Here is a 57671-nt window from a genome sequence, read left to right as displayed (position 1 = left end):
CCCCTTGCCCTGTTTGGGAAACGCCTGATCGAGCTTCGCAAGGCGCGCGGCTGGTCACAGGAGCGCCTTGCGCTCGAAAGTGGCCTTGCCCGGTCGTACGTTGGCGGTATCGAACGCGGGCAGCGCAACATCGCCCTCTATAACATCTGCGTGCTGGCCGCCACACTCGGCGTTTCTCCCGCTTCCATGCTCGATTTTGATGAGCTCAAGTGACATTGCGTGATTGGCCTGCTGTGCAAACCCATCCACTTTCCGCAACCAGAGCGCCGGCACATCCGTCGACCACCCAAGTCTTCGCTTGTGAGACATCGTGACGCATCGGGAGATCAAGTTCAATCCTGTCAAATTCATTTGAACAGCGAACAAAAATGATCGAGCAAACCGCCTTGATTTTTCGGCATCGCCGACTATGATTCGCGATTGAAGTTGCCCGCTGGAGCCCATCCAGCATCCTTCTCAGTACCGTCGCTCGTGCGACACCTTTCGCGGTTCGCTTCGTCCCTCTGTCTGGACCACCGCAGGTCTTTTGACCAGAAGCCTTCTTTTTTTGCCCGCCTGGGGAATTGTCATTCCCCGACACGGGCACTGGCGATTCCCCTTTTTCGTTCTGGAGAATCGTCATGAATCAGCCTGTCGAACCCCGCAAGTATTTCGATCTTCATCTGCGAGGCCTCGGATATCTGTCGCGCGTGCGCGACGTGACCGCCCGGGGAAATGGTCGCAGCAAGGCCAAACCCTTTCTCGCATGCTCCGTCTCCGCGTTTCATGGTGATCCGAACGTCGAGAACGGCGTCGTCTATCTCCCGCTCGACCTGATCGTCTCAGGCGAGAAGGCGAAGGAAGCTGTCCGTGCCGTGATGGACGACGCGAACGATCCGGATGTAAAGGTCCTCGTCTCCTTCCGCGCGGGTGACCACTACATCCGAACCTTCGAGCGCACCGGCAATCGCGCGGGCGAAACCGGCGCTGTCCTCAAGGGGCGTCTGCTCAAGCTCTTCTGGATCAAGGTCGACGGCCAGGAAGTCTACCGTGACGAAGGCGATGACGACGCTGAAGCAGGCGCCGACACTTCCGCGGAGGCCGTCAACGGGCATGAACCGCCAACGGGCGATCGCGACCAACGCAATACGCCTTCTGCGGAGGAACCGGCCAACGGCCGCGATATCGGAGCCCCTAGCAATGATGCCGCATCGGCTGACCGCCAGGCCGACCGCACCGCAACGCGTAGCAACCGCTATCCGCCGCTGCGCCGTCATGCGAACGGAAGCACCCGTCGCCCGTCCGCCAACGCAGAATAACCGGCGCCCCTCGGTCCCCGCCTCGTGCGGGGGCTTCTCTCCCGCACTATCGGACTGCCGGCTTTCCAGAGCGACGCTCCTCGAGCCCGTTCCGGAAACCCGGCACCGTCCCGCAGATCGTCGCCCGGGTCCACGGTGTCCCCACTACGCCGTGCCGTTTGCGCCGGACCTATCGTCCCGGCTCAGACACGCGCCTGGCAGGGGCAAACTGCCAGGCGTTATGCGTCATTCGCCCTCACTGCCGTCGGCGCCGATGAGGACAATGAGGCATAACGTGTTCCCTGCCGACTTGCCAGTTGCAGGTCCGTCTGTCGCCGCGTTAGGCGACACCTTCACAGCCCGCTTCCGGTGCCATTGTCTGCACGGCTGTACCGGCGTCGCCATGATGCCGGGTCCGGAATAGCTCGCTTCCCCGCTCTTAAGTCGTTCCTTTGTTCAACCCTCGCGGGGAATGCGCTTCCCCGCGAGGGCAGCCATCCTCCGCGCCTTTTCCAGAGGATGTCATGAACGAGACCACTGAAACGCACGGCATCGTGGCCACCCTTGTGCCCGAGGACCGTCGGTTGGAAATTCTGCCGCGTTACTTCGGCCAGCACATGATCCGTGCGGAAGTCGCTGTCTACGCCGCAATGTCGTCGTTGTGCGAGACCTACCACGGCGGTTTCTGGGACTACGTCGAGCTCTCCAACGACGCCTTCTACATGGCGCCCCGTCTGGGTGGCCCGCTGCCCATCACGTGCGATGGCAACGGATACGATGGCGAAATGAGCTGCGACGCCGCCGGCATCGTGGCCACGCTCTTCGCCCTGAACGCCATGGCGTGGACGACAGAAGACGCCAAGTTCACAGACCTCTATCACAGGCTGTTCGCCTTCGTCCCGTCTCACCCTGAGGCGCGCGAGATCTTTGCGGCAATCGATTGATCGGCTAATGGACTGACGCCCAGCCCACCCTTCATGCCTTGCGGAACGCACCCCGCAGGGCGCGTCTCCGCAACACTCCCGGAGACAACGATGTCAATTTGCATTTCCATCGCCCCTTCTCGCCGTGCCATCAGCGGCTTCGATACGAGCATGCGGCACGGGTCGCTGGCACGCGCGTACTGCTTCCAGCACGTACCGGCGTCACAGCTTCATGCTGCCGAGCAACCCGACGACGATGACGATCCATCGCAGTTTGTCTTCCAGTGTCGCGACGGGCGCACATTGCCGCGCTATACGGCGCAGAGCGTCGATCTTCCCGACGGCCTCTACCTCGGGCTCTTCAACGGACGAGACGATCCGCTTGGGTCCCCGCTCGTTGCAGGATTCGATGGCCCCTGATCGGCCGGCTGCGTTGTTGCCACACCGTCGAGGCCCGCGACCTCAAGCTCGAATTCCTCGATCCGTTCGACGGTTTTCGGTTCTTCCCCGACATGGAGCACATAGCCGGACCCGACGGGCCGACGCCTACCGGCAGGACCACGATGCCAATCCAGCTCATGCTGAACGCGGGCGCGATCGTTTTCGATGGGCGTTATTTCGCCGACTGGACTGTGTTCATCATCAGCTCGGTGCGTCCGGTCATCGGTCGCGACCTTCGCTCGCAACGGCGCGTGTGACCAGAGACTTGTCACCGCATCACCTCATTCTTCCATCTGCATCGGATCAACGGTGCGTTCCCCGCGGGGCATTAAACCCGCTTTGGGCACAATGCCTCGACTCGCTGTGCGAGGTGCACCATGGGTTGGCTCTTTGGTCATGGACAAACGCGTGCACAACTGATTGCACGCCTCACGCGCAACGAGGAGCACGATGACTGCTCACGCCGCTGCCTGCGCCACTGTTGCAGCGGCAACGTGCTCTGGACGGTTTGGGAAATCGAACGCCCCGGCGACACGCCGTTGCGTTACATCGGCTGCGACTTGCTCGCGTGGGACAAAGGCTGCGCGGGCTGGGGTTACAAGGACCTGTGCGAGGAAATGGAGCCCTTCTATTACTCGTGCCCGCTCGCGTATCTCGAGATGGTCCCGCCCGCCTCACCGGCATGGCGCGAAAAGGTCCATGCGTGGCATGCGGCGCGCTCGCGTGTGTTGAGGCCCGGCGACATGTTGACGCTCAAAGGGCTGTCGATCACCGAGGCTGTCGTCATCGGCCGGCGTCATCGCACGTGGATCGTCGAAAGTGGCGGCCGCCTGTTCCGCCTTCCGCCCCGGCTCTTTCATCACATCGTCGAGCAACAACGCTCTGACGAACCTGCCGGGCAACCCGCTAGCTAGGTTCGTCAACGCCGCATAGGCGCGTGGCCCAGTCGGCGGGGTCATTTCCGAGGCGCCGCATTGGTGGCACTTCAATCGAGACCCATTCCTCTCGATCCGTTCGATTCGGATCCGTGCGTCGTCGCTTCACGCGAAAGCTACAGCCTCTACCGGCGCACTCGCCGGTTACCTGCCCGTCACGCTGGCAGACGGGATCGATCCGTATCTCTTCAACCCAACCGCGGGACGCCATGCCCGCGAGGGTGCGTCCCGCCTCACTTTCTGGAGGCATCGTGATCTCTCTTTCCGGCACGCTCGACGTGCGCACCATCAAGGGCAGCAACGGCCCGTTCCAGGTCGGCGAACTGACCACATCCGTCGGCGAATTCAAGGTCAAGGACAAGGTGCTCGAGCAGTTCGAGCCCGGCGCCTACACGGGAACTTTCCTCATCGACAAGATCTATCCGCACAGCTACGTGTGGTACGGCAAGGTCACCGTCGAAATCCGCGCGAGGCTCGCCGACGCGCAGCTCGACAACGACGAGCCGTTCAGCGAGACGAACCAACCGGCCTCGTCGGCAGAGCCGGATCCGGCTGATGAAGAACGCACAGCCGGTACCGCAGCGCTTGCGCGTAACCATGAAACGCCACCGACCGCTTCGCAACCCGCAGGCGAATCTGGCGAGCTGTATCTGCCCGATCTGTTCGGCACCGAACTGGCCGACGCGATGGTAGCGGGCGAGCCGGTCAAGCTCGATCCGACCGTCGATCGCGGCGTGTTTCGTCAGCAGCGCGACCAGCTTCGCGCGTTCGGTTACGCCTTCCAGGCTTCCACCCAGACCTGGCTCAAGACCTGATTCCTTCCACTCTCGTGTGCCCGGCCTTCGGGCCGGCGACACACCACGCCTCGATGGAGCTCGACATGGCCCTCATCTTTCCTCGTCTTGCCCGAAATTTTGTTCGCAACGGGTACTTCCCCACCGATGCGGCCACGCTTGAGCGGATCATGCCCGCCCTCGCGCTGGCCGATTCCGACAGCCCCGTACGGCTGCTCGATCCCTGCTGCGGTGAAGGTGCCGCGCTGCACGACCTGAAACAGGCACTCGCGCAACAGCGCGCAACGCCCGACGCAATCCGCACGTTTGGCGTCGAGTATGACCGTGAGCGTGCGTGGCACGCGAAGGACGTGCTGGACACCGCGGCACACACCGACGTCCAGGACATGTTTGTCACTGCACGCAGCATGGGACTGTTGTTCTTGAACCCGCCGTATGGCGACGTCGTATCGGACAAGGCCCAGATTGGCGAGCGTCAGCCCGATCGTCTGGAAAAGCTCTTCTATCTGAAGACGGTCCCGTGGCTCGCGTTTAGTGGCGTGCTCGTGCTGATCGTGCCGTACTACGTGATGGACCGCGAATTCGCCACGATGATTGCCCGCAACTTGGCACAGGTCGAAGTGTTTCTCGCGCCCGACCAGACGTTCAAGCAGCTTGTCCTCTTCGGCGTCAAGCGTCGGTCCGACGGCGTTGACACGGCACTGGCCGCACGCCTCGCCCGAATCAGCGATGGCGAACTGCCCCCGGAGTTGCCCGAGGACTGGGCAGCAGAGCCGTATCGCATCCCCCCAACGATGGGCGAATTTACCTTCATGTCCACACGGATCGATGCGGCGCAGCTCGAGCACGAACTGCGGCGTCTGCAGCATGCGACGCTGTGGACGCAGTTCGCCGCGATGTTCTCGTCAAAGGCGGTCAAGCCGCGCCGTCCGCTGCGCGACCTTTCCGACTGGCATCTTGCCCTGGCGCTAGCAGCCGGACAGATCACCGGCGTTGTCGCCGGCATTGACGGCACACGTCTGCTCATCCGCGGCGACACCATCAAGCAGAAGGAGCAGGAAGTACAGATCGAGGAAACGGACAAAGGTGACACCCGCACCACGATCCTGATGCGCGACCGGTTTGTTCCCACCATCGCTGGCATTGACTTCACGCCTGGCCCGACCCTCGGTCGGATTGTCTCGATCCGCTAGTGCGGGTCACGTCTTCAACCCCGCGGGGCCTTGCCCCGCAGGGGGCTGGTTCCGCCCTGCAAGGACACCCGAATCATGACTGATACAAGCTCCACGAACCAGCCACTGCCCGCTTACCTGGTCGGCTATAGCCTCGACCATACGCACCGGATCGTCGTAGGCATCCGGGCCGCCAGCGTCGAGGCTGCCTGCGCCATCGCGCGTGCGGCATTCGACGCCGGTACGTTGTGGGATGACGCGCCGAACATGCCGCTGCTCTACGACGACTATGAGGAACACGACGGACAGATCCTCAGTTTCGATGCAACGGGCGTCGCCGCATGGCCGGCCGCCGACGTCTCGGTCCGTGCTGTGCGACTGCATGCAGCCGCACGTGCGCTCCTATCGTTCGCGCGACTAGTCGACGAACGATTGCCTCGAGCAGCAGCGATCGAGACCTGGCATCCCGAAGCCCTGGTACCGATAACCCTTACTGTTGGACAGGTACGCGAGCTTCGTGCGCTGCTGGAAACACTGTCCCAATGCTGATCCGCCGCTGCTCTACACATCCGCGCGCCCTGCCTTCAGGGCGCTTTCCCTGACCGTTCACCAGAACGTTCAGGGAAAGCGCTTCGCGCTGCACGCTGCACGTTTTCCCGCTGGTCTGCCGGTAGCAGACCCGTTGTCGCCCGTGACGCGGCACCTTCAGCCGTACCCGAACCGCTTTTTTTCCGGCGCCTTCGTCTGCGCAGCGGCGGCTCCCTTGCAGGAGCCACGGAATCGTCCTTTAACCCGCCCGGGTCAGCGCCCGGTGGGTGCGCCGGGCATTCACGCTGGAGCACCCCATGCTTTATCCCATCAAGGAACTGCAGGACATCTTCGTCGATGCCTGCGTGCGCGCACCCGATGGCGAACTCGCCTTCGTATCTGTCTTCGGTCGCGATGGCGCCGTTCAGCAGCTCTACGCCTCGCTGCATCTGGGCGTCCAGGAAGGCGGCATCCGTCAGATCACGCTCATCGATCCCGACAGCAGCCAGACGATCGCCGCCGTACCTATCGGCGATCCGCGGCGACTGGATAAATACAGCGGTCGTCTGCCGAAGGACAACCTCTTCGGCAACCTCGTGCATACGTGGATCTACGACGAGTCGCTGCTGACACCGTCAAAAGGCACCGGCTCGGCATGGCTGCTGGTTGACCGTGAGACACAGGCGCACGACGAGGCGTCGCTGGAAGCACGCGTGTGGTCGCTTATCGAACAGCTCAGTCCGATACCGCTGTTGCCGCATTGGCGTTCGCTAGTCCTCACCGAACTCGGTGAACGACTGGTCAGCAGGCTCGACGAGACACCCTGCGCACCCGTTGGGCGCCTCGACGCATTCCGGATCGCGCTCCCTGACTCGTTCACTGAGTCGATTTCCAGCTTGGTCCGCAGCGGCGCGCTCGCAATCGATTAACCCGCCTGCGCTGATCTGGCCGCCCCTGAAGTCATTAGCGGCCCTCCTTCAATTTTCCCCACCGGCGGGACCTGCGCCCCGTCCCGGGGCCGCGTGGCCCGCGCTTCTGGAGACACATCATGGAAGATCTGCAATCCGCCGTCGTCGACGGCGATGCCGCACGCGACGACATCACAGCCGACGACAATGCCGGCGACGTGATCGCCCTGCCGGACTTCATCTCGAACTTTGGCGCCGGCCTACTCGACGCCGTCCGCCAACAAAACCCGTCGATCTATGACGGGCAGCGCCCTTCACGATGGGATGCACTGCTCGACGAACTGTCGCGACAACCGTTCCCGGCGCAACGGGAGGTCATTCACGCGATCACGACACTCTTGACGCAACACGCACCGGGCGGTGTCATTAATGCCGAAATGGGTACCGGCAAGACGCTGATGGGCATCGGCGTGGCCGTGCTGCTCCATCATTGTGGCTATCCGCGCACGCTCGTCATCGCACCGCCGCATCTTGTCTACAAGTGGCGACGTGAAATCAAAAGCACGGTGTCGGGTGCGCGTGTCTGGATCCTCAATGGCCCGGACACACTGCGCAAGCTCCTCCAACTCCGTGTTATGCGTTCGCGGCCAGCGGTGCCCGAGTTTTTCATTCTCGGCCGCGTGCGCATGCGCATGGGGTTCGACTGGAAGCCTGCCTTCGCTCGCCGCGTCGCAACGCTCGATATGGGGACTGACGCAATCACGCGCGTGTTTGCCTGCTGCCCTGCCTGTGGCGAGTTCGTGTGCGATGAAGACGGCAATCCGCTGACACCTACCCAGGCTCGGCCCGCTCTCAACGAGAAGCGTCGCGCGTGCAGTTGTGGCGAACGACTGTGGACGCTGGCACCGAAAGGCAAGGGCACGCGGTCGATGCGCGAGCTCGTGAAGGGAGCGCTGCTACAGATGCCAACCGTCGGCGGGAAAACCGCCGAACGCCTGCTCTCCCGCTTTGGCGAATCGATGCTCGCGGACATGCTGCAGGACAACTTATACGAGTTCATCAACCTGATGGACGACAGCGGCGAACTCGTGTTCTCGGATCGGCAGGCGAAGCGCATGGAACGCGCGCTCGCCCACACGGAAATCTCGTTCGGACAAGGCGGTTATCAAGCCTCAGAGTTCGTTAAACGGTATCTGCCACAAGGCTACTTCGGTCTGCTGATCGCCGACGAAGGCCATGAATACAAGAATGAAAACTCCGCCCAGGGCCAGGCAATGGGCGTACTCGCTCGGAAGGCGTCGAAAACGTTGCTGCTCACGGGGACGTTGATGGGCGGCTACGCCGACGACCTCTATCACCTGCTCTATCGCCTCAATCCGGCCATGCTGATCGAAGACGGGTTCAACTACAACAGGAACGGCTCGATGGCAGCCGCAACAATGGCGTTCATGCGCGAGCACGGCGTGCTTATCGATATCCACAAGCAGGTCGACGAAGGCTCGCACCGCACGGCGAAGGGTGATCGCAAGAGCGTCTCGACCGTGAAGGGTCCGGGCTTCGGTCCCAAGGGCATCATGCGGTACGTCGTGCCGTATACGGCCTTTCTGAAGCTCTCGCAGATCGGCCAGAACGTCCTGCCGCCCTATGACGAGTCTCTCCTTCCGGTCCCACTGACTGAAGAAATGACGGCATCCTATCGCACGCTCGAATCGACGCTCACATCGGAACTGCGCGCGGCGTTACGCTGCGGCGACAAAAGTCTGCTCGGCGTGGTGCTTAATGCACTGCTCGCGTGGCCGGAATGCTGTTTCCGTCCTGAAGTCGTGCGTCATCCTCGCACCAAGCGGATTCTAGCCAGCGTGCCTGCATTACTGCGCGACGATCAACCCGGCCCCAAGGAAGAAGCGCTGCTGCGACTCGTTCGCGGCGAACTGTTAAACCGCCGGCGTATGCTGGTTTATACGACCTACACGGGAACGCGCGATACGTCCGTGCGATTGAAGAACCTTTTCGATGCGGTCGGTGTCAGGGCATCGGTTCTTCGTGCCAGTGTGCCTGCCGAAAAGCGTGAGGACTGGGTCGCCGATCAACTTGAACGTGGTGCCGAAGTCATCATCACGAACCCGGAGCTGGTCAAGACTGGGCTCGATTTGCTCGAGTTTCCGACCATCGCCTTTCTCCAGTCGGGCTACAACGTCTATACCCTGCAACAAGCCGCACGCCGCAGCTGGCGAATCGGCCAAACGCTCGACGTCACGGTCCGGTTTCTTGGCTATGAGGGCACCGCACAAATGCGGTGTCTGAAGCTCATGGCGCAGAAAATCGCCGTCTCGCAGTCCACCTCCGGCGACATGCCCGAGTCCGGTCTCGACATCCTCAATCAGGGCGGAGAAAGCATCGAAGTTGCGCTCGCGCGGCAACTCGTGAGCCAGGAATAGCCGGAACTTCATCTCCTAACGATCCCTCACGGAGGAATTCATCATGATCCACTTCGTTGCAGCAGATCTGCGCCCCGTGATCTGCGAAGCCCGGACACAGCAATGTCGAATCGTGCTGGTCAAGGATCACGGCGTCTACATGCTCTCGGAGAAAGGCGAAATGAAAAACGGCCGACGCAGCATCATCGCGTGGGCCGTCGAATGCAATCCCGATACGGTACCATTCGACGACTGGTGGGAGCGCGCCCGGACAGAATTCGGTGGCGATGATTTCGTTGAACGGCTTGACCCCAACGATGCGGTCTTTGACCGCGTAATCGACGAAGGCTTCGATCTCCGGATCGGGGCCGACGCCGGTTATCTCTACATCGACGCGGTCGCGTCGCAGTCCTGAAGGTCTCCCTCCTTTCCACTCCCTTTCAATATGATGCGCCTGATCCCTTCCGGGACCAGGCGCTTTTTACATTGACGGTAGCGCGCGAGCAAAACCTGTCCTATCCTCGGCAGTGCAGCGCGCGCTTCACTGGGGAAAGACCGGTCAGCATCGACCGGTACGCTTCTGTCTTCCCGTGAACCCCATGTTTTCGCTGCCGCCACTTCTTTCGCCCGCGCACATAACCGGCCAGCCCGCCCCATACGCGCCCGCGTGCGTGGTTTCGACCGCCGCCGGCGCGCTCGCGGCGCTGGCCGCATGGTACCCGGGACACTGGCAGGCGCTCCTGCTGCTCCTGCCGGCCGCATGGTCGCGCATGCGAGGACGCGCTGCGGCATTCGCGGTCTGGATGGGCTATTACCTCGCTGGCGCACGGGATATTCCCGCCGTGAGCATGCGCTTCTTTTCCGGCTATGGCGAGCTAACGCGACCTGAAGCGCTTGTGCTCGGCGTCGCGCTCTGGATCGCGCAGGCGTGCGTGCTCGCGACACCTTGGGCCATGCTCAAGCCCAAATCGAACGCGAGCGCCGCACGCCACGCCTTGTGCGCTGCCATCGCGACGATGCTCGTGACGGTACCACCACTCGGAATCATTGGCTGGTTATCGCCGGCATATGTCGCCAGCGCCCTGTTCCCAGGTTGGAAGGCTCCGGGCTTGGTGCTCGGCATAACGGCCACCGCGTGCGCGGCTTCAGTCTCACGCGCTCGCTTCGCGCGCCAGTTTGCAACGCTGCTGCTGATGCTCTCCGTCATCGCGCGCAGTGTGGCGAGCGTGCCAGTGGTACCGTCCCGGTGGACCGCACTCGACACACGCCTCGGCCGGTTCGATCAGTCCAGCTATGCGTCGCTCTATGCCCGCACACAACAGGTCCGGGCCATCGCACAGCGTGCGTTCAGCGAAGGCGCCACCGTTGTTGTCCTTCCGGAAGAAATCGTGGGGCTGTGGCGCCCGGCGATGGGCTACTGGTGGCGTGACGATATCCAGGCATTTGCCGCAGCGAAGCGCACATTGATCGTCGGCGTGGACCTGACCGCGTCCGGCACGCCGTTCCGCTACACCGACAGCGCGGTTGTCGTCGGCGCGGACCACGGCCGCCTGGATAGTCGCCAGCCGGTGCCGGCGGCGCTGTGGCGACCCGGTGCGGCGGTCAGCGCGATCCGTGGGAGTCTCACCCAGCCATACGTCATGGTCGCAGGCGAGAGCGTGGCCTTCTCGATTTGCTATGAAGACCTACTGTGGTGGCCGCACTGGCGCATCCTGCTGCAATCGCCCGATGTGCTCGTCAGCCTGTCCAACAGCTGGTTCGATTCCGACCTCGCGCTCGCACACATCCAGCGCCAGGGTATCGCTGCAATCGCCCGCCTGTCCGGTGTGCCATTGCTGCGTGCGGTGAACCGGTAGCCGCTGTTGGCGCGAGCAGGCGTGGGATAATCCGCCACGTTCCCGCTCCCGCTGTCCTGATGCTGAAAACTAATCGAAGACGAAAGCGCCTCGTTTGCCCACCGATCGGTGCGCTGATGCGCTACGGGGACAGGATGGTGCGCGTGGTTGCCGAGGCGAGCGGCCAGCGCGCCGTTATCGAATCCATCCTTGAAGATGGACGCCCGTTGAGGAGCGTAGTGAAGTGGCATAACCTTGTGAGTCCTGGCGACCAGCTCTTCTGAGTCCGACCCATGCAACTCGATATTTTTGACGACAGCCGTGATGTGATGCTGCGCAACGATGTCCTGTCGGCATTACAACACCACGATGCCTCCGGCGCCCGCCGCGCGCTGCAGATCCTCGGGCATGAATATCCGGACGATGCGGCGCTCATGGCGCTCGACACGCTCGTAACCACCCTCGAAGCACGCTGCAGCGCGCCCTTTGCGAACCATGACGCCGCGCTTGCCGCGCGGGAGACGCTACTGGCCCGCGTCCGGCCCTCGGCGAACCAACTGATGGGCGAACGGGCCGCCATCGCATGGCTTGCGCCGTTCTGGAACGAACTCGCGCAGCGCGCCGCGGGTCTGGCGTTCCGTGCGGCCCACCCCGATGCACACTGCGCCGCGTTCTACCTGCATACGGGCGAATGGAAAGCCGCTGAAACCGCCGTCACGCGCATCGAATCCTGGCGACGTATTCCCGCACCGCTGATGTGGATGGCCGAATGCCGATACCGGCTCGATGGTCTCGAGGCCGCCTGGTCCCTTCTGGCCGAACTCGCATGGCTTGCGCCCATTCGTTTCGATGGCCTGCTCCGGCGTCTCGAGGACAGCTCGCTGGATACATTGCGCCGGGCATTCGATGCGTCCTTTGATGGAAGCGGCGATGTCGCCGACCTCGCGTGGTTTCCCGCCTGGGTACTGATTCAGAAAACCGGCCTCGCCCCACTGCTGAAGCAGGCGCAACCTTGCCGTGATACCGAGCCCGAACGCGCGGCAAGGCTGGTGCTTCGGCTACTCGCGCTCGAGCGCGAGGGCCGTCACCACGAACTGATGGAGAGCCGCCGCGATCTGCGCGACCTTCACGATCCCCTCTACCGGCTCTACATGAAAACGCGCTGAATGTTGAAAACCGGGATGTCACACACAAGCTCACATCGATGGACCTTCGCCGCCCGTTTTCGGCGTCAGGCATTCGGCTGGAAATCCGCGTTGCCGATCCAGCGCGTGAAGGAAGCGGTCGCCGAGATCCGACTGGTCGCGCGCTCCGACGCCATCCTTGCCGCCGAAGGTGCCGTACTCCTGCTCGAAAAACTGTCTCCCGCCCTGGAACAGGTCGACAGTTCGTCCGGCGCGATCGGCACCGCGGTCAATCGGGCCATCGATGCACTGGCTCCCCTGATTGCTGCGGCCAAAGTTGATTCCACAATCAGACAGGCGTGGCTGGAACGTCTCTTTGAGGCGTTGCAGGAAGACCCAGATGCCGTATATCGAACGCCTCGCCGATGTGTGGGGAGAACTTGCCGTGACGCGGGATATGGCATCCGCATGGGCGGACAGGTTGCTGCCCATCACTGCTCATGTGATCGGCTCCAACGGACAGGGTGGATTTTTTGTCGGGACTACCGCGTGCATGAATGCGCTTTACGTCGCGCAACGATTCGACGAACTGCTCGCGCTGGTCGATTCCGCGCGCATAACATGGTGGGGTTACCGACAATGGGGCGTAAAAGCGCTGGTGGCGCTCGGCCGGCCCGCAGAGGCGCTGCGTTACGCCGAGCAGTCGCGTAACGCCCATGCGCCGGAAAGCGCGATCGCCCTCGCCTGCGAAACGATCCTGCTCGCCAGCGGCATGACGGACGACGCCTACCAGCGATATGCCATCGCAGCTAACCGCTCAGGGACGTACCTCGCGACCTTCCGTGCGATCGCGAGGAAGTATCCCGGGCGATCGCAGGCGGCGATCCTGCAGGATCTGATCGAAAGCGAGCCCAGTTCGGAAGGCAAATGGTTTGCGGCCGTGAAAGATGCGGGTCTGTTCGATCTCGCAACGTCGCTCGTCCAAACGAGCCCGACTGATCCGCGCACCCTGATACGGGCAGCACGCGAGTTCGCGCAGCGGCAGCCAGCGTTCGCGATGACCTGCGGCATGGCCGCACTGCGCTGGATCGACGCCGGTGCCGGATACGAGATTACGTCGGCAGATGTGCTCGATGCCTATGCGACGCTCACCGATGCGGTCTGCGTGAACGGCGCTTCCCGCGATGCACTCAACGCGCGACTTCGGGAACAGTTCGGGGCGAGTGCAGCCTCCGCTTTCGTCGGCAAGGTGCTCGCGCCGTATATCCGGTAGCAGTACGCGAAACAAACGCCGCCCAGGTAACCCGTTATCGGTTTACTCTCCTACCGCGCGCCGCCGTTGACCGCGTCCTTGAACCCCTTGCCAGCGGTGAACTTCACCGTTTTCGCTGCGGCGATGCTGATCTCCTCACCGGTCGCCGGATTGCGGCCCGTTGCGCGCCGCACGCTTGCCCTGACTGAACGAGCCAAATCCGATTAGTTGCACCGTATCACCCTTGACCACCGCCGCCGTGATCGCGCCGATCACAGCATCGATGGCCTCGCCCGCGATGGCCTTGCTCGAACCCGGTCGCAGCCGCGACGGCATCAATCAATTCCTGCTTGTTCATGAATTCTCCTTCTGTCAACGCAAAATAAGATGGCCCGACATTGCCTGGTCAGCTACGCGGACGGCCGCTACAGCAAACCAATCCGCGTACCGTACCGCGAAGACAGCTGACCGCACAAGCCCTCTCTCGCAGATTCGACGGACTCGAAATGGCGCCGGATAACCGCAGCGTCGCATACGGACGGTTACGGCCGTCTGCCTCAACGTGGCAATCGCTCGGCCATCTCCTGCGCGAAAGACATCGATCCGGCGATGACACGAGCACCCTCATCCCTCTGTCTCGCGGTCCACACATCGTCAACTACGAGATAAGTGCGCTCCAGTAATTCGCCATGGCGGTAGCGGATCTCGACTGTGATCGGCGCGAAGTAAGCTGCGCTGCATCGGCCCTCGCGCGAGACCTCAACGATCCATCGATGAAACCGCGCAACGTACCGCCCGTGGCGCGCTAGCGCTGCGCCCTCGTACACCAGCGCCCGCAACATCCGCAGTTCCTCAATGTCCGGCATGGCCGGAGAGCCGACGTCCATCATCTCCGTGTCCTCCGCCATAATCCAGCGTGGAAGTCATGCACGGCGAACGATCGCTCGCGCATGACATCGACGAAGGTGCAAGCTACTCGGCCGTGGCTCGCGCCGCGCGACGCGAACGCCGGCCTGCAGGCTGACCAGATGTAGCCGCATCGGAGCCCGCGTGATCCGGCGGCGCGCCGGGTTCGTCGCCCGACGTGGATTCCTCCGCTTCGCCATCGGGCGGACCGGCTGGCTCGCTCGCACCTTCGTTCTGCGCAGGTGCATCGGACTCACGCATCTGGCGTGGGCGGTACACCACCTGGTCGATACGCACGAGGTTCAGGGAAATGGACTCTGCGTCGATATGGGCGCCGGCGTCGGGCTCGTTGTCGCGGTTGATCCACGGACTGACGTAGAAGTCGCCCCGCACGACCACGCTCGCGCCGGTGCGGATGTGCTGCAGGACGCGCTCGGTCAGGCGCTCGTTCCAGATCGTCACGTCGACCGGAAACGTTCGTCCGTCACGCTGCTCCAGTGAACCGTCGTCGAGCCGCCGGTAACTGGCGGACATGACGCGCAACTCGACAATGCGGCGCGCGCCGCTGGCAGTATTGACCTGTTTCATCGTCGGCGACGCCAGCACGTTGCCGACCAGTTCTGCGTAAATGCCCATGGTGGACTCCATTCATCGAGGGATTGCCCCTGTGAATCGAGCGCGCTGTCCACTGTCTTTGATTTTGAATGGCCCCGCTCTGCCTCAGCCTAGTGAACCCCAACGGGCTCAACGCCATAGGACCCTGCACTTGACTCATGCGTCGCTGGTCCTCCGAACCTTGACTGTGCCGTGTTCCAGATACATCGTGAGCTGGCTCGTCGCATAACGGAAAACCGACTCCAGTGCGTTGAGCTCTTTCGCGCGCGCATTGCACTGCTGCAGGTACGGGCGCAGCGGCGCCGGAATGCGGTTGAAACAGACCTTCACGCGCGCCCACGCGACCGCATGCGGCTCGCCGCGAACGAACCAGTCGAGCCGATGGCGCGTCGCGCCGCTCGCCAGCGCAATGCGCACGCAGCGCAGCGATACATCGAGCCCCGCGGTCGCGGTCTCCAGTGCCAGAGTCTGCATCTCGTTCACCGTCTCGTCGAGCCAGTGTTCGTACGAGCGCAGCAGCACGCGAAATCCGGCCGGGCCCGCGACCCGCGCTATGGGCAGCGCCGTCGCGGGTTGATCCACACCCGCTCCCTTACCCTTAAAGGCCTTTCTACGTCGATCCAGATCCGAAGTGCGATCCGTCATTGCGGCAATCCTCGCGTCATTGCACCAGGGCGTCGGCCGCAGTGGCCGCAGTCGCATCGTCCCCGGACAGCGGCACACTGTCGAGCAACCGCAGTTCCACGTCCGACAGGCGGCTCACGCGCCGCCGGCTGTGACGTGGTTCGCGTTCGCCGATGAACACATCGCGCGGCAGAACGCCGAGCAGCGCCCGCGTCGCCTCGACCCGCTTCACTGCGGCAGCATCCGCGTTCGGCAGGAAGTCGACGCGCGAAAGCGGCAGCAGTTCTGCGCGCGTGAGCACCCTCTGGCAGTGCACCGCGAAGTGGAACACGGACAGGCATCGATGCTTCGCCGCTCCGATGCGGCGGAAACCTTCGGTCGACGACATCAAGTCGCGCAGTACCGTGGAACGGACGAGGCGCACCAGGTAGTCGAGTTCGACCAGCAGCATGACGATCATGTAGCCGTAAGGCGAACCAAAACCGAGCGACACCTGCGCCGGCTCACGGGATTGCAGCACAGAATATTCGAGGCCTTTTTCACGCGCGGCGTCGAGCAACTGGCGGGCATGCTGTTGCTCCAGCTCGTTGGCACGCCGGATACCGGCGATGCGTTCGGCGATCTCGACAAGCTTCCAGTCGGCGTAGGGGTTATCGTTGCCCGACAGTGACCACAAGGCGCGCAGCGCAGCGGCGACGCGCCGACCGCCCGCCATCGCGTGCCCCTGTTCGCCAGGCGCGACCGAGCGCCCGAGAAACAGGCGCATCGCGTCACGAGTATGCAGCCGCATGCGGTCGGCACCGTCACTGCCAAGCTGCCCGATGCGGCCGATTGCCTGCGCCTCGTGCGGCCGCACCAGCGGATCACTCCCCTGTCGCAGAGTGTGCGCTTGCTGCATGTGATCGAACGCTTCCTCGCGCTCGAGAAAGAGCTGATAGCGGCCGAACAGCGGATCAGCGGGATCCGGATCGTCCTCAGCGATCAAATGCGCGAGGACCGTCCGCTCCGCGTCGAGGTCATAGCCGTCGGCAAAGGGCGACGAATCGGAGCGCGAGAACGCATCGATGGATGGATCAGCATGGTGACTATCGGCAGACGACATATCCATGAAAGGGCTCCTTGAAACAGAGTTTCAGCCAGGGAAGATGGTGACCGCAGCCGTGTTACCCCGGATAACACGTCGCTGCACACCTCGACATAGGCGATTGCTGTTACCCGGGGTAACAGCCATGGGTGGCCGTATCACGCTCACGACCGCGCAGAGGCAATGGCGCCGATCACGCATGGCAAGCCGCGGGCCGTGCCGACCGAGCGCGCAACACGCCGCGGATTGTCGCCAGATGCGAGCGTGCGGCTTCGCGCGTTGAAACCGGCGATTCGACATCGCCGTTGCGGCGCGCCGACATCGCGGTTGCTTCGGCAAGCTGCATACGAGCGGCCCGCTCTCGCACAGCCCGTTCCAGATGCGCCCTCGTGGGCGCAAACTCGCCTGCAACATAGCGCCGCACGAGACTTGCGATGTACGCCACCGGCAGTTGGACGGGTTGGTGCCGGTGGCTCGCGGCCATCTCGTCGAGCAGCAGTTGGCGGTCTGCGCCGGGGATACGCGCGAGGTGCGACGCGATCAGCTCCCGTTCGCTCTCCGCGACCACGGCTGGCCAGACGAGCGGGCCGGCGCGCTCCGCGTCGGCTAGGTTAGACGAATTCAGATCGATGCCCACCACTACCTTGATGCCGCTGCGTGATGAATGCGCAAGACCGGTGGTTGTCGTAGTCCGGTATGTAATCGTCCTGTATACGCGCGCGTCCGGAAAGCACGTTTGTCGCCATCGGTAGTGGATCAAACCCGCCAATGGTAGGACGGCGGCGGAAGGCATGGTGTCCAGCCGGCGACTTCCGGTTGGCGACTTTGGCCGCGCTTCGCTGTCCTCGCATGGAAGCCGCAGATGCCGGGTTGCGAACGATGGCACGCCGATATCGGCACTGTTACCCGAGGTAACAGCCTGCGGCACCGCTGTTGCAGGCCGTTCGTGTTCAGCATGCAGACACTGCGCGAGCAGACTCTTGCGCGTCGCGAGTCGCTGCCGCATGTCACCGCCAGATACCAGACGTTCGAGCTGACTCTTCAGTTCCGCCGCATTGATCTGGGTGAACACGCGCCTGCCGGTGCGGTGACGCACGAGCTCGCGGATCAAGCCCTGGCGCACCAGCCGTGCCCTGGCGTTTTCCAGTTGGCGTCGGTTCAGGCCCAGCGTGCGCTGCCACTCGGTGGCTGTGAGCGTGAACCAGGTACATTGCCGGTCAGCCTCACGGCGCTGCAGTTGGACCATGCGCGAGAGCAATAGCGCGGCGTTCACGTTGCCGACAAGATCGACGAAAATGCGCCGGTACGCCACAGTCGGCCCGAGCATTTCCTGCATCGCATGCTCGTCCGAGCGTATCGCCTCGATCGACCAGGGCAGCGTACCGACCAGCCGGCAATTCGACCGTACCGCATCGGATATTGCCTCCACCTCCAGGCGGTAATGCAAACGCGCCGGCTGACCACCGCGCCACTCCATCAGCAGCTTTCTGTTCCGCAAGCGGCGCCGCGCATTCTCCTGCTCCTCGCGTGAGAGTCCGGTCTCGAGAAACCAGTGGTCACGCGTCTTATGGACCCACCCACCGTTGGCCTCCACGTCGCGGCCACGCCGCGTCCAGTAGACAAGCTGCGAAAGCAGCATCGCGTCCTTCGGATGACCCGTGATGCGGGCAAGACGCGTCCCGAAGGCGATGGGCCGGTAGGGTCTCAGCATGACCCACATTGCCTCGAACTCAACGATATAGGGATGGCTTCCGGGCATCATGGCAGCACCTGCTCCGGCTGTTGCAGACGCTGCGGTGGCCAGACGATGTGGGCCGTGCGCTCCTCGGCCTTCTGACGCATGAGCGTCATCACCACCGGCCACAGGATGCGGAACTCATCAATAGGCGGTGTCTTCACCGTCTTTCGAGAGCGGTGCGCCACCACGCCCTTCGCGCGAAGCAGGCGCCGTGCGGCCCGCTGCTGCCGGTTCGACAGCGCGAGTCTGCGTCCGAACTCGTCGGGTGCCACCGGCAGCCAGGCATCCCTGCGCCCCGTCTCGCTCTCGATCGTCGACAGTTCCGTCAGCATCGCGGCGGCGGCCAGATCGCCGCAGATTTCAATGAAGCACCGGTCGATCGTGACGGGCATGTCAAGCATCGAGAGGATGAACTCTGATTCGGCGGGCGGCAGTCCCGGTGAATCGGACCAAGTCTTTCCCGGCAGCAGGTTGCCTTCCGGATCAAGTCGCATGTCGTACATGGAGAAGCTCCTATGAAAAGGAATTCGCAGGGCGGCACGCCCCCCGGGACTTCCTGGTCTCCGGTTGAAGCGCGGCGAAAAGCGTGGCAAGTGACCATTGCGCCTGACAATGCGCGTGCAGAGCCAGATATCGTTCGCGAAGATCGTCGATGGTCAGCAGTTGCGCCCACGCATCAAACAACGCATTGAGTTCGGACGGCGGCAGCGCGCGGGGTTTGGTAGGTGCGGCCACACCCAGTTCGCTTCGCAAGCGGACAATGGCCGCGCGCGTAGCCGTGCGGAAAAACGCACGGACCATCGGGAGGCTGGCCTGCCTCTCGACAAAGGCACGAAGCAGGAATTCGTCTCGCCACTGCCGCTCGATCAGCTCACATCGGCGCTGCAGCGCGCCGATGTCGACAAAGACGCGCAACGCGCCAGAGGCGAGCAGATCGCGTGTGAGTGCCGGCGCACGGCTGTCGCCCAGCACGCGCCGTATCACGTCCGGCGGGGAATCTGGTAACGGGAAGACGAGCGACTTCTGGCACGAATTCGTTTCACATGAAACTTTGTGATCCTCATTACGCGGATCCCCGCGCTGAACCTGGAGGCGCGAATAGGCGATCAGCTCCAGGAGCACGACATGCTCCAGCGCCGCGCTTTCAACAGGTAGGAGAGCCTTATCCATCAGGGCCCTCCCCGCTGAAGTCGCTCGTCAGCAGCTAGTTCTGGCCAGCGCGGCGACGCGAAGCGATCAGGGTGCGCTGCGCGGAAAGCGCGTGCAACGCGGATCAACTCAGACCACCATTGACCGATCGGGCGATCCGGATTGAGCATTACATCGAACATCACGTCCATACGGTCCGCAAGCAGCGGCTCGCCGATGCTAGTGTCACAAGCGCGGTTCCACGAGTCTTCGTCGCGAGCTATCTGCGCATAGAGACTGTCGCGGGGCACGCGCTCGAGGCCTGATGCTGTGTTTTGCCTTGAAAGGCTGACGAGCCACCACCAACCGAGATACCGGTTCAGTGCGCCTTCGTCACCCTGCGCCTCGGTGTCGAGCGAAAAATGCAATTTGCTTGGGGGTGGTGGCTCGACCATGAACCCATACGGCAGGCTTGGCGCGTCGCGTATGCAGCCGTCGAGACCACAGGTTCGTGCGAAGGCGAGCACGGTTTCTCGAAAGAGCTCGTCGTCGTTAGCCTCACCAGTACCGGACGCAGCCTGCGACATCCGCTGACCGGCATCAGCGACCTGCGTTGATTCCCCATGCGACTCACTGTGGCGCCCGTATGGCTCGCTGGTGGACCCGGCTGGCCGCTGCTCGGCGGCATCCGAAGGCGCGGCAGGCGTGCCGCGACTGTCCGGCAACTTCATCTGATCGTCGATATGCCTCCCCGATCCGCCCTGCGTGGTCCGTGGATCGTTTTGCTTTACAACCGATGCGGCAGATGGTGAATTGCTCGTTTGCACCGGCAGACGACCTACCTCACGCAGGTCATCTCCAGAGACATTGGGCATGTGCTCAAGCAGATGACACATCTGGTCGAGCGCGTCGCCACCGACGCCAAGCTCGCCTGCAAAGCGTCGGCGCCAGGCACTCACCAACTGCACGGCATCAAACGGCGTCCGCTGCTCCGGCGCGCCGGCCGCTTCCACGATTCGATCGGAGCTGCACGCCATCGCAATCCGGACCAGTTCCGGGTCGATCACGCGCTCCTGCACCCAGCGATCGTCCAGACCCAACCGCTTGGCCAGCCGCAGCATCGCGCCCATACCCGGCTGGATCGCATCCACCAGGGCACGCCGGCTCAGGTGCAACGTGGCTGGTCCAAGCGCCGACAGACGGTCAACCGCGAACTGGAACAGCGAGAGCAGCACATGGCTCACCGAAGCGCCCTCCTGTTCCAGCAGTCGCGAGAACTCGCGCAGCGACAGTGTTGCCCCACGTTCGGCTTCGAGGTCGGCCTTCAGCGCAAGATATCCGTTAGCCTTGTCCCAAAAGCACAGGTCCGCGCGCTGATCGTTCTCTCGCAGGTGTGCTGCCAAAAGCTTTGCCTCGCCGGGCCACGGCACATAGACGAAGTCGTAGTGAAGAAAGCGTTCGTCGCGTGTTTCGTCGTAGAGAGCCGTCGCTGCCGTCACACGCGAGTTGCCGCCCTTCGCCACCAGATAACGCGTCTCGCCAGGACGGCGCGTGACGGTCACGATCTGTTCGATACCATTCGTGCGAATGGATTCCTTCAGTTCGGCGATGCGCTCGTGCGACGCGCGCCGCGGATTGCGCTCGTAGACCATCACGTCAGTTATCTTGAGGCGGATCACCGACGCGAACTGCGGCTCGGGCGATTGCGGCCCGGGCGACAGCACGTCGAGGCGCCGTGCGGCAAGGAGTTCCCGCGCCTCGTTGGTCGCTTGCCCTGATGTGCTCATGCGATCGCCCCGTGCGCGCTGTCAGCGGTCAGTGGGCAGTCGATCATATGTGCACGTGAACCCGCATAGACATTCGCCTGCGATGGGAATAGCTCCCACGCGAGACGGTGCATGACGTTCCAAGCCGAGTTCCCGAAACTCCGACGACGATCGAAATCGTGAACAGGAACGCGTGCTGTTGCGGCTGCGGCATAAGCTGCGGCCGACGGGATAACCGTGTCGAGCACCCTGACTTTCGGATGATCAGAGAACCGCTGTCGAAGGACAGCCGCGAGGGCCCTCGCGTTGGTCGTGCGCTCATGTGCATTGATCAGCGCGAGCAGATCACCCGAGCGGAACAGTTCGCCGAAATCGGCCAGCCGGTTCAGATCGTCGAGCATCGCGATCGTCCCCGTAGCGAACTCGGCGGCGCTCAACGAATCGGGCTTCACGGGCGACACCATGATGTCCGCGGCCATTGCCGCAGACTTCTGTAGCTCGCCCACCGCGCCCTGCGTATCGATCAACACGACGTCATACGCTTCCATCAGCGGGCTTCGCATCGCCCGACGCAGAATCATGAGCCGGTCCTCGCGGCGGTTGAGCCACGCCTGCAGCTCCGCATCCGGTGTGTCGGAATAGATGAGATCGAGATTCGAGAAAATCGTCCGGCTTATACAGTCCGCGCACGGCTTGCCGCCAGAGGTTACGACAGCGCTCAGACCGCGCGGTGAACGGTAATGGACGGGAAAGAACTTGCTTAGACTCGGCTGGACATCTGCATCGATCGCTAGGACCTTCAGGCCGAAGGCTGCGAGCAGGCCGCCAAGGTTGGCGGCGACGGTCGTCTTACCGACGCCGCCTTTGGTGGAGACGAAGGAGATAACAGCCGGCACGGTCGGATATCCAGTACAGCGTCATCGCTTGAAATGAAAGTTAGTTGCAGAAATAAAAATGGCTGAACTACGTCGGTTCGTGAGACTGGCCGTGTTGACAACTGTCGCCGTCGCCGGCGGCGTCGCTACTACCAGAGCGCGTCAATTGCGAAGCAATCCACTTTTCATACTCGTCCACGGGAAAGAGACGGCGGCGACCCACGCGTATCGACGGCGGCATCGGCAACCCGAGCGTCAAGCGGTTACGCGCGGTCGCAGGCGCGATATGCAGCTCGCGCGCGATTTCTTCCAGCGTGTAAAACCGTCTACTCGTCACGCGGCCTCCGAGAACAGAACAAGCTTTACGGGTCCAGTGCCCGCTCCTTTTATCCAGGCACGTCTAGTCTTGTCCATTACTCGAACGTTCCTATAATCAAGGTACAAAATCACTCTAGGAATGTGAGACGGACATGTCAAGCACCACCGATCACGGGAACTACCAGCAGCGCGTTGCGCAGGTGCGCGAGCATCTCGAGCTGTCCCAGGACAAGATGGCGCGTCAGCTCGGACTGTCGCTGCGCGCCTACGCGAACTACGAACGTGGCGAGCGTGCGATTCCCGTCGAACTGCTGCGCAGCCTGTACGAGCAGTTTGCCGTCGACCCTGTGTGGCTGCTGACAGGCGACGGCAACATGATCTTTGATCGCGATGTGCGGTACCGGCTCGATCAGAAAACGCTCGACAACGTGCTGATGGCGGTTGAGCGAATCGAGCAACGCCTCCCGGTACCCCTCGATGCGAAGAAGAAGGCACGGCTCGTTGGCCTGCTCTACGAGCAATGCCAACTCCTGGGCGACAGCGCCGACGACATCCTGAAAGACTCGCGGATCGGACGCCTGACACGGACGTTTCGCTGAAATCGACAACCGGCAAAAACGTTGAACAGCGCGCAACAACCGGCGGCCCGGCGCTAAGCTTCGGGCTTTCCGCATTTGCCCGGCGAATTCGACGCGGGCAAAAAGCGCAGCATCCATCGAGGAGGTCCGTGATGGCGCGTCTGGACGACCTACGTGAAGAACTGGAACAGCTAGGCAGGGAGATCGAGGAAGAGGTGCTACGCGAACGTAGCGTGCGTGACCATGTTGCGTCTCCCTCGCGCGATACGCCGATTCGCATCGAACTCGACATTACGCCAAATGCGCGCCACCGGCTGCAGATCAGCATCACGATGCAACCGCCCGATGACGACGGACCACCATGAAGGTTCGCACCGTGCTTCCATCTGCCTGGAATGCGTTGCGTATCAGCTCATCCGGTCGCGCTCTACGCGATATATGGGCTGCTCGCCCAGTCCAGAGTGTGCTGACGTTGCGTTCTTGTCGATAGGCGCGAGACCAACGCATACCGGGGCTGCACGCTAACGCATCGCTGCTCGTCTTTCGTTCGTCGCCCGAGCCCTGTCGTCAGCTCGCCTCCTCAGAAAAGTAATCTCTGACACGTACAGCATATTCGCGTCGTACCGGCTTTCGGGCGCCGCGCGGGGTGCTCGCATCTCCCGTTGCCAACAGACTTACACGGATTTTCCCCAGGTGCATCAAACGCGTTACTCCCCGTGGCGTGCACGTCCGAGGCGCACATGCGACGACCCGCTGTGCACGCCACTGCTCTCCATAACGCAACGCTGTGCAAATTTGCAGAACATCGCGCGACGCGACCGATGGTTTCGTAAGATCAAACCTCCGTTTGCCGTCCTTGGTCGCCGCGCCTTAATCTCTGCGTGGCGGCGGCAGGCAGCACGATCATTCATAGCCTTCGGAGGTCATTGATGAGCCACCGCGCCGTGATAGACGACCAGCATCTCATCCGCTCGGCGTTCCCGGAATGGAGCGCAATCCAACACACCATGACATCGCCCGACGTGTTCAACGTCGTCGTCGACATTGCGTTTGACTGGACGAGCATCGCGCTCGCGATGTTGATGCTGCATCGATTTGGATGGTGGGTGGCGCCAGCGGTCGTTGTCTGGATCGGCAACCGGCAGCGTGCGCTTGGCAATCTGCTGCACGATGCTGCACACCGCAACCTCGCCTCCTCGAGTTTCATCAACGACACACTTGCGCGTCTTTGCATCGCGCCAGCGCTACTCAACAGCCTCGCCATCTATCGTGAGCTCCATGCCCGCCATCACGCATGGCTGGGCGATCCACGGTTCGATCCCGACTACATCGCTGTTAGACCGGTTCCAGGCGATCGCTGGTACGAGCCGTTTTTGAAGGTGCTGCTCACGCTGCCCGCGTGGTTGGGTTCCATGTTCGGACATCTGCATCTGTCACGGCTTACCTGGTTGCAGCGCTGCAGCATCATCGGCTGGTGGGCGGCTGTACTGGGCGCCGTCACGCTGGCCTGGGGCGTTCATGCCGCCGAGCAGTTCGTGGGCGTCTGGATGCTGGCGCGCGCCACCGCCTTTCACGCGATCACCACGTTTCGGGAGCTGTGCGACCACTTCGGCCGACAGCCTGGCGGAATCTTCAATTACACGCGCGACGTCTCGTCTCATAACCCGTGGAGCTGGGTCATTCATCCGCGCAACAACGGATACCACCTGACGCATCACCTGATGCCGTCGATTCCCTATCATCGCCTCGCTCGTGCGCAGCACAGCCTACAGAAATTGCCGGCCTTCGCCCGGTCCGCGCGGGTGTGTCACGCGTATTTCCGTGGACCGGAGGCGGTCGTGCGCGAATGGGAAATCGTTGCAGGAGGCGAAAATGGCGCAGCGTAACCTCGGTGCAGTCCATGTGGCCGCGTTGCTCGTCTCGGCAAGCTACGGTGTCGCCTTTTTGCTCGGCTCCGGCGAAATGGCCGTTCATGCCGGGATGGCCGGCAGCCTGTATGCGATCGTCACGGCGCTCGGCATGCTCGCGCTTGCTCTGGCCGCGCCGACGCTCTGGCGAGGACGCGAACTCATCTGGGACGTATTCGGCGAGTGCTATGGCCCGGCCGTGCGCAAGCTCGTGGCGCTTCTCTCACTCGTCTGGATGTCCGGCGTGCTGGCCGCCCAGATCCATGGCGGTATTGCGGTGCTTGTCGCAGCGGGACTGCCGGCAACCCATGCACTGGCTGTGATTGCCGCGGCGTTGCTGGTCATGTCCTCCGTTGAACTCGGCATGGCGGCAATGCTGTTCGCGTTCTGCCTGCTCGGGACAAACATCGCTCTCCTGCATGCGCTTATCCAGTCGAACGGACTATCGGTGTACCTCCACGCATGGCCATCGTTCGTTCACGGGATAGGCAACGCCCCTCCGGCTGAAACCGTGGTCACCATCGCCGCGATTGGCTTTCTCGTTGTCACCGGCTCCGACTACCAGCAGTTCGTCATTGCGGCACGTCGACCGCGAGATGCCTGGCTGGGCTGTGCGCTGGCGAGCGTATTCCTCATGGTGACGGGGTTTCTTCCGGCTGCTACGGTTGTTGCAGCATTCCACGCCGGGAGGCTGTTCGGCCTGACGGATGCAGCAAGTGCGGTCCCGTGGATCATGCTGCAAACTGGTGGGGGGATGGGGCTATTTTGCATCGGCGTTATTCTGCTTGCCGCCCTCGGTTCGGGCACAGCCGTTACGCGTGCGATGGCCTGCGCACTTGAAGGCCTCCGTCCGGTTGCTGGCCGTCACCGCCATGCGCCGCGCATCCTGATCATCGCAATGGGCTGTGCGATTGCGAGTGACGGTCAGGCGATCGTGTCAACCATCATTTCCTTGAACGTCGTGTATGTTGCGGCCATCGGGTTGCTGTTCGTCCTTCACGAGACGGGGCGACAGGTAGCACCGCGCTGTGCTCCGGTGATGATGCTGTCAGGCGCTGTATCTTCGTTACTCGTTTCCGCAATGAGCCTCAGCGGTGTCGGCAATTTGCCCGCCTGGCTCCCGCTCCCAACTGGGATCGTCGCATCAGCTTGCGTTCTGATCGGATGGCACTTTGTTCCGCTTCTCCGCCGCGTCCGGTCATAACCTTCGCGCGCAGTACTATCTTCGGTACCGGAGCTGCTGGACAATACTACGGCGCCCACGAATTATCAGTGAGCCGTTCGAAGGCTAAGACAACCCTGGCCCTTCGAGCCCCCTGACCGGGGCTGCTCGAACGTACTCGACGTGCGTGAGAATCCGCGGGTGCCCAACTCGGAGATAAATCAACCCGGATGACGCCGCTCAACGCCGCGCCAAGTGCAACTTCGCGTGTAGTTGGCGTGCCGAGGACCGATCGGTTCAGATAGAGGCGTTGTTTGACGATTCGCCAACCGGCTTCCGAGCAAGTAAAGCCAGCTGCCTCCAGCAGCAGACGCCCGTCGGCAACCGTATAGACTAGCTCTGTCCGGTGACAAATACGACGCAGCCATGCCATGTTGTCCTCATCGCGCGCTGCGTGCAGTCCCCCTCCCTTGCCCGCGACCCGATGTACACGAACAATAGTCGCCTTGGCGCGCGTGTCGACGCTTTCGATCCACACGGCGACCTCGAGACACACCTGCCGACGGTGGAAAGCAAAGCGCTGGGCAGCTTGCAAAGCAGCGCTGCCTCGGATCACGCGAACCTGTGACTTACTTACACGATTTCTGTCTGATCCAGACTTCGGCGCGCTGCATCCATGACCAGCACACTGATCTTCGCCAGCGGCTCGGGTTCCGACTCCCAGTGATGCCAGTACAGATCGATCAACACATCATGGCCGGGAGCGAGCGCCACTAGTCTGCCGGAATGGATCAATGGCTCAGCTTGCATCGCCGGCACCAAGCCATATCCGAGGTCATCCAGTATCGCATCGAGCAGCGCAGTCGGTGATGGAAAATAATGCTTGAGGTACTTGCCCACCGACACGCCGAAGCGCGACTCCATAAAGGCGTCATGCAGGGCGTCCTTTCTGTTAAACAGGACTGCGGTAGTCTTGAGCGCATCAGCTAGCGTCATGCCGTTGGCAAAATGCTCAGATGCGAACTTGGGTGTCGCCACACACTGATAGCGCATCTGGCCGACCGGTTCGGCCAGAAAACCGTCGACAGACTTCCGATGCGTGGACAGGCATCCCTTGACGTCGCCGCGTGCGAGAGCGTCGAGCGTATGATCCTGGTCGTCAACGACAACCTCAAGCGCTACATGGCGATGCGCTAGTTCCCGAGCGACCGGTCCAAACCACGTTGCCAGCGAATCCGCATTGACCGCAAGCGCAAGGGCCGTGGTGGGCGCGCTTCCTGGCATGACGCGCCGAAGTAGAGCGTCCTGCAGCAGTCGTACAGACATGAAATAGCGCAGGACGTCTTCCCCTGCCTTTGTAGGGGTGAGCGGCGGCTCGCGACTCAGAAGCAATGCTCCTAAAGACTCCTCGAGGACCTTGATCCGGCGCGAAGCCGCGCCACGAGAAATATTCAGGGCAGCCGCAGCGCGTGTGAAATGTCGATGCTCCACCACCGCGGCAAACGTCTCCAGTTGCAGCATGTTCAACATCTTGCCCCCTTCAGAAATCGCTCTTCAGCGGTAACTCGCGTAGTGCCACCCTCGAACGTAGACGCGGAGGCGCGTACCGGAGTGTCTCTATCTTGCATAAACTGGATTGCGATTCCGTCGAAGGGATCCTGCAAACGTCGGCGCAGGCCAGCAATGGATGAGCTTGCCGAAGACGGTCACAGCTTCGTAATCGCGACCCAGTGAATGTTCAGGATTGCTTGACTGTGCATCCCCTGAAATTTCGCGCCCTGCAGTAGGTCGCTTATAAACTCGACGCAACCGGCGGAAAGAAGAAATGTTGAAGGTCTGCAAGCTGAACGGCCCCGGCCCGCGTGGAGAAAGCGCGTACAGCGGGGCGAACAGTGCGCGGGCCCGACGGGAGGGATAACCGCAGAGCGGCGGAAGTCGTCCGCGAACTAAATGCGCTCAAGGACCACCGCAATGCCTTGCCCCACCCCGATGCACATAGTACAGACCGCATACCGGCCGCGCGTACGTTCCAGCTCAAGCATCGCCGTAGTGGCCAAACGTGCTCCGGAGGCCCCGAGCGGATGACCGAGCGCGATCGCCCCGCCGTTCGGATTGACGCGCTCATCATCCGCGGCAATGTCGAGCGCTCGCGCGACAGCCAGCGCCTGCGAGGCGAACGCTTCGTTCAATTCGATAACGTCCATCTGATCGAGCTTCAACCCTGCGGTACGTAACACTTTGCGCACCGCGTCGATGGGGCCAACGCCCATAATGCGTGGCGCAACGCCCGCCGTCGCCATGGCAACGACTCGCGCGCGAGCCTGCAACCCGTATCGTGACGCCGTGCGTTCGTTCGCCAACAACAGCGCACACGAGCCATCATTAACACCCGACGCATTGCCCGCAGTCACCGTCCCGTCGGGACGCACCACGCCGTTGAGCTTAGCCAGCGCTTCGAGCGTCGTGGCACGCAAATGCTCGTCTTTAGCGACCACGATCGGGTCACCCTTTTTCTGGCTGATCGTGACGGGAACAATCTCTTCGTCGAAGCGACCGTTTTGTTGCGCTGCTGCCGCATGCTGTTGACTGCGCAAAGCAAATGCGTCCTGATCTGCGCGGCTGATTCCGAATTCGGCCGCCACGTTCTCCGCGGTTTCCGGCATCGAATCCACACCGTACACGGTGCGCATCGCCGGATTGACGAACCGCCAGCCAATCGTCGTGTCTTCAATTTTGGCAGCCCGGCTAAATGCGCTCTCGGCCTTGCCCATGACGAACGGCGCGCGGCTCATGCTCTCGACGCCGCCCGCGATCATCAGTTCGGCCTCTCCGCTCTTGATCGCTCTTGCGGCTGTACCGAGCGCGTCCAGCCCAGAGCCGCACAAACGATTGACGGTGCTCCCGGGCACACCGATAGGTAAGCCGGCAAGCAAACTTGCCATGCGTGCGACGTTGCGGTTGTCTTCGCCCGCTTGGTTTGCGCAGCCGAGGATCACGTCATCGATCGCGCTCCAATCTACTTGCGCGTTGCGCGCCATCAGCGCCTTGATCGGCACTGCGCCGAGGTCATCGGCTCGCACCGCCGCTAGCGCACCACCATAACGACCAATAGGCGTCCTAATTGCATCGCAAATGAAGGCGTTTTCCATCAATGCTCCCTGACATAAGTGCGTCCACAGCGCACCGCGAATCAAATTGGCGAATACGGCGTCCATGCCGTTGTGCGGAGCGGCTTGCGCTGAAATTCATAGCTCTCGGCAACTCGACTGCGCATGAACTCAAAGCATCGCCCACATGTAGCAATACTAGATTTCAGACGTGCAACGAACCAAAAAAACCACACCGCCGATCACTCCGACTCGACGATGTGGTTCCAGACGATTGAACGGAATCTCGCTCGCTCACCCTCTCCCCATTCCGCTTCACGTTGCGTTCGATTGGCTCTTAGAACGTCGAGAAGATCCCGGCAAATGCACCGAATTGACCATGCCCGTAGTTCGGACTCGTTCTAGCCCCCCCGTTAACCGGATCGTTGTTCACATTCGGGCCATACGGATCGCTATATCCATTGTTCAATCCTATATTGGACGTCGAACTATTATGGACATATGCGAGTTCGGTGTATAAGAGCGTTCGCTTCGACAACGAATAAGAGCCGGTAAGCGTATACATCGTCGCGTTACCATTCCCATGGTTTGCATTCGCGTGATAGACAGCGCTCTGGATACTAGTAAACGGTGTAGCTTGCCAGCTAGCCCCAATCCATTCTTGGTCAGCGGCTGTGGGAACGGTTACGCCTCCCGGGAGTGCCGGCGCACTTGCAGTTCCAAAAACTGACTGGTTACTCGCATCCGGGGCACTCAGATGCTGGTATCCCGTGCTGATCTTGACTGGACCAAATGTGAACGCACCACCGACAGAAAACGAACGCGAATGAACGTACACGTTACTAAATTTGCCTTGAGGGTCGCGGATTTCGTCATACATCGTCTGAAGCAGGATGTTATGACCCTCGTATTGCACCCTCAGCGAATCAGACCTCCCTTGCGCGCCACCGAGCTGACCCGGACCGCTCCCAGGCGTACCCGCGTTCCATGACGTGGAATTCGTGACATCATATTGGCCGCTGAAGAACAGACCGCCAAACGTCGGGGACGTATATTCGAACCCGTTGCCGGTGCGACTCCAGTCGCGGCCACGAACAAGCGTCTGCACGGCATACTTTTCCATCAGTTGTGGGTCTAGGAACCACAGCCAGATCATGTTTTCGTACGCGCCCAGATTACCAACGCGGAACGACCCGTACTTGTCGTTACTCACACCCACAGTCGCATTCCGGCTGAAGAGGTTGCCATTATCGACGCTACCGTTTTGCAACAATAACCCGCTCTCAAGTTTGAAAAATACCTGAGTGCCTCCACCGAGGTCCTCTTGCCCCTTCAACCCCAGCCATGATTCGCCATAATTCCCGGTCGACGCCGAAAAAGACTTCCCCTTCGGGTAACCGGTCTCATATTGTATGCCGTTATCGAGACGGCCATAGATCGTTACACTGCTTTGCGCGTATACCTGCGTCGCAGCAAAAAATGCCACCGCTGGGATTAAAAAGCTACCCTTCATCATGTTCTCCGACCGCCTTGCGCATAAATAGTATTATTAAAAACGTACACCAGCAGACAAACCCGCTCCATCTAACAAAACTCGCCACGGCACCAATACACGTTCGTCGCAAAGCGGACATGCAACCCTAGCTCGATTCTCCATAGGTCGACCGGGGATGTGGGGCCGCACCACAGGAGCATTGCGGGGCCGATCGCAGTGATCGAAGACCGCACTCGAAATGACGATCAACGCTTCCTCACCTCGCGCACACGTGATCGGACAACGAGATGCCTTTTGAAAAGCAACTGAGCCAACCATTCGGTGGTTTCAACAATTCATCAGGCAAGCCATTCCGAAAGATACTGTTGTTAATTTAGCTAAACCAAGTCGTTTGCACATCGGAACAGCCCCCCATTGACGTCTGGATAAGCGTATGGCAAACAATACGCCCCGTATCGTATCTTTCCGCGCTGTGCCCGTTTTGGTCCAGGATGGACGCCCATCGCTTCCAAACACAAACCGAGAAAAAGGGAACGACCGGTCGAGCGGTACGCAAAACCTGCGCAGAACGGCAGAAGGACAGAGGTCCTCGAGCACAGTCGAGACCGTCGAACCCAGAGAACGGGGGCCTACTACTGGTAGCTGCATCTTGCCGGCCAGCGGCATTACCCAGGCTCGATGCACATCAATCAAGGAACAAAATACAAGATATCGATCGCACGCGAACTCAATCCGACCATGGCGAACGAGATTCCGCGGCAGAAATGGTGGATTCGTTGCTGTGACTTGCGTCCCCATGTCCGCCGCGGTCCGTACCACCCACGTGATGGAGGAGCCGAGCTCCGTCGTCCCCAGACGCCTCCAAGGCAGCCCGCCTTGACAGGCCGCCTTCACGAACATCAATACTTAATTCTCGGATCCCAGAAATCGCACTGATATTGCTTCCTGAATTCAGCCACGGATTCAAGTGAAGTCGGAATGTCCTGAACGAAATACTTGGCGTCATCACCACCAGTAAATCGAGGCCACGGCGCATCGCCCTTCCCGTTCGGGTTCCCTGTGTCCGCGAAATTTGTCCACTCAGCAACCATTTCGTCCGACAGTTTAGTCTCTTGTGCGTTGAGCTCGCGCGGCTGCCCAGTTTCCTGATCCAAGTTCACCCCCAACGGGCCACCATGCCACTTCGGGAAGAGGAACTGAATGTCGATGGTATGCGCGGCCAATGGTCTATATCCCGACATCTTGGGATAGTAGTATGGTGCATTCCGATAGGAAAAATCGTACGCATAAGTCGGGACGCGCTTCGAAATCATGTTCAGCACGTGCAGCTCACGGCACTTGATCGGATCCGATTCGATTCGATCCATGGCCATCATAGGATCATCGCCATACGAAGACAGCGGATATTGCGCTGCGGCGTCACTTCTAAAACTGAACTCGAAGTTACAAAAATCGCATGGCTGGCCTCCTGCCGTCTTTGCTGCATACTCTTTTGCAGTCAGCGAAGATTGCGGGGGACCCGTGAAGTACTCGGCAGCCCCAGTGAAGAACATGTACTCGTCCTTAGTCGAGCCACCAAGCAAAGGAACCTTGTTGAAGTTGCCAGCTTGCCACGCTTGCTCGGGTGATGAGGGCAAGATCGTCCCGTCGACAAATGGACTTGGGCTGACGACCATGTTGAACGACTTCGGCGTTCCTTCGATCTGGAGGATTCGAGCCACCGACAGGTTTCGGAGACACTTGGCCGATTCCTCACCTGACTCCGGACAGCCCGCTTGCTTCGTAAAGTTCGCGCTCAATTGGTCTTGAATCGTCCGCGGAAGATACCAAGCTGTGAAACCCGGGGAACTCTGCGAAATGGCTCGACTGAACAGTCCCTTGCTCAATGGCGAGAGCATGTGAACACCGATGTTCACTGCGCCCGCTGATTGACCGGCGATCGCGACCTTGGTCGGGTCACCGCCAAAGGCGGCGATGTTTTGCTGCACCCAGCGCAGTGCCGCCTGCTGGTCGAGTATGGTGTAGTTACCCCACGGATGCCCCTCGCTGTTGATCGCAGGGTTCGAAAATAGTCCCAGGACTCCCAATCGATAGTTGATAGTCACCACGACGGTCTCGACGCCGTCAGGGCCGCCGGTCGCCAGCTTTGACGCATCATAGTCGTCCGATTCACCCGATAGATTCGCACCACCATGTAACCAAACGATAACAGGCCTTTTAGCGTTCTTAGGCGCGCCCTTTGCGACAAAAACGTTTAGGTAGAGGCAGTCTTCACTCGTGCTAACCGGCCCTGCGAATACGCCGAATTGGGTCGCCTGCGCGCATGTGCTAGCAAAGTGCGTCGCCGCACGTACTCCCGACCACGGCTTGGCCGGCTGGGGCGGGCGCCAGCGAAGATCTCCAACGGGTGGCGACGCATAAGGAATGCCAAGGAACATATTGATTCCATCACGCGTCACACCTCGCACCGCCCCACTCGCGGTATGGATGACGGGACCGTCGCTGGACAAGCCCTTAGTGCTCGCGAACGAGGATATTCCGCCAAGACCAATCAGCAACGACAGCGCAAACGCCATCATCACGTGGGACCGGCGCCGTGTCGCCGCGACTAAATTGCAATACCACCTCTTTCCCATAACTTCCCCTCTTATTTGCTAACCAAACCGCACAGCGGCTTATCGCGCCCATGCCATCAATTGCCAAGACAATTCGATAGCCCCCCATTGGGAGGTCGTTCTTAACTGCTGCGAGGTCAAACTTCGTGAATATGCCGTGCATTCGCGGGAAGCAGATGCTTCCCGCGTTTATTCTCTCGGGAACCGGAATCTCGGATCGGAATGACTGATCTTGGCGGTGATCGGCCGGAGACCCGGCCGATTCCGAGCTAATAGTGAATTGCTTCGGGCACATGCTGCCGCTGTTACCATCTGGCCCAGAAGTCACAGTGATGGTGCGGGGCGAAGTCGGCAACATAGGTCATACCTGAAGTGCCGAGGTTGCGGATCGCCGGATTGCCCGCGCTCACCGGCACCCAGGCCGGTTCACCCGAAATCGTCGGAACCCCGTCGCGCGCGAACGTCGCCCATGCCTGTTGTATACGATCGGCGACGCGCTGCTGTTCGGGCGTGAACCTCGCAGGTCCTAACTGGTCCGGCGTCTGGAAGACATATTGAACCTCTGCGCTGTGGAATGCGCCCAGCGTTCCTAACTCTGCGGGTGCTTGGAGGCCAGTTGGCGCATTGCGATCGCGGAACTCATAGGCATAGACCGGGGTGTAGCGCGACATCGCGGTGTTCGCGGACAGCGCGGGACAGGCGAACAGCCAGTCGGTCAGATAGGCGGAAAAGGCCAGAGCAACCGAAGGATAGCCGCTGACCGGATAGAACGCGGCGATCTTGGCCCCGCGCTCGCCATGCTGGACCTTGAGGTCATGGAGATAGTCAGCCTCATTGTGCAGACGGCCAAGTCCCCCGAGCGCGAACAAGCGTCCTTCATCGAGGTTAGAACCGTTCAGCACCGGCACACGGCTGAACTGGCCCGCATCGAGCATGGCCCCCGTACCTGGCAGCACCGCCGTTCCCTGTACCAAAGTCCACGGCGTGCCGCCGACTCCGACTTCGGTCATGCCTGAGGTCGAGCCTGCCGACACTGCATCGAGGCGGCGCAGGCAGGCGATCGCGGCCGGACCATTTTCTGGACATGATGCTGCCTTGGCATAAGCGATGCCTTTCTGATCGGCCAGTTTTCGATCGAATGCGACACACGGCCCACTCTCGATGATGGCGCGCGAGAAGAGCCCTTTAGCGCCGGGCGAGCGGAGCAGCGCGCACACGCTGACGCCGCCGGCGGACTCACCGAAGATCGTCACACGCGCCGGGTCTCCGCCGAACGAAGCGATGTTCCGTCGCACCCATCTCAACGCCGCCTGCTGGTCGAGCAGCCCATAGCCACCCGACTCCGCGCCCAACGCCGGATGCGACAGGAACCCGAGAGCGCCGAGTCGGTAGTTGATCGTGACGACGATCACATTCTGCTTTTCCGCCAGGATGTGCGGATCGTAATCGCTGCCCGCACCGTTGACGAAGGCGCCGCCATGGATCCAAACCATCACCGGGCGCGGGTCCGCCGTGCGGGCTGGACCATAGACGTTCAGGAAAAGGCAATCCTCGCTGCCCTTCATGGGTTCGCCCCGACGCGGATTGATGATTTGCCGGTTGACCGGCTGGACGCAGACCGACCCGAACTCTTGCGCCTTGTATGGGGTGTGTCCCTCATGCACTGCCTGCGGAGCCGCCCAGCGCAGCGGGCCGACCGGGGATTGCGCGTAGCGAATGCCGAGGAAGCGCCGGCCGGTTTCCGTCGCGATGCCGATATAGGTGCCGCTGGGCGCCTTCACGACCGGAGGCGTCTGGCTGCGACCAACGGCGGGGCTGGACAAGTCCTTATTGCTCGCGAACGAGGATATCCCGCCAAGACCGATCAGCAACGACAGCGCAAACAACATGATCATGCGGGACCGATGCCGTGTCGCCGCGACTAAATTGCAATAGCACTTCTTTCCCATAACTCTCTCCTCTTATTTGCTACCCAAATCGCATAGCGGCTTATCGCACCCACGCCATCAATTGCCAAGACAATTCGATAGGCCACCGCATTGGGCGGTCGTTCTTAACTGCTGGGAAGTTGAACTTCTGAATCGCTTTGCATTCGCGGGAAGCAGATGCTTCCCGCGATTATTTCGCCTCTTAGACAAGCCATCAGGTCGCCGCTCTGGCGGCGACACGAATTTTGATTTATAGACGGCTTCGAATGGCGCTTAGCGGGCAGTTTGTTCTCCGCGTCCGTCGACGACACCATCAAGCGATGCGCGTCGCGCCACGACGCGCGAGTCCTCTTGCTGCTTTGTCCGATCGTAGTACTGCGCCGATGAAAGACGATCGTTAATGAATGCGATCGAGAGAGCCGCAACCGCACCTGCTGCTGCGATTGCTAGGAAGTTTTGCTCAAGCGGCAAATGCAGGGAAACCAGGAAACCGATGATGACCGGCGCTACGATTGCGCCGAGTCGCCCGATACCAGAAGCCATACCTACGCCCGTCGATCGAATCGACATCGGATAGAACTGACCAGCGTAAGCGTATGCCAATCCAAAGGTTCCGGTAGCGGTTGCTCCTACGAGAAGAACCAAGGCGAACCGCGCCGCGTTCCCCATTGGCTGGCCCACCATGGCCAGTGACACGGCAGCGAGGGCCCACATTACGGCAAGCACCCATTTCACGTTGAGCCGATCGGCCAGCCAGCCTCCCACAAGCACACCCGCAATGGCACCAACGTTGAAGACAATGGTGAACGTCAATGCTGAGCCAAGGCTGTATCCGGCGATAGCCATCAGCTTGGTCAGCCAGGTACCGAGCGCATATACCATGAACAGGCCTGCGATAAACGCGAACCAAAGCAGGATCGTGCTGACTGCTCGCCCCTCCCGGAACAGATTGACTAGCGGCGTACCCTTGACCGCATCCTGGGCAGGCACCACGAATTTCACCTGCGCCTCCAGTTTCAGACTGGGCTCCATCCGGCAAACGATGCGCCGAATACGTTCGTTGTCGTCACGTGCCAGCAGGTAGGGCATTGATTCCGGCACCCACTTCAAGATGCAAGGGATGAGGACAAGTGCGATTGCAGCAGTGAAAAAGACTGATTGCCACCCGTAGGCTACGAGGAACTGCTTGCCGACCAACGCGACGAAGATTCCGCCGATCGCAAATCCGCACGAAAGCATAGCGGGCAGCAGACTGCGCATCCTTCTGGGCGCGCATTCGGTCATCGTCGCCGTCAGAACTGGCATCACGCCACCGAGCCCTAACCCAGCGACGAAGCGCAGCACGCTGAACGCGGTCGGCTCGTGAGTCAGTCCCGCGAGCGCTGTAAATGCGCTGAAAAGAAAAACACCGATAGACAGTGCCGCTCGCCGACCGATCTTATCTGCCAAAGCTCCGAGCACAGCCGCACCGATCATCATTCCAACCAGCGCCGAGCTTGCCATGAGGCCGGCCGTCGCTGCGTTGACACCCAGCTCTTTCATGATGGACGGCATAGCGACGCCGGACATGTTCAAGTCGTAGCCATCGACCAGGATAACCAACGCGCACCACCACAAGACACCTAAGTGGAAGCCGTTGAATCTGGCCTCGTCGGCCACCTTGCGAACGTCAATCTGATTCATTTTATGTATGCCTTTACCTTGAAAGTGGGCTAGACGCTTCCGAACCGTTCTATGTTCGGACTGTCTCCTGAGTTCAGCGTCCGAGTGCGCAGTCATGCTGCATTAGAAGCAGGTTCGCACGCTGCGCTCGCGTCACTCCATCGAGACGGGACAGACGGTTCATCGGTTCGTCTCATTCACTAATGTAGACGGTTGTTTGTCACTTAGCATTGACACATTTCCGCATTGACACCGCCCCCCCGCGAGTTGTAGAAGGATACGCAACGTATCGTAGTTTATTGCAAGGCTTTAAAAGCTCCATTGCTTGACGGATGGTCGGCGAAAGGCGTCGCTCGCGAGGCGGCGGCCTGCGATCGTCCGGTCTGTCCGTCGGGAAGAAAAACGGCGGACACAGAGCAGCGCACTGCGCCATTTCGGCGCACGTTTGGGGCCGCCGCCTCGCTGGACGCTCACTGTGCGGGATTGAGCCAATACGCCGTGGCTCTTGCTAGAGGGTCTGAGGACCTACAGCGCAACGAAGCGAAGGCAGATTAGCTCTCAGTTCGCGCCACATATCACACCCTGCCGCTTGCGACAGCGAGCACGCGAAGCCCCCCTGCACGGCCTTGCATGATTCATGGATCGTTCTTTCGAAGGCTGTCTTGTTCTCGATACAGCTCGGAAAGCCAGTCAACGAAAGTCCGCGTCTTCGCCGACAAGTGGCGATTTTGCGGGTAAACGATAAACAACGGCGAGGGCACCACGGTCCAGTCCTCCAGAAGAGGCACTAGTTCACCAGACTCTATGTAATCTGCTGCACCGTACATCGGCAGATGACCTATCCCCATGCCTGCTCGACAGGCATCAAAATAGGCGTCTGTATCGTTCACGGCCACCCTGCCCGGCACCGCGATACGAGTGCGCTCCCCGTTGCGCATAAATTCCCATTCAAATATCTTTCCCGTCCGAGGGGAAAAGTAGTTGACGCACTCGTGATTCATGAGGTCCCGCGGGTGCATGGGTCGTCCCCGCCCCGACAGGTATGACGGCGCCGCAGAAATGACGAACCGCAGAAGGCCGACCGGTTTGGCAATCAACGTCGAGTCGGGCTGCGCACCTCCGCGTAGAGCGCAGTCCACTCCCTCCTCGAGGAGGCCGAATTCGCGGTCACTTAGGCCAACATCGATGTTTATACGCGGATAACGCGCCAAAAACTCCGGCAGCGCGGGGATAAGCACCCGGCGCCCAAGGAACGACGGTACGTCGACACGCACGCGGCCGCTCGGGCTAGCGTGGCTCTGTAATAGCGCGTCCTCGGCATCGCGAATCTCGGAGAGAATGTGGACGCAGGTTTGATAGTAGGCAGCACCATCAGTTGTCAGGTGCATCCGACGTGTCGTCCGAGTGAGGAGTTTGACGCCCAAGGCCGCCTCAAGGTCGCGAATGACGGTGGATACCTTCGCCTTAGGGAGGCGCATATTGTCTGCCGCTCGCGTGAAGCCGCCCGCATCGACGACCTGTACGAAGGCTTCCATTGCGCGCAACTTATCCATGAGGCGTATCTCCAAATCTAATCGCCATTGGCCACCGCCAACTGGGGGCTTGGATGAACGTCGGGCTGGTGATAGTCAATGGACTATGCTTTCGCGGCCGAGATCAACGCTGGCGTGACAGATACGGCGACTGCGTTGATGACGCCACGTCTGCGATACCGTCAGCACGGGCCTCTGGGCACGGACATTCGCCAAATATGAGACTGTATTGGAGGCACACCGCGCGCAGAAGGCTGTAGAATCGGCATGTGCTTGTGCATCCAGTTCACCAATGCTTCGAGAGAACCTAGCAGACCTACAAGCTTTCGTCACGGTCGCCCGCGAACGCAGCTTCACCCGTGCGGCAGCCCAATTAGGGATATCGCGCTCCGCACTGAGCCACGCCATGCGTACATTGGAAAAGCGCATCGGGCTCCGCTTGCTTACAAGAACGACGCGCAGTGTCTCGACGACGGAGGCCGGCGCGCGGCTCTTGGCCACGCTGGAGCCGCGCCTCGCAGAAATTGATTCCGAGCTTGCCGCACTAGGCGCGCTGCGCGAATCGCCTTCCGGCAGAGTACGCATCAGTGCGGCCGACTACGCGATCAAAGAGATTTTGTGGCCACGTCTCGCTCCGCTGATGACTACCCACCCGGACATAGAGATCGAACTAAGTATCGACTATGGCCTGACGGACATCGTGGAGAAAGGGTTCGACGCTGGCGTCCGCGCGGGCGATCAGGTGGCGAAAGATATGGTCGCGGTGCTTATTGCGCCCGACCTATGCCTTTCGGTTGTTGCCTCCCCTCGATACCTCGCCGGCCGCGATATGCCGCGAACTCCGGACGACCTCTTGCGGCATCGCTGCATCAATCTCCGGTTGCCTACCTACGGAGCGCTGGCGCCGTGGGAACTTGAGAAAGAGGGCAAGACGATCACCGTCCGCGCGGAAGGGCCCGCCGTTTTTAACAGCGTCTACCCGGTTCTGCAGGCCGCCATCGACGATGCAGGATTGGCTTTCGTTCCTCTTGATCTCGCCCAGCCGCACATCAATGCAGGCCGCTTAGTGCCCCTACTGAACGACTGGTGGCCCCGCTTTTCAGCGTACCTTTATTACCCGAGCAGTCGACAGGCGTCACGCGCATTTTCCGTTGTCTTAGACGCACTCCGTTACCGAAATTAACAGTTTTCGCAACTCCGCCGATGCCCTTCGGCCGTGCACGAAGATCGGCAACGACCAGACCTTAGGTTGGGGGATGCCTTGATTCGCTCGTGTTTCACAACCGCTCGCGGCCAACTGGTAGCTAGCCAACGAAATAGAACATCGCCCCAGCGACTGCCGCGAACGAAATGCCGAAGCACATCGCGATAAATCCGCAAAGATAGAGACCACGCAGCCTGAGCTCGAAGGGCAATGCACTGACACCGAGCACGACTAGAGTCCCGAGCGCAAGCGGCAGCAAAAGCGCGTTGAGCGCCTGCGCTGCAACGTTAAGCCACAGAAGGTCCGGCGTAAGCCAAACAAGGAAGGCGCCCAATGACGCCGCAACGATGTAGACAGCGTAGAACCACTGCGCGTCCCGAGATTCGGTTTCCAGCGCCCGCTGGCGACCGGCGGTTTCCGCGAGTCCCCACGCAAGCGCAATCAAAGAGACGATCGCGGCGACCATGGATGCACCGAGGACACCTGCCCCAAAGAGCGCCCGACCAACGCGCACTCCGAGCACGCCGGAGAATGCCGCGCTAATCTCGCCGATATTTCGCAAGACGTGGTGCCTGCCATCCGACGCCAACCCGGCGCCGGCGATCAGAACCGCTGCAGTCAGCAACTGCGAGAGCACGGCACCCGACGCCGTTTCAATCCGGGCTGCCCTATACTCGCTCGAACTGAGCCGGCTATCGGCAACGGCGGCTTGCTGGTAGAAGATCATCCATGGGTTGAAAGTCGTGCCGATCAACGCTGCAACGAGGTACGCGAAGTTTGGATCGGAGAATGGCTGATCGGCGAATGCGCGACCGAATTGCGTGAGGTCCGGATGCCCGAGCCAAGCGACGACAAAAAACGCGAGATCAAATGCGCCTATCGCTATCGCGATGCGGTTGATGCGCCGGTGCGAACCTGCGAATGCCACGCCGACCAACGCTGCAAGCGCGAGTGGCAGCGAAACGAAACGTGGGATGCCGATCATCTCGCCGACGCCGGCGACACCGGTGAATTCGGCGACGAGTGAGCCGAGTGCGGCTATCGATAGACCCAGAGCCGAAATCCTTGCCCAGCGGGGGCCGAGCTTTGTCCGCACCAGTTCCCCATGCCCGCTACCGGTGAAGACACCGAGCCGCATCGACAGCTCTTGGACCATGTACAACGGCGGAATCAACGCGAGCAGCATCGGGAGCAGCCGGTAGCCCCACTGTACGCCGCTTTGCGCTGCGGTCACCACGTTGCCGGCGTCGCAGTCCGCGAGCATGACGAGCAGCCCGGACCCGCAGCTGGCCATCCGTCGAAAATGCGCGGACGTTCTGGGATAGGTCGACGGCAAAGCTGCCATGAATTTCGAAGAACGATGGGTGTTTACTCGGCCTGGGATCGCAACTCGCGACATTCGAGTGAGCCCTTGCCAACCGTCGAAGACGGCTGGCGTATGGGCTATTCGGTGCATCGAGCATTCCCTGATGTACCGAATAGTCGTTCACGAGATGACGACGCGGACCTGACAGCCGCCTGACAGGTTGCGAATGAAAGCGGCACGTGGGCGCCAATAGCGACGCTTAGTCACTTCGAGTCGCTGGAGTAGCTCGGCGGCCGCGACGCGGAAATCGTCGTGCCGAGCGTTGTTCCCCCATCGATTACCATGATTTGCCCCGTTACCCAACGAGACTCATCGCTGGCCAAATACACGGCCATCCCCGTCATGTCCTCGGGGCGACCGGCACGCGGGATGGGATGGCGATTCGCCGCCGCAGCTTCGACTTCCTCGTCGGAGCCGCGCTGCGAAAAGGACGTAACTGTAGGGCCGGGACAAAGGCAATTCACACGTATCCATTCCTTACCGAACTCCAATGCGGCCGATCGAGTGAGATTGGCTACACCTGCCTTAGCTGCAGAATAGGCATGCAGATTCGGAAAACCGCGGATTGCAGCAATCGACCCCGTCGAAATGATAGAGCCGCCCCCAATCTTGCGCAATTCAGGCACTGAATGTTTGATGCCCAGGAATACTGACCGTAGTACCAGCGTCACGCTCCTGTCCCAAGCGTCCACGTCGATCTTCTCTAGCGGCCCCGTGGCACCGGGAATAGCGGCGTTGTTGAACATAACGTCAAGTTTGCCGAACTCGCCGACAGCTCGCGCGATAAGTTCTTTGACCGCGGGTTCGCTGGTTACGTCCGTTTTCTGGAAAATCGCTCGTCCTCCTGACTCGCGGCATGCCGTCACCGTGCCTTCGCCCCCCTCTTCGTTCAGATCAGCGACCACCACAGCGGCGCCTTCTGCGGCGAATCTGAGTGCGCACGCGCGCCCGATGCCACTTGCCGCCCCTGTGATGATCGCGACCTTCTGGTCGAGTCGTCCCATAGTATCCGTCCCCTCCCCTCTAAACGGTGCCTGTTACTTGACGATGGCGCCGACGATCATGTCACAGAGCCTACCCAGGCGCTCGATATGCGCGCTTCCGACCAGGCCCGACGACAAGAAGGAAATGCTCAGATCGTAGCCCGGGTCAACCCAGAAGCCCGTGGAGCCCGCACCAAAGCCACCGAACGTCCGGGGTGAATTCAGAAGCCCACACGGCCCAGGGAGAAGTCCTTCCCCGCGCACGAAGAAGCCCAGCCCCATATTGGCCGGGAACGGGCTCCAATCCCGAGTGGCGACGGCCGAGTCCCAGACGATGTTGCGCTTGTCGCCGGTATGGTTTCGCGAAAGGAACTCGATCATTGCGGGCGAGAGAATTCGCGCACCGTCGAGCTCGCCGCCACGCCGCAACATCTCGGTGAAGCGATGCAAATCGTCGATCGTAGTCATACCGGCCGCAGCGGGAAACTCGCCACCCGGCACGCGCAGCAACTTATTGAAGTTCTCGAGATGCTCATTCGTCAGCGGGTTCGCGCCGTCGACATAGCCCGTCCGGATCGGGCACAGCCGCTCCAGCAAATCGTCACGGCGTCCAAGACTCGTATTGGTCATGCCCAGCGGCTGCAACAGCTCCTCGTTGAGGATTTGGCCAAAACTACGCTTTCCACCGTCCGCGCGCACGCACAATTGAGCGATAACGGAATGCGCGAGCATCATCGAGTAATTGACGCGTTCACCCGGCATCGCATCAAGCGGCCGGGTCGCGGCGTAACTGTTCATCTTCTCGATGTTCGTCAGAACCTCCGGCGGCTGTTCCGGCATCGTCATCATGATGCCAGCTGTGTGGGTCAGCAGATGAAACAGATTGATCTGTTCCTTGCCCGTGCCTTTCCATTCCGGCATGTGATAGTAGATCGGCTGATGCAGGCGGATCTTGCCCTGCTCGACCAATTTCAGGGCCACTACGGCCGTGAACTGCTTCATTAGCGAGAACGTGCAAAACACGTCGTCCAATTTGAGCTTGCGACCGGTTTCATGGTCTGCCTCGCCCTCGAGAAAGTCGAAGACGACTTCGCCTCGGCGAGCCACCCTCATGGCGACGCCGTAACCACGTTGCGTCGCGATGTCGCCCCGGATCGATTGCCTGACCCAGTCAAGACGTTCCACATCAAAGCCCAGGTCGGCAACTTTCGTCAGATCCATATCTTTTTCTCCATGATCGAGTAATGCGCCCCGTCACATCGACGGGCACGAACTTTCCCGCGCGCCAGCTAACGGCTGCGACGGACGCTTGGCCCAGCTTTGCCAAAAGGGAAGCGAAGACGCCAGCAGACCGTCTGGCAGGCCAAACGCACCACAATTGATGTCTCCTACGCCAGACAGAGCGGCACCGCCACGTAAGATACGTTGCGTATCGTCAATATAGCGCCCACTCCTCATAGACACAATAGGAAACTTCTCTCAATCAAACGCATCGTATCTTTAATATCGGCGAGGCTTACCAGGCGTCTCCGCAACCGCCGTCCGGCCGGACCAGGACGGTTGAAATCGATGCGGCTCGCCGGCCCTGCCACTCCCACCCTTCTAACCACATCGCTCAGCCCTCCCCGCCTTTCGGCTGAACATAGGTGCTTACGCGATGTTCACCGAACCCTTGTTGCACCCATTGCGGTTTTGCTCTAACCTTTGCGCAACGCTACGCACCGTCGCTTTAACGCTATTCGATGCACCGAACGAGACGAGGGCGCCGACTCAAACAACGAACACGGCAGACCCAATCCAAGGAGAGTCCTCAATGACTGACATTTGCACAAAATTCCTCTTTCGCCTCACCTTGCAAGTTGGCGCCCACCATGTCGTGGGCGCTACTCCTTTTGGCAATCGTCGTGTCGCGCCCATTGCCGGCGGAACTTTCGAGGGGCCGGAACTGGCTGGCACGGTGTTGCCGGGTGGCACTGACTGGATCACAGAGGACGCCGCCGGAGCGTGGTTCCGCATAAATGTACAAGTTCCGCTGCGCACCCACGACGGCGAATTGCTAACCATGGCTTACCAAGGCTTCCGCAGCGGACCGCCGGAAGTGCTCGCGAAAGTTTCGCGCGGAGAGCCGGTCGATGCGGATAGCTACTACTACCGCGTGTCGGGATCATTCGAGACTGCATCCGCAAGACTGGCTCGCTTGAATACGTTGGTTGCCGTCGCCAAGGGGTGGAGAACGTCCGTCGGTCCAGGATATGACGTCTTCGAGGTGCTTTGATCGCTGCATACTTGCCGGAGAAAATTAATGCATCACTATCCCGATCTGAAGCTGTTCATTGGCGGTGCTTGGAAAACAGCGGACGGTGAACCTGTACTCAACCCGGCGGACGACTCCGTCCTTGGAACTGTTCCTCACGCCACGCGCGCGGATCTGGACGGCGCACTTGCGGCCGCGCAAAATGGGTTCAAAGCGTGGTCGCGTTTGGCCCCGGCGCAGCGGGCGGAGACCCTCGGTAAGGCTGCACAGATCCTCCGTTCTCGAGCGGATGACTTGGCCGTCGTTATGACGTTGGAGCAGGGTAAACCAGTTGCCCAAGCCCGACAGGAGGTCATGCGCACGGCCGACATGATCGAGTGGGAGGCACAGGAAGGCCGCCGTCTCTATGGCCGGGTCATCCCTTCTGAACCCGGCATGCGGCACACGGTGCTTCGCCAGCCGATAGGCGTTGTTGCTGCGTTCTCACCTTGGAACTTCCCGACCGCGTCGCCCGGCCGCAAGGTCGCGGCGGCTCTATCCGCTGGCTGCTCTATCATCCTCAAAGCCTCCGAGGAAACCCCCGCGAGCGCTTTCGAACTCGTCCGTGCGTTCGAGGAAGCCGGCGTGCCCGCTGGCGTTGTCAACCTCGTGTTCGGAAACCCTGCGGAAATCTCCGAATACCTGATCCCGCATCCCACCATTCGCGTAATAACCCTGACTGGCTCCGTTGCTGTCGGAAAACGCCTCACCGCGTTAGCCGGCGAATACATGAAGCCAGCCATCATGGAATTGGGTGGGCACGCGCCGGTTATCGTCTGCGATGACGTCGATGCCGTGGCGAGTGGCACGCTGGCCGCTCTCGGGAAGTCTCGCAATGCGGGGCAAGTCTGCACGTCCCCGACACGCTTTTACGTCGAGGACGCGGTGTACGAGCCCTTCATCGCTGCGATGGCCGAAAAGGCGATGAGCTTGAAAGTGGGCAACGGGCTCGACCCGGACACGGACATTGGACCTTTGGCCAATGCACGGCGAGTCGCAGCAATCGAAGAGCTCGTGGCGGACGCAAGGCAGAAAGGTGCGCGCTTGCTTGCAGGCGGCGAACGCCTTGGCACAAAGGGCAATTTCTATCCCCTTACCGTGCTCGCAGACGTGCCGGACGACGCTCGCGCGATGCGCGAAGAGCCGTTCGGGCCCCTCGCCCTGGTAAGCCGGGTACGGAGCATCGACGAGGCGATTGAAAAAGCCAATTCGCTGCCCTTCGGGCTTGCTGGTTACGGGTTCACGAACTCGGCTCGCAAAGCCAATCAGCTCTATGAGGAGCTTGAAGTAGGCAACCTGGCGATCAACCACTTCGTACCCTCCATCCCTGAGACGCCATTCGGCGGCGTCAAGGACAGCGGCATCGGCCGCGAGGGCGGCGAGGAAGGATTGCACGGCTACACCGTCGTCAAAAACATCTCCCACTTAATGAGCTAAAAGCCGGCGGCAAGGAGATAGAGCGTACAGCCCCCTCGAACTCCAGAATCGTATCGCTCTGATTACAGGCGCTGGCCGCGGCGCCTTCGTCTATGCCGGAATGGCATCGCCCTGTGTGACGTCCATGAAGACAGCATCCGCGCCTCGGAGGCCGAATTTGGTAGGGATCGCGCCGTCGCGATCCCATCGATGTTTCGGATCATCAATCGTGTCGGGCGAGCATCGAGCAGATTGGAGCGCGAGTCATCGCAGATGACAAGTGCTGATGAAAGCGATCGCTACCTGACAGAATAGGCCGGCCGCGGCTGCGGTAATTGTCTTACCGTGCCGCGGCTGCAGGAGACGAACCGCGGGGCGCTCGATGCATGAGCGCTGCCAATGCAGGAACGGCTCAGCGTACCGGAGCAGAACTGAAGCACTCTGGAACATCAAGTGCGCGGCCTATCGACATCCGAGCTTCCGACAGATTTGCATACGGATTGTCGTTGTCCTCACGGACTATTGCCGGTTGAACCACATGATCCAGTCGATCCATACGCTCGGCATCGTTTCGCGTTTGCCGCCGACCACGAAGTCTCGCGTGGCCTGCCCCGCCATACGCAAGACGTCGTCTCGACCGACTACGGCGGCATTGTCTTGCTTATACCAGTACATAGCGTCTTCCTTGCTCAAGCCACTGGGCATTTCCCCGACGTACGGCAGGACATAGACTGGCGTGTCTGCTTCAATTCTCCAACAGTCCGCCAAGCGGCCGCAGTCAACGGCTTCATAGCCGATCCTTTCCATGAATTCGGAAACGAGCGCCTTGGCTTCGTCGTCATCACCCGCAATCGGGAGCGCCCACGGTTTGCGATGACTAGAAGGTCGAGCGCCATTCTCCAGATGAAACATGTCCAGGTTGTACAAGGCCTTCACCAGACGGGCGCCCTTCAGATGGGCTTGTATCAACTCGCTGGAGGTGATCTCGCGTCGATCCAAGGCTTCGACGTTACCGTCGCGGACCGGATAGTAATTCATCGTGTCGATGACGGCCTTCCCGACCAACGGCTCTACCGGAATCCGATCGAACTTGCCGAAAGGCACGCTAAGTACAACAAGGTCCGCGGCTTCCGCTGCTTCCGCCGGCGTGACCGCTTTGGCGCGCGGCCCCAATTCAGTGATCAAGTCGCGCAGGCTCTCCGGCCCTCGCGAATTGCTCAGCAAGACGTGGAATCCAGCCTCCACCGCCAAACGTGCGATGCGGCTGTTGATTCCTCCGCTACCAATGAAACCCACCGTATCGATCCGCTTCGTTTCCATGTAGGTAGTCTCTATGTGCTATGAGAAAGAGCCCAGTTTAGTATCAACGCCGCTACTCTCCAAATGGTCTTCAGGGAATTCATAATTCCGGATATGGGAATCATGTTCAATCGACTCGAAGCTCTGAAAGTGTTCTGCATCGCAGCGGAAACGCTCCAATTCCGCGATGCTGCCAGCCGCCTTGCGACGTCGCCTCAGGCGGTGACCCGCTTGATAGGTCGCTTGGAAGAGGAACTAGGCGAGGTGCTGTTCCTGAGGAACACCCGCCAGATGCGGCTCAGTGCGTTCGCCGAACAGCTACTGCCGCAGGCGCGACAGTTGGTCGAAGACAGCGAGCGTTTGTTCACGCCTAGTCAAGAACCACGCGACGATGAGGTGAAGGGCGTCGTACGCGTGACATTGCCTGACTTCCCGGTCATGCGGGAGGTGTTATGCGATGTACTTGCAAGTACCGCTGACTACGATCAATTGACGCTAGACTGGCGCCCAACTCTCGCACGCCTGGACGTCGTGGAAGAGCAAATCGACATCGGAGTGCGCGTTGGCCCGCCTCCCGATAGCCGCTTGGTAGTGCGCCGAGTGGCGGACACGCGTGATCGCATTGTTGCCTCCCCGACGTTGATATCCAAAACGGGGATCCCGCGAGATCTCGACGATTTGCAGAAACGGTTCCCGCTGTGCGTACTGCAAAACGCCAATACTGGCCGGCCGTGGCCCTGGTATTTCCGTCAGGATCTTCACTTTCAGCCGGCGAACCCTCGCTTCATAGCGGGCGACGTGTACTCCCAGCTGGAGGCCACGTGCGCAGGAAGAGTCTTTGGCCTGATTCAGGAAGCCGTTTGCTTTAGATACATCTCCAGCGGGGAACTTGTGGAAGTCCTACCCGAAGTCGAAAGAACACGTTGGCCTGTTTACGTCTACAGGCCACAACGCACTGTTACGCAACCTCGCGTAAAAAAGGTCTTTCAACTACTCGTGAATAGCTTGCAGCGGCACCTCCCGGCCGGTTGAGAACACTCGCCGACAGTGCATGGACTATGTCCGGGGGCGAACGACAATGGCAGCCAATGTGTATCCGCGCGGAGGCGGCCGAACCAACGTTCGTCACCTCCGCCGCAAACTCTTGGCAGCCCCGCCGACGCGACAAAAGCTGGCCACTTCGTCCGGGGCCTTGAACTAGCCACACATCGAAATTGATGGGGATGGCAGCCCTCTAAGCGAGCTCGAAGTCAGCGAACTCCGCGCCTGGCTAATGCCCGAGGAGTTTGTCCCAGAACGCGCAGTGATGGTTCTCTCTAAACTTCTCGCCACTAAGCGTTCCGGCGTTGGGCAAATCGAACGACAGAACACCAGCGGTATCGTACTGGTTGCCGAAGCGCGGCCAAGGTAAATCGGCTTGTCCATTCGGATTCCCCGTCTGGGCGAACTTCGTCCAAGCGGCAACCATCGCATCGGACAGGATCCTCTCGCGAGCATTGAATGGTCTCGAATTGACCCCGAGGATGCCGCCATGGAACCCCGGGAACAAGAACGGCAGCTCGAGGGTATGAGAGGCCAGGGAAACAAAGCCTGGCATCGCTGGGAAGTAAAACGGCGCGCCCTTGTAGTTGAACTCGTACTGATACACAGGGACATGCTTTGCCAACCGGCCGAGAGTATCGCTAGCCTCGCACGCGAAGATTCTGTCGGTCACCACCGAATCAAGCGCCAATTGCGGCGAGTGATATTTGGCCGCCGGATACTCTGCCAAAACCGCAGGTACTTTCTCGGGGGGAACAACAGCGATCGGCGTAATCAAAGCCTCATACTGCGGTGCCGTCAGCGGGGCCGGCGGCAGAGAAGAATATTCGACGACAGCATTGAAGAACGTTCCCTCGTCTCCTTGAGTCCCGCCCATAACGGGCACCTTGTTGAACCGGCCAGTCTCGAAAGCGGTCGCGGGCAACATCGGGATCACGGTGCCATCGACCGTGACGTTCTCCCTGATCAGGTAGGGACCGCTCGCGTTAGGCGTTCCTTGAAGTTGTAGAATCCGCGCGGTTGGCAGAGCGCGCAAGCAGGCCGCCGCGGTGGCATCGTCGCCGGGGCATCCCGCTGCTGCCGCAAACTGCCTACCGGCAGCCAATGCCGCAGAGAGCGGCCCATAATGCACGGCGCTGTCGAACGGAGCACTTTCCAAAATGGCTCGCTGGAAAAGACCCGCGGCGAGCGGCGACACAAGGTTTGCGCTTGTGTCCGTGGCCCCGGACGACTCGCCAGCAAGGGTGACGTTCGTGGGATCACCGCCAAAGGCTTTGATGTTTCTTTGCACCCACTTCAGAACTGCCTGCTGATCAAGAATCCCATAGTTGGAGAACGGATGTCCTTCGCTGTCGAGCGCTGGATGCGTAAGGAACCCGAACAGGCCGAGCCGGTAGTTGAATGTGACCACAACGGTAGGGACGCCCGATGGCCCGCCGGTCGCCAGTTTGCTTCCATCGTAGTCGTTTGACTCTCCCGCGGCATCGCCACCCCCATGGATCCAGACGATGACTGGCCGAAGCTTGGTGTGATCCTGCGACTGATGGCCAAGGTTCGTTGTGAATACGTTCAGATAGAGGCAGTCTTCCGTGACGCTTGGTGGTCCTGCAAAAACGCCGAATTCAGTGACCTGTGGGCAGGTATTTGCATAGTGCGTGGCATCGAGGGGAGCCAGCCAATGCTTGACGGGTTGTGGTGGCCGCCACCGCAAGTTTCCGACCGGCGGCGCTGCGTACGGAATGCCAAGGAATTCATCGCCGTCATTCATTGCCAGCCCGCGCACCGGACCTTCGGCCGTTTGGACGATCCGCCCTTCAGCCGCAGCCAGGTTTGCGGCGACGCTCACGGATGGGCCTGCCCCTATTAGTAAGCCAACCGCGGATGCCCCAATTGCCGCCCTGCAAAGAGATAGACCGCCCCGCGCCCGTTTGCCGACCTTCTGCATCCAACGCATCTTCGTGATATTCACCGTCTCCTCCTATGGTTCGTGATGTGTCCATCTAGCCAAGAACAGGCTGTGCCGGCAGCATCCGCCACAACTCGGGAATTGTCTTTACTAAAACAACGATTTGCACGTTTTTATGTGACGCGTAACAGCAGCAGCCATCATCTTCCTTTCAGTCGACGCACGGGCCTTAGGACTGATAGTGGCCAGACCGGCAAGGCAGGAGCGACGTGCAACTGCCGACCCTCATCATTGCCGCACACACTAGTTGGGAGCTCGCTTTAACGAATTGACGTCGCCCCCTCGGGCAGTGTACAGAGTGACAAGCGTTCTCGAGGAGAAGATCTGCGATGAAGTCAATGCCGTCTGTTCTTCAGCGAATCAATCGTGCCACGGGGAAAAGGGAGCACTTCCACGTCCCTTCCGTGTCTCTGCGAGATGCAGGTCTTTGGGGCGGCGTCCGCCTAGAACGTTGGGATTTCACGCCTGGTCCTACCGCCATAGAAGAAGCGAAATTGCTGTCTCATTGCATAGTGGTGAGCGGGAGTGCTCCCATATACAGCCGAATGCGATGGAGTGGACAAATTGCGCAGCGCGGGCCTACGCGGCCGGGCGAAATATCCTTGATCCCAGCGGCCGGATACTACTCTGTCGATGTGGCGTTTGACCCGTACGATGCAAGGACGGCCACCGGCCTCATGATCGAACCGAGCTTTTTGCAACGGATCGGAGATGAGATCGACGGGGGACAAGTCTTGCTTCGACCGTGCTCCGCAATGGAAGACCCATTCTTAACCAGCGCGATCCGGGCCTTAGAGGCTGACGTGCAACAACGAAATGCTATGGGGCCCCTGTACGGAGAGACGCTTGCTGTCGCCATCGCTACGCATCTCGTTCGGCTATATGCAGATGACAACCATGAGCGCGTCGATCGCCGCGAGCTGACCGCCTACGCGGCGCGGCAAATGCGCGACTATATAGACGCCCACCTTTCCGACACGATTCGATTGGACGAGTTGGCGACCCTCGTCGGCATGGAGCTGCACCAGGTTGCGCGCGTCTTCAAAAAGCACTTTGGCTTGCCTCCTCACCAATATATCTTGGCTGCGCGGATACGACGCGCGAAGGAGTTACTCCGCGAATCCGATATGAGCTTGGTCGACGTTGCGCTATGCACAGGCTTTTGTAGTCAAAGCCACTTCACAAGGGTCTTTGGAAGTTCGACCGGTCTGTCACCGAACAATTACCGCAAGTCGGTCAGGTAGCCCTCCCAGTCGGTGGGGGTTCGCCTGCCTGACTGCACGTGGTCCATCAATCGTCTGCCGCGATGCATTGAACACCGTCCTATGCGCTCGCAGCATCGGCATCGCGATTCCACACGAGACGCCAGCAAATAACGATCAGCCACAGCTTCGCACGTTGGGCTAGCGGAACGACCGACAGCCGGCGATGCCTCAAAACGCCCGCGAACGATGCCCGCGCGTGTCGCTCCCGGACGGCGACATCGATTGGTGAATAGGACGCACAGGCCCATGCCGATTTATGGACTTCTCAGACCGGCACAGAGTGCCGAAGATCGTGGGAACTGCCCTATGCTCAGCCGGCTCCCGGCCACCGACACCGCCGATCCTCGTCTGATTCAACGTTGCACACGTTGAATTCCCCCGGACAGGATGGTGCAAAGAGGTAACCGGCGGCGCCGGAATGCCACGGGGTATCTCGTGGTTCCCGGCGGGCCACCAGTCCGCATTGTGCAGGATCTAATGACACAACAATTCTAGGAGACACGATCGCCATGACGACGTTCGCGAACCCACCCCGCGACTTCGCATCGCTCGAGCGCAACGTTTGCGCGAAAGCAATGCGACGGATTTTGCCCTTTTTACTGCTGTGCTACGTGGTTTCCTATCTAGACCGGGTGAACGTTGGCTTCGCACAACTGCAAATGGCTAACGACCTTCGGCTCGGCCCCGCCGCATATGGCTTCGCTGCCGGCATTTTCTTTGTGGGCTATGTGCTCTTCGAAGTGCCCAGCAACATGGCGCTCCGAAAAATTGGAGCTCGGCTCACCTTCTGCCGCATCATGGTCGCTTGGGGAGTCACATCAGCCATGACCATGTTTGTTACCGCGGCCTGGCAGCTTTACATCCTTCGCTTCCTACTCGGCGCTTTCGAAGCGGGCTTCTTTCCAGGAGTCGTCCTCTACTTCACTTACTGGTTTCCTGCCCGCAGAAGAGCCACCGTTGTGTCCTGGTTTTTCGTCGGTGCCGCGCTCTCGGGAGTGATTGGAGGCCCCGTTTCCGGCTGGATTCTGCGAACATTCGTCGGTGTATGGGGACTACACGGATGGCAGTGGCTTTTCGCTCTGGAAGGGGTCCCCGCCATTCTGCTCGGAATCGCCGCAGTCTTCCTAATTGTCGATAAACCGGAAACCGCACACTGGTTGACCGAAGAGGAGAAGAAAGCACTGCATGAGATTGTCAACGAAGGCACGGAGGTTCCGGAGGACGCTCAGTCAATTTTCAAAGCTCTGGCGAACCCACGACTTTATTGGTTGACAGCGATGTACTTTGCGATCTGCGCCGGCTGCTATGGGATTAGCTTTTGGCTTCCCGTGATGATTAAAGATACTGGTGTAAAGGATGTCTTCCTTGTCGGTATCTATAGTGCCGCTGCGTGGACCATTGGCTCCGCTGGGATCGTTTTGATCTCCATGTGGTCCGACAAAGTCGGACGCAGACGAGCCCCACTCGCCCTATGCGTTGCGGCAGGCGCAATCGCACTCGGACTCATGGCGCACTATGGCTCGTCAGTAGGAAGCGTGGCGACGCTTGGTTCATTAGGTATCGCCATTGCCGTGATCTACGCCGCCGTGCCTATCTTTTGGTCGATACCGCCGATGTATTTCTCGGCTGGATCGTTAGCTCCGGCCATCGCCATCATCAGCAGCGTCGGATCACTAGCCGGCTTTGTGAGCCCCTATGTGATCGGCATCGTAGCGAACCGCACAGGCCGCGCCAGTGACGGATTGTTCGCGGTCGTTGCGCTCTTGGCGCTCTGCGGATTGGCAGCGGTCGCAGGTTCGCTCAATACAAAACGGCTGCAGCAAGCCGCGGTTTGATTCCACGGCGCTTGGACCGATACTCGCGGGCGGAAGTGTAGCGCCGAAAGACGCCACACCGCCACAGCACAGGATTCGCAAACGACATTTTGGGCGATCGAATTGCGGATCCCGTGTGTTCCGACAGAAAAACCACGCTGGATACGTCAAACGATCAACAACGGCTCCACCGGAAAAGTCGTGATCGCGCCGGCAATGGTGCTCGTATGAACGAGCGCTTCCTTGCCCTCCGGTGAGGCGAATGCGGTAGCCGGTGCGTCTGGGTTTGGAAACCACAGTTCAACGACCCCATCGATAGGCAAACCGTCGTAATCCACCTCTCTACCTTTCGGAGATTGCCTCCCAACAATGACATTCTGGCGATAACCTATAACGCCCGGAATGGATCGAATTAGCTGTGCATGTATGCCCTGCCACTCCCTGACGAAATCGCCATGTGAAATATCGGAGCGGCGACGGACCAACGAGATCCGTTTGTTGAATGGTCCGGTAGTGGGCGGAGGAACCACTTCGATCCTCTCCACAGTCACCACTCGGACTTGCGCAAGGAAATTGACTTCGTTCTCGACCATCGACTTCGCTGCCTGCGTTGCCAGCGCTTCTCGCATGTCGTCGTCGTGATCGAAATGGAGCTCTGAAAAGCCGTCGACCCGATCGCCGCCACTCTTGAAACCGCTTCCTCCCTGAGGGGCATGAATCACATGATTCTGCTCGTATCTTCGAAGGCGCGGGAGTTTTGACACCAGCGCCCCGTGTACGGATATCCAATGCGATCGAAACTGATCGACGGTCAAGCCTGCTTTTCTGTTCAATAGACCAATTCGCACCTTCAAAGTCGTCTCCTTTATTCTGTCACCAACGCATTGATGGGCGCCCTGCCGAGGCCCGTTTTGACTACACCTGCGGATCAGCTACACGTACTCGTATGCCGTCGAGCTTCTCGGAGATCACGATTTGACAACACAACCTGCTGGTCGGCTCACGTGGCGCAGCAGTGTATTCGAGCATTTCGTTTTCGTGCTCGCCCGGTGGGTCGAGCAGCGCAACCTGGCTCTCGTCAACGAATACGTGGCAGGTCGAGCATGCCAGGTTGCCTCCGCAATCTCCCACGATACCTTCGACGCCCGCTTGCGTCGCGGCACTCATCAAGTTAGTTCCGGCTTCGGCGTTAACGGCAACCTCACTTCCATCGGGCAGTACAAATACAGCTTTTGGCATATCGGTTCTCCAACATAATTGAGCGAGACCAAGTGAAACTCGAAAAGCGCAAGTTGATCAGTGAGGCTTAAACCGAATGGGCAGGATATTAAGACCGTTCAAGGCATACACGATCCGCCGTTGAGGTTCTCACGCCAACTCATGCATTCGGTGCGCGACGATATCCAGCAGTTGCCGCCAGCAGGTGGGCGATCATCTGACCGATACACGCATGCGTCCCCGAGCCAAACCCCAAACACTTGCCCATCACGTCGCGGTCGACGTCGAACCGGCCCGGGTCCTTCCAAAATCGCACGACCACGGTTGGACGAAGCCGGAAAAACGTCTCTGGACATGAGCTTGACCCTATCAACGAGCAATGCAATGAGCTATGCGACTTATGTAGTGCACGAAGCTTGGATCACCAGAATACGTCCTCATACGACAACCTACCTCGGTCGGCCGCTGACGCGAACCGGCGCAGACGTCATTCAAAGCTCGGGCTGCCCCGCGCCCCATCCACCGCGTTAGCAAGCGTCGGGCAATCAGCAGCAACACCGATTGCTGCGGTATGGCGGGACCAAGCTTCATCAGCACGATTTCCGAAAATTTTTGAAGGCGTCGCATGTCATCGGGCGACGGCTCTGCTCCGCCGTGCCAAAGAAGGGGTGGCCCATGTCGCACGGCCCATTCCGCACCACACACATATTCTCCGCATCCGGCCATAAACAACACGCATCGTATCGTTACTATAGTGTCGATATTCTTGCCGCGCAAGGGGGCTGACGGGCTGTTCATTCAAAGAATGATAGGGTATTCCCCAATCAAATCGGCTTGCGCAAACGCGCCTGTTTGATATGCTTTCATACGCTACGTCGCGTTTCTTATATCGCAAGAAGACCGCGTCGATCTCGGCCGTTCGATAGGACGTTTGACCCTCAAACAAGGTAACGATAGTGACAGCTCAGACACTTGCAGAAATGGATGCTGCGACGCTTCCGCAATTCCCCATGAGGCGCCGGTGCCCGTTCTCCCCCCCGCCCGAATACGACGCATTCAGGGCTGAACAGCCCGTTGCGCCAGTTCGCCTTTGGAATGGGCAAAAGGTGTGGCTCGTCTCCCGATACGACGACGTCCGTCAAGTCCTGGCCGAGAAGCGGGTCAGCAACAATTCCACTCATCCGAACTACCCGATCACGTACGAAGCGCGAGGCACCGTAAAAGGGATGCTCGCCAGCGACGGAGAGCCACCCTACTTCCTCCACTACGACGGCGACAAGCATTTCGAACATCGTCGGATGGTGGCGCGGGACTTCGCGATCAGGCCCATCAAAGACATGGAGCCTCTCGTGCAAGCGCACATCGACGAACTTATCGACTCGATGCTAGACAGTCCCGAAAAGCCCGTTGACCTGGTACGCGCCTTTGCCTTGCCCTTACCCACCAGAATAATCAGTGGGATGCTGGGCGTTCCATATGAGGATATGAAGCGGCTTCAGGAAGCCACGGATAACTCCAGCTCGTTCAATCAAGATCCAGAAGAGGCCAGGGCCGCGGTTATTGAACTCGGACAGCTGATCGATGATCTGGTTACGGCCAAGGAGAAATCCCCCGGTCAAGACATCATTAGCCGCCTGGTCGTCGAACAAGTGCGCCCCGGACATCTGACTCGAAGCCAGCTCTTGCGGATGATCCGCATGCTTCTGATCGCGGGTCACGAGACGACAGCGAACATGATTAGCTTGATCACGCTGTACCTCTTGGAAAATGATGATTTGCGCGCGAGGCTGACCGAAGACCCCTCGCAAATGACGCAAGCGGTCGAGGAGATGCTCCGCTACTTCACGATTGCCCATCTAGCCACCTGCCGAGTTGCGATCGAGGACTTCGAGGTTGCCGGCACGACCATCAAGGCCGGAGACGGCATCATCGCCTTGATTTCCTCCGCTGATAGAGACGGCGCGCACTTTTCCGCACCGGATGAAGTGAATATAGATCGCCCTGGACGCGATCATCTCGCGTTTGGCTACGGAGTGCATCAGTGTCTGGGCCAGCCTCTCGCGAGACTTGAGCTTCGGCTTGCAGTCAGCACCCTACTCCGGCGAGTGCCAACCCTGCGGCTCGCCGCTTCGCGCGACTCGCTGCAATTCAAGGATTATTTCAACGGTCTTCAATCGTTGCCCGTTACTTGGTAATACGGATCCCAGGAGCAAACAGTGAAAATCGTCATCCGCCGTGAAACCTGCATCTCCGGTGGTCAATGCGTCTCGGTCGCACCGGAACTATTTGAGCAAGATGAGAACGGCCAGGTTGTCTTGATCAAACTCGACCCGAGCGATGCTGATATACAAAAGGCAAAAGAGGCGGAATTTCTATGCCCATCTCGCTCGATCTCCGTGGAAGAGTCGAGCTAGCGTAGAGCCGAACATAGTTCCATGCAAGCGTTCGGTCGAATCGGCACCGGGTCGCGCTTTCCGCTTGCTATGCGGGAAGTCCGAGCAAGGCCATTCGCGCCGCTTGCTGTTCGGCAAAACATCAGCCGACCCGCACAGCCGCCGTGCGGCGTCGGTCTCAGCGATCAAATTTCCGACTTAGGGCATACCTAATCGAACGGACCGCCGCAGGGGCAACGCTCGCGCTTGGCTCCTTCGTTGCGGGCTGCTGGAAGGGCTTGGCACAACGCCACACCGAAAAGCCGTCATTGCAGCGCCCCAACCCGAAGGATGCGATGACGCGTCAAGATGCAAACGTACGCGCAACAGCACCTCCTGCATCGCCTTCTTTCCCGCACGGATACCGAATGCATGGAAGCATGCTTCACGCAACGCCATCGCCGGGAATTGACTTGCCTCGTTCAACCGGCGATGCTATCGTATCGATACGCTACGTTTCGTTATAGACGAGAGACTTAGCGATGATGAAGACTGCGGCGAAGAGGTGGTTGCCTGGTTGCCAACGCACTCCGCTTTGCCTTGGCCTACTGCGATGCACACCTTTGCGGCGTCGACAGGCAGGATTTCATTTTTCGCGCCTTTGTGCGTCAAGAGGAAAACATGGCAGACAAACTTATTTCCGCAGATAACCATATTGATCTGACGTATTGCCCGCCCGATCTGTGGTCGAGTGTTGCGCCGCAAGAATGGCGCGAGATGGTGCCGCG

General features: G+C 60.3%; 50 protein-coding genes and 2 pseudogenes (1 of these 52 running past the window's edge). 27 read left to right on the top strand and 25 right to left on the bottom strand.

All coding sequences use genetic code 11. The features are described 5' to 3' along the window. The 15 genes and pseudogenes from B0G57_RS26760 to B0G57_RS26695 form a co-directional block, all read left to right on the top strand. Positions 1-213 carry the 3' portion of a helix-turn-helix domain-containing protein gene (locus B0G57_RS26760; protein ID WP_026229879.1) on the top strand. 12 nt of this gene lie to the left of the window's left edge, so the window shows 213 of its 225 coding nt (coding positions 13-225); its start codon lies off the left edge, out of view; the stop codon is at positions 211-213. Positions 214-620: 407 nt separating this feature from the next. Further along, complete coding sequence (locus tag B0G57_RS26755) at positions 621-1298, top strand: DUF3577 domain-containing protein (protein ID WP_018441819.1); 678 nt, start codon at positions 621-623, stop codon at positions 1296-1298. 503 nt (positions 1299-1801) lie between these two features. After that, on the top strand, positions 1802-2221 hold the full coding sequence (locus tag B0G57_RS26750; RefSeq protein WP_018441820.1) for an antirestriction protein: 420 nt from the start codon (positions 1802-1804) through the stop codon (positions 2219-2221). Between the two features lie 90 nt (positions 2222-2311). After that, on the top strand, positions 2312-2620 hold the full coding sequence (locus B0G57_RS31930; protein ID WP_223258729.1) for a hypothetical protein: 309 nt from the start codon (positions 2312-2314) through the stop codon (positions 2618-2620). Between the two features lie 143 nt (positions 2621-2763). Beyond that, positions 2764-2898, top strand: a complete 135-nt coding sequence (locus B0G57_RS32195; protein ID WP_262984495.1) for a hypothetical protein — start codon at positions 2764-2766, stop codon at positions 2896-2898. Positions 2899-3018: 120 nt separating this feature from the next. Continuing rightward, positions 3019-3555 carry a hypothetical protein gene (locus B0G57_RS26740; protein ID WP_018441823.1) on the top strand — a complete coding sequence of 179 codons (537 nt, stop codon included), beginning with the start codon at positions 3019-3021 and terminating at the stop codon, positions 3553-3555. Positions 3556-3668: 113 nt separating this feature from the next. Then, the gene (locus tag B0G57_RS26735; RefSeq protein WP_233216010.1) at positions 3669-4391 is read left to right on the top strand and encodes a DUF3275 family protein; all 723 of its coding nucleotides are present in this window, start codon (positions 3669-3671) and stop codon (positions 4389-4391) included. Positions 4392-4456: 65 nt separating this feature from the next. Then, positions 4457-5563 (top strand): DUF6094 domain-containing protein, encoded by a 1107-nt coding sequence (locus B0G57_RS26730; RefSeq protein WP_020566320.1) that lies wholly within the window; start codon positions 4457-4459, stop codon positions 5561-5563. 75 nt (positions 5564-5638) lie between these two features. Continuing rightward, positions 5639-6091 carry a hypothetical protein gene (locus tag B0G57_RS26725; RefSeq protein ID WP_018441826.1) on the top strand — a complete coding sequence of 151 codons (453 nt, stop codon included), beginning with the start codon at positions 5639-5641 and terminating at the stop codon, positions 6089-6091. Positions 6092-6387: 296 nt separating this feature from the next. After that, on the top strand, positions 6388-6999 hold the full coding sequence (locus tag B0G57_RS26720; RefSeq protein WP_018441827.1) for a hypothetical protein: 612 nt from the start codon (positions 6388-6390) through the stop codon (positions 6997-6999). A gap of 119 nt (positions 7000-7118) precedes the next feature. Continuing rightward, a complete protein-coding gene (locus B0G57_RS26715) occupies positions 7119-9416 on the top strand; it encodes an SNF2-related protein (RefSeq protein WP_018441828.1) in 2298 nt (765 codons plus the stop codon). 43 nt (positions 9417-9459) lie between these two features. Then, positions 9460-9810: a DUF3085 domain-containing protein gene (locus tag B0G57_RS26710; protein ID WP_018441829.1), complete on the top strand. Its 351-nt coding sequence runs from the start codon at positions 9460-9462 to the stop codon at positions 9808-9810. Between the two features lie 184 nt (positions 9811-9994). Beyond that, on the top strand, positions 9995-11251 hold the full coding sequence (locus B0G57_RS26705) for a carbon-nitrogen hydrolase family protein (RefSeq protein ID WP_018441830.1): 1257 nt from the start codon (positions 9995-9997) through the stop codon (positions 11249-11251). Positions 11252-11523: 272 nt separating this feature from the next. Continuing rightward, positions 11524-12396 carry a hypothetical protein gene (locus tag B0G57_RS26700; RefSeq protein ID WP_018441832.1) on the top strand — a complete coding sequence of 291 codons (873 nt, stop codon included), beginning with the start codon at positions 11524-11526 and terminating at the stop codon, positions 12394-12396. Further along, positions 12397-13627 (top strand): annotated as a pseudogene (locus B0G57_RS26695) (hypothetical protein). 50 nt (positions 13628-13677) lie between these two features. On the opposite strand, the pseudogene B0G57_RS26690 reads toward B0G57_RS26695, so the two are convergent. The 11 genes and pseudogenes from B0G57_RS26690 to B0G57_RS26640 form a co-directional block, all read right to left on the bottom strand. Then, positions 13678-13964 (bottom strand): annotated as a pseudogene (locus tag B0G57_RS26690) (HU family DNA-binding protein). Between the two features lie 199 nt (positions 13965-14163). Continuing rightward, positions 14164-14496 carry a hypothetical protein gene (locus B0G57_RS26685; RefSeq protein WP_223258728.1) on the bottom strand — a complete coding sequence of 111 codons (333 nt, stop codon included), beginning with the start codon at positions 14494-14496 and terminating at the stop codon, positions 14164-14166. A gap of 82 nt (positions 14497-14578) precedes the next feature. Further along, positions 14579-15148, bottom strand: a complete 570-nt coding sequence (locus B0G57_RS26680; RefSeq protein ID WP_018441836.1) for a single-stranded DNA-binding protein — start codon at positions 15146-15148, stop codon at positions 14579-14581. Between the two features lie 135 nt (positions 15149-15283). Beyond that, the gene (locus tag B0G57_RS26675) at positions 15284-15709 is read right to left on the bottom strand and encodes a hypothetical protein (protein ID WP_018441837.1); all 426 of its coding nucleotides are present in this window, start codon (positions 15707-15709) and stop codon (positions 15284-15286) included. Between the two features lie 79 nt (positions 15710-15788). Beyond that, on the bottom strand, positions 15789-16859 hold the full coding sequence (locus B0G57_RS26670; protein ID WP_018441838.1) for a PFL_4669 family integrating conjugative element protein: 1071 nt from the start codon (positions 16857-16859) through the stop codon (positions 15789-15791). 169 nt (positions 16860-17028) lie between these two features. Then, positions 17029-18597 carry a hypothetical protein gene (locus B0G57_RS26665; protein ID WP_018441839.1) on the bottom strand — a complete coding sequence of 523 codons (1569 nt, stop codon included), beginning with the start codon at positions 18595-18597 and terminating at the stop codon, positions 17029-17031. Then, positions 18594-19076, bottom strand: coding sequence for a hypothetical protein (locus tag B0G57_RS26660; RefSeq protein WP_018441840.1), 483 nt, complete (start codon positions 19074-19076; stop codon positions 18594-18596). Before B0G57_RS26660 ends, B0G57_RS26665 begins: the two co-directional genes overlap by 4 nt. A 10-nt stretch (positions 19077-19086) precedes the next feature. Next, a complete protein-coding gene (locus B0G57_RS26655; protein ID WP_083925681.1) occupies positions 19087-19743 on the bottom strand; it encodes a hypothetical protein in 657 nt (218 codons plus the stop codon). Then, entirely contained in the window at positions 19743-21488 is a 1746-nt protein-coding gene (locus tag B0G57_RS26650; protein WP_018441843.1) for a ParB family protein, read from the bottom strand. The genes B0G57_RS26655 and B0G57_RS26650 overlap by 1 nt, the downstream gene beginning before the upstream one ends. Further along, positions 21485-22363, bottom strand: coding sequence for a ParA family protein (locus tag B0G57_RS26645; RefSeq protein ID WP_018441844.1), 879 nt, complete (start codon positions 22361-22363; stop codon positions 21485-21487). Before B0G57_RS26645 ends, B0G57_RS26650 begins: the two co-directional genes overlap by 4 nt. Positions 22364-22430: 67 nt before the next feature. After that, complete coding sequence (locus tag B0G57_RS26640; RefSeq protein ID WP_018441845.1) at positions 22431-22679, bottom strand: helix-turn-helix domain-containing protein; 249 nt, start codon at positions 22677-22679, stop codon at positions 22431-22433. A gap of 133 nt (positions 22680-22812) precedes the next feature. Here B0G57_RS26640 and B0G57_RS26635 point away from each other — a divergent pair, with 133 nt between their 5' ends. The 4 genes from B0G57_RS26635 (at position 22813) to B0G57_RS26620 (ending at position 26349) form a co-directional block, all read left to right on the top strand. Beyond that, entirely contained in the window at positions 22813-23259 is a 447-nt protein-coding gene (locus B0G57_RS26635; RefSeq protein ID WP_018441846.1) for a helix-turn-helix domain-containing protein, read from the top strand. A 131-nt stretch (positions 23260-23390) separates the two neighbouring features. Further along, a complete protein-coding gene (locus tag B0G57_RS26630; RefSeq protein WP_018441847.1) occupies positions 23391-23603 on the top strand; it encodes a hypothetical protein in 213 nt (70 codons plus the stop codon). Between the two features lie 564 nt (positions 23604-24167). Then, positions 24168-25124 carry a fatty acid desaturase family protein gene (locus B0G57_RS26625; RefSeq protein ID WP_018441848.1) on the top strand — a complete coding sequence of 319 codons (957 nt, stop codon included), beginning with the start codon at positions 24168-24170 and terminating at the stop codon, positions 25122-25124. Next, positions 25111-26349, top strand: a complete 1239-nt coding sequence (locus tag B0G57_RS26620; RefSeq protein WP_018441849.1) for an SLC5/6 family protein — start codon at positions 25111-25113, stop codon at positions 26347-26349. The genes B0G57_RS26625 and B0G57_RS26620 overlap by 14 nt, the downstream gene beginning before the upstream one ends. 591 nt (positions 26350-26940) lie before the next feature. Here B0G57_RS26620 and B0G57_RS26615 read toward each other — a convergent pair. From B0G57_RS26615 to B0G57_RS26585, 7 genes are all read right to left on the bottom strand, one after another. Continuing rightward, the gene (locus tag B0G57_RS26615) at positions 26941-27837 is read right to left on the bottom strand and encodes an HTH-type transcriptional regulator ArgP (RefSeq protein ID WP_018441851.1); all 897 of its coding nucleotides are present in this window, start codon (positions 27835-27837) and stop codon (positions 26941-26943) included. 416 nt (positions 27838-28253) lie between these two features. Next, positions 28254-29456, bottom strand: coding sequence for a 3-oxoadipyl-CoA thiolase (gene pcaF, locus B0G57_RS26610; protein WP_026229884.1), 1203 nt, complete (start codon positions 29454-29456; stop codon positions 28254-28256). 295 nt (positions 29457-29751) lie between these two features. After that, positions 29752-30930, bottom strand: coding sequence for a porin (locus B0G57_RS26605; RefSeq protein ID WP_018441853.1), 1179 nt, complete (start codon positions 30928-30930; stop codon positions 29752-29754). A gap of 878 nt (positions 30931-31808) precedes the next feature. Then, a complete protein-coding gene (locus B0G57_RS26600) occupies positions 31809-33488 on the bottom strand; it encodes a carboxylesterase/lipase family protein (RefSeq protein ID WP_102607239.1) in 1680 nt (559 codons plus the stop codon). A gap of 341 nt (positions 33489-33829) precedes the next feature. After that, the gene (locus B0G57_RS26595) at positions 33830-35419 is read right to left on the bottom strand and encodes a carboxylesterase/lipase family protein (protein ID WP_018441855.1); all 1590 of its coding nucleotides are present in this window, start codon (positions 35417-35419) and stop codon (positions 33830-33832) included. A 306-nt stretch (positions 35420-35725) separates the two neighbouring features. Continuing rightward, positions 35726-37135, bottom strand: coding sequence for an MFS transporter (locus B0G57_RS26590; protein WP_018441856.1), 1410 nt, complete (start codon positions 37133-37135; stop codon positions 35726-35728). A 614-nt stretch (positions 37136-37749) separates the two neighbouring features. Continuing rightward, positions 37750-38667 (bottom strand): LysR family transcriptional regulator, encoded by a 918-nt coding sequence (locus tag B0G57_RS26585; protein WP_018441857.1) that lies wholly within the window; start codon positions 38665-38667, stop codon positions 37750-37752. A gap of 271 nt (positions 38668-38938) precedes the next feature. Here B0G57_RS26585 and B0G57_RS26580 point away from each other — a divergent pair, with 271 nt between their 5' ends. Beyond that, positions 38939-39829 (top strand): LysR family transcriptional regulator, encoded by an 891-nt coding sequence (locus B0G57_RS26580; RefSeq protein WP_018441858.1) that lies wholly within the window; start codon positions 38939-38941, stop codon positions 39827-39829. Positions 39830-39950: 121 nt separating this feature from the next. Here the strand turns inward: B0G57_RS26580 and B0G57_RS26575 are convergent, their stop codons facing one another. The 3 genes from B0G57_RS26575 to B0G57_RS26565 all read right to left on the bottom strand — a co-directional run bounded on the left by B0G57_RS26575 (position 39951) and on the right by B0G57_RS26565 (position 43420). Beyond that, positions 39951-41144 (bottom strand): NRAMP family divalent metal transporter, encoded by a 1194-nt coding sequence (locus B0G57_RS26575; RefSeq protein WP_018441859.1) that lies wholly within the window; start codon positions 41142-41144, stop codon positions 39951-39953. Between the two features lie 275 nt (positions 41145-41419). Beyond that, on the bottom strand, positions 41420-42220 hold the full coding sequence (locus B0G57_RS26570) for an SDR family NAD(P)-dependent oxidoreductase (RefSeq protein WP_018441860.1): 801 nt from the start codon (positions 42218-42220) through the stop codon (positions 41420-41422). A 33-nt stretch (positions 42221-42253) separates the two neighbouring features. Then, positions 42254-43420, bottom strand: a complete 1167-nt coding sequence (locus B0G57_RS26565) for a serine hydrolase domain-containing protein (protein WP_018441861.1) — start codon at positions 43418-43420, stop codon at positions 42254-42256. Positions 43421-44012: 592 nt separating this feature from the next. Here B0G57_RS26565 and B0G57_RS26560 point away from each other — a divergent pair. After that, a complete protein-coding gene (locus B0G57_RS26560; protein ID WP_018441862.1) occupies positions 44013-44474 on the top strand; it encodes a DUF3237 domain-containing protein in 462 nt (153 codons plus the stop codon). A 27-nt stretch (positions 44475-44501) separates the two neighbouring features. After that, entirely contained in the window at positions 44502-45929 is a 1428-nt protein-coding gene (locus B0G57_RS26555; RefSeq protein ID WP_018441863.1) for an NAD-dependent succinate-semialdehyde dehydrogenase, read from the top strand. A gap of 498 nt (positions 45930-46427) precedes the next feature. On the opposite strand, the gene B0G57_RS26550 is transcribed toward B0G57_RS26555, so the two are convergent. After that, positions 46428-47228, bottom strand: coding sequence for an NADPH-dependent F420 reductase (locus B0G57_RS26550; RefSeq protein ID WP_018441864.1), 801 nt, complete (start codon positions 47226-47228; stop codon positions 46428-46430). 102 nt (positions 47229-47330) lie between these two features. On the opposite strand from B0G57_RS26550, the gene B0G57_RS26545 reads away from it, so the two are divergent. Beyond that, positions 47331-48239: a LysR family transcriptional regulator gene (locus B0G57_RS26545; protein ID WP_026229887.1), complete on the top strand. Its 909-nt coding sequence runs from the start codon at positions 47331-47333 to the stop codon at positions 48237-48239. Between the two features lie 238 nt (positions 48240-48477). Here the strand turns inward: B0G57_RS26545 and B0G57_RS26540 are convergent, their stop codons facing one another. Beyond that, positions 48478-50217: a carboxylesterase/lipase family protein gene (locus B0G57_RS26540; RefSeq protein WP_199189655.1), complete on the bottom strand. Its 1740-nt coding sequence runs from the start codon at positions 50215-50217 to the stop codon at positions 48478-48480. Positions 50218-50891: 674 nt separating this feature from the next. On the opposite strand from B0G57_RS26540, the gene B0G57_RS31190 reads away from it, so the two are divergent. Together B0G57_RS31190 and B0G57_RS26530 are read left to right on the top strand one after the other, a co-directional pair. After that, positions 50892-51458 carry a helix-turn-helix domain-containing protein gene (locus B0G57_RS31190; RefSeq protein WP_158256632.1) on the top strand — a complete coding sequence of 189 codons (567 nt, stop codon included), beginning with the start codon at positions 50892-50894 and terminating at the stop codon, positions 51456-51458. 530 nt (positions 51459-51988) lie between these two features. Continuing rightward, a complete protein-coding gene (locus B0G57_RS26530) occupies positions 51989-53314 on the top strand; it encodes an MFS transporter (RefSeq protein WP_018441868.1) in 1326 nt (441 codons plus the stop codon). A 146-nt stretch (positions 53315-53460) separates the two neighbouring features. Here B0G57_RS26530 and B0G57_RS26525 read toward each other — a convergent pair whose 3' ends face one another. Further along, positions 53461-54141 (bottom strand): EthD domain-containing protein, encoded by a 681-nt coding sequence (locus B0G57_RS26525; protein ID WP_223258734.1) that lies wholly within the window; start codon positions 54139-54141, stop codon positions 53461-53463. Positions 54142-54208: 67 nt separating this feature from the next. Continuing rightward, positions 54209-54532 carry a 2Fe-2S iron-sulfur cluster-binding protein gene (locus B0G57_RS26520; protein ID WP_026229889.1) on the bottom strand — a complete coding sequence of 108 codons (324 nt, stop codon included), beginning with the start codon at positions 54530-54532 and terminating at the stop codon, positions 54209-54211. A gap of 1085 nt (positions 54533-55617) precedes the next feature. Here B0G57_RS26520 and B0G57_RS26515 point away from each other — a divergent pair. Both B0G57_RS26515 and B0G57_RS26510 read left to right on the top strand, forming a co-directional pair. Next, positions 55618-56706 carry a cytochrome P450 gene (locus B0G57_RS26515; protein ID WP_199189654.1) on the top strand — a complete coding sequence of 363 codons (1089 nt, stop codon included), beginning with the start codon at positions 55618-55620 and terminating at the stop codon, positions 56704-56706. Positions 56707-56727: 21 nt separating this feature from the next. After that, positions 56728-56925 carry a ferredoxin gene (locus B0G57_RS26510; protein WP_083925691.1) on the top strand — a complete coding sequence of 66 codons (198 nt, stop codon included), beginning with the start codon at positions 56728-56730 and terminating at the stop codon, positions 56923-56925. Positions 56926-57671: the final 746 nt, after the last annotated feature.

It is taken from the genome of Trinickia symbiotica (assembly GCF_002934455.1).
Lineage (GTDB): Bacteria > Pseudomonadota > Gammaproteobacteria > Burkholderiales > Burkholderiaceae > Trinickia > Trinickia symbiotica.
This window is presented reverse-complemented; position numbering and strand designations above follow the sequence as displayed.

Excerpts from the sequence above, each read along its gene's own strand:
- B0G57_RS26755 (WP_018441819.1), top strand. The coding sequence starts at position 621 with ATGAATCAGCCTGTCGAACCCCGCAAGTATTTCGATCTTCATCTGCGA.
- B0G57_RS26750 (WP_018441820.1), top strand. The coding sequence starts at position 1,802 with ATGAACGAGACCACTGAAACGCACGGCATCGTGGCCACCCTTGTGCCC.
- B0G57_RS31930 (WP_223258729.1), top strand. The coding sequence starts at position 2,312 with ATGTCAATTTGCATTTCCATCGCCCCTTCTCGCCGTGCCATCAGCGGC.
- B0G57_RS32195 (WP_262984495.1), top strand. The coding sequence starts at position 2,764 with ATGCCAATCCAGCTCATGCTGAACGCGGGCGCGATCGTTTTCGATGGG.
- B0G57_RS26740 (WP_018441823.1), top strand. The coding sequence starts at position 3,019 with ATGGGTTGGCTCTTTGGTCATGGACAAACGCGTGCACAACTGATTGCA.
- B0G57_RS26730 (WP_020566320.1), top strand. The coding sequence starts at position 4,457 with ATGGCCCTCATCTTTCCTCGTCTTGCCCGAAATTTTGTTCGCAACGGG.
- B0G57_RS26725 (WP_018441826.1), top strand. The coding sequence starts at position 5,639 with ATGACTGATACAAGCTCCACGAACCAGCCACTGCCCGCTTACCTGGTC.
- B0G57_RS26720 (WP_018441827.1), top strand. The coding sequence starts at position 6,388 with ATGCTTTATCCCATCAAGGAACTGCAGGACATCTTCGTCGATGCCTGC.
- B0G57_RS26715 (WP_018441828.1), top strand. The coding sequence starts at position 7,119 with ATGGAAGATCTGCAATCCGCCGTCGTCGACGGCGATGCCGCACGCGAC.
- B0G57_RS26710 (WP_018441829.1), top strand. The coding sequence starts at position 9,460 with ATGATCCACTTCGTTGCAGCAGATCTGCGCCCCGTGATCTGCGAAGCC.
- B0G57_RS26705 (WP_018441830.1), top strand. The coding sequence starts at position 9,995 with ATGTTTTCGCTGCCGCCACTTCTTTCGCCCGCGCACATAACCGGCCAG.
- B0G57_RS26700 (WP_018441832.1), top strand. The coding sequence starts at position 11,524 with ATGCAACTCGATATTTTTGACGACAGCCGTGATGTGATGCTGCGCAAC.
- B0G57_RS26685 (WP_223258728.1), bottom strand. The coding sequence starts at position 14,496 with ATGATGGACGTCGGCTCTCCGGCCATGCCGGACATTGAGGAACTGCGG.
- B0G57_RS26680 (WP_018441836.1), bottom strand. The coding sequence starts at position 15,148 with ATGGGCATTTACGCAGAACTGGTCGGCAACGTGCTGGCGTCGCCGACG.
- B0G57_RS26670 (WP_018441838.1), bottom strand. The coding sequence starts at position 16,859 with ATGGATATGTCGTCTGCCGATAGTCACCATGCTGATCCATCCATCGAT.
- B0G57_RS26665 (WP_018441839.1), bottom strand. The coding sequence starts at position 18,597 with ATGATGCCCGGAAGCCATCCCTATATCGTTGAGTTCGAGGCAATGTGG.
- B0G57_RS26660 (WP_018441840.1), bottom strand. The coding sequence starts at position 19,076 with ATGTACGACATGCGACTTGATCCGGAAGGCAACCTGCTGCCGGGAAAG.
- B0G57_RS26655 (WP_083925681.1), bottom strand. The coding sequence starts at position 19,743 with ATGGATAAGGCTCTCCTACCTGTTGAAAGCGCGGCGCTGGAGCATGTC.
- B0G57_RS26650 (WP_018441843.1), bottom strand. The coding sequence starts at position 21,488 with ATGAGCACATCAGGGCAAGCGACCAACGAGGCGCGGGAACTCCTTGCC.
- B0G57_RS26635 (WP_018441846.1), top strand. The coding sequence starts at position 22,813 with ATGTCAAGCACCACCGATCACGGGAACTACCAGCAGCGCGTTGCGCAG.
- B0G57_RS26630 (WP_018441847.1), top strand. The coding sequence starts at position 23,391 with ATGGCGCGTCTGGACGACCTACGTGAAGAACTGGAACAGCTAGGCAGG.
- B0G57_RS26625 (WP_018441848.1), top strand. The coding sequence starts at position 24,168 with ATGAGCCACCGCGCCGTGATAGACGACCAGCATCTCATCCGCTCGGCG.
- B0G57_RS26620 (WP_018441849.1), top strand. The coding sequence starts at position 25,111 with ATGGCGCAGCGTAACCTCGGTGCAGTCCATGTGGCCGCGTTGCTCGTC.
- B0G57_RS26615 (WP_018441851.1), bottom strand. The coding sequence starts at position 27,837 with ATGTTGAACATGCTGCAACTGGAGACGTTTGCCGCGGTGGTGGAGCAT.
- pcaF (WP_026229884.1), bottom strand. The coding sequence starts at position 29,456 with ATGGAAAACGCCTTCATTTGCGATGCAATTAGGACGCCTATTGGTCGT.
- B0G57_RS26605 (WP_018441853.1), bottom strand. The coding sequence starts at position 30,930 with ATGATGAAGGGTAGCTTTTTAATCCCAGCGGTGGCATTTTTTGCTGCG.
- B0G57_RS26600 (WP_102607239.1), bottom strand. The coding sequence starts at position 33,488 with ATGATGGCGTTTGCGCTGTCGTTGCTGATTGGTCTTGGCGGAATATCC.
- B0G57_RS26595 (WP_018441855.1), bottom strand. The coding sequence starts at position 35,419 with ATGATCATGTTGTTTGCGCTGTCGTTGCTGATCGGTCTTGGCGGGATA.
- B0G57_RS26590 (WP_018441856.1), bottom strand. The coding sequence starts at position 37,135 with ATGAATCAGATTGACGTTCGCAAGGTGGCCGACGAGGCCAGATTCAAC.
- B0G57_RS26585 (WP_018441857.1), bottom strand. The coding sequence starts at position 38,667 with ATGGATAAGTTGCGCGCAATGGAAGCCTTCGTACAGGTCGTCGATGCG.
- B0G57_RS26580 (WP_018441858.1), top strand. The coding sequence starts at position 38,939 with ATGCTTCGAGAGAACCTAGCAGACCTACAAGCTTTCGTCACGGTCGCC.
- B0G57_RS26575 (WP_018441859.1), bottom strand. The coding sequence starts at position 41,144 with ATGGCCAGCTGCGGGTCCGGGCTGCTCGTCATGCTCGCGGACTGCGAC.
- B0G57_RS26570 (WP_018441860.1), bottom strand. The coding sequence starts at position 42,220 with ATGGGACGACTCGACCAGAAGGTCGCGATCATCACAGGGGCGGCAAGT.
- B0G57_RS26565 (WP_018441861.1), bottom strand. The coding sequence starts at position 43,420 with ATGGATCTGACGAAAGTTGCCGACCTGGGCTTTGATGTGGAACGTCTT.
- B0G57_RS26560 (WP_018441862.1), top strand. The coding sequence starts at position 44,013 with ATGACTGACATTTGCACAAAATTCCTCTTTCGCCTCACCTTGCAAGTT.
- B0G57_RS26555 (WP_018441863.1), top strand. The coding sequence starts at position 44,502 with ATGCATCACTATCCCGATCTGAAGCTGTTCATTGGCGGTGCTTGGAAA.
- B0G57_RS26550 (WP_018441864.1), bottom strand. The coding sequence starts at position 47,228 with ATGGAAACGAAGCGGATCGATACGGTGGGTTTCATTGGTAGCGGAGGA.
- B0G57_RS26545 (WP_026229887.1), top strand. The coding sequence starts at position 47,331 with ATGTTCAATCGACTCGAAGCTCTGAAAGTGTTCTGCATCGCAGCGGAA.
- B0G57_RS31190 (WP_158256632.1), top strand. The coding sequence starts at position 50,892 with ATGATCGAACCGAGCTTTTTGCAACGGATCGGAGATGAGATCGACGGG.
- B0G57_RS26530 (WP_018441868.1), top strand. The coding sequence starts at position 51,989 with ATGACGACGTTCGCGAACCCACCCCGCGACTTCGCATCGCTCGAGCGC.
- B0G57_RS26520 (WP_026229889.1), bottom strand. The coding sequence starts at position 54,532 with ATGCCAAAAGCTGTATTTGTACTGCCCGATGGAAGTGAGGTTGCCGTT.